Raw genomic sequence first — 55,137 nt, forward strand, 5'->3', positions numbered from 1 at the left:
CCCCCCGAACAAAAACCCACAAAAACAAAAAACGATCCCCCCACCAACCCCCAACAACCCCCACCACCCCAACCCCACCAAAAAAAAAAACACCCACCCACCCACCCCCACCACCACCCCCCCTACCGCCTTGGGGGGCGGCCGCGGTCTAACGGGCCACTCACCGGGGTACGCCCTTAAGGGTATCCGCGGGTGGGGCGCGGGTGGTTTGCCCGCCCCACCACCGAAAGGGGTGAACCGTCGTAACTTTCCCGCTCCGACAGCGTTCTGTCGCGCTATGGGAGCGATCGATCACACAGGGTCAGGCTACGGCCAGCTCCTCGCGGGCTGCGCGGCGCACCGCCGCGAGTGCCGGATCGAGCGCGGGAACGGCCGCCAGGAGCTGCTTGGTGTACGGGTCCCGGGGGGCTCCGTACACCTGGTCCACCTCGCCCTCCTCGACGATCCGGCCGCGTCGCATGACGGCGACCCGGTCGCTGACCTGCCGTACGACGGCGAGGTCGTGCGCGATGAAGACCAGGGCCAGCCCCAGCTCCCGCTGCAGCTGCGCCAGCAGGGCGGTCACCTGGGCCTGGGTCGTCACATCGAGCGCGGACACGGCCTCGTCGCAGACGATCAGTTCCGGCTCGGCGGCCAGCGCCCGTGCGATCCCGACGCGCTGGCGCTGTCCGCCGCTGAACTCGTGCGGGTAGCGGTCGTACTGCTCGGGGTCGAGCCCGACCCGCTTCAGCAGATCCCGTACCCGCGCCCGGATCACGACCTCGTCGCGCTCCCCGGACGCCCGCAGCGGGTCGGCGACCGATTCGCCGATCGAGCGGCGCGGGTTGAGGGAGGAGACGGGGTCCTGGAAGACCATCTGCACCCGGGCCCGGCGGGTGAGCCGCCCGGAGCTGGGCTCCAGCAGCCCGACGAGCATCCGCCCGAGGGTGGTCTTGCCGCTGCCGCTTTCGCCGACGATGCCGAGGGTCTCGCCGCGGCGGACGGTGAGGGAGACACCGTCGACGGCGGCGAGGGCGGACTTGCCCCGGCCGAACACCTGCCGGACGTCGACGGCTTCGACGAGCGGCTCACTCTCGACGAGTCCCTCATCGACGAATGCCGCGCCCGCTGCCGGCTTCTCGTCCGAGGCCGCCGGACGGGCCGAAATGCGCGGCACCGCCGCCAGCAGCGCCTGCGTGTACGGCTCGCGCGGCGCCATGAGCACCTCGCCCACCGGCCCCCGTTCCACCGCCCGCCCCGACTGCATCACCAGCACCTCGTCGACCGATTCCGCCGCCACGCCCACGTCATGCGTGACCAGCAGCAGTCCCATGCCCGTCTCGCGCCGCAGATTGTGCAGCAGGTCCAGGATCTGGGCCTGGACGGTGACGTCCAGGGCGGTCGTCGGCTCGTCGGCGATCAGCAGCTGGGGCTCGCAGGCCAGGGCCATCGCGATCAGTGCCCGCTGCCGCATCCCGCCGGAGAACTCGTGCGGCCTGGACCGGGAGCGCCGTACCGCGTCGGGAATCCCGACCCGGTCCAGCACCTCGACAGCCCGGGCCCGCGCCACCCGCCGGGAGGCACGGTTGTGGACCCGGTACACCTGGGCGATCTGGTCGCCCACCGCGTAGTACGGGTCCAGCGAGGAAAGCGGGTCCTGGAAGACCATCGCGGCCTTCGCGCCCCGCAGGGCGCGCAGTTCCGCGTCGTCCGCCGCGTTCACGTCCACCCCGGCGACCCGGATCGAGCCGCCGACCCTGGCTCCGGTCCCCCGGTGCAGTCCGAGCAGGGCGTACGCCGACGCGCTCTTGCCGGAGCCGGACTCACCGACGACACCGAGTGCGCCGCCGGCCTCCAGCGAGAACGAGAGCTTCTCCACCGCCCGTACGTCGCCGAACGAGATCGAGAGATCGCAGACTTCGACCAGGCTCATGCCAGCACCACCCGTCGGTCGGCCATCGCCTGCAGAATGTCCGCGACGGCATTGGCAAGGACGACGAAGAATCCGGTGACGAGCACCAGACCGACGACCACCGGAAGGTCCACGTGCTTCACGGCGTCGACCAGTTCGCGGCCGACCCCCGGAATCCCGAAGAGCGATTCGGTGAGTACGGCGCCGCCGAACATCGAGCCGATGTCCAGTGCGCCGAGCGCGATCACCGGCGCCAGCGCACCGCGCAGCGCGTGCCGCCCGACGAGCGCCCGTTCACTGACCCCGTACGCCCTGAAGGTGCGCACATGGTCCTCGGCCAGGGTCTCCAGCATCGAGGCCCGGGTCATCCGGGCGTACGGGGCAGCGGTCACCAGTGCCAGCGAGATCCAGGGCAGCAGCAGGTTCCACGCCCACTGCTCCGGGTTCTCGGTGAGGGGCACATAGTCCGGGAACGGCAGGATCTGGAGCGCCGTGACCAGGATGATGATCAGCAGCAGGCCGATGACGAAGACCGGTGTGGCCATGCCGGCCAGCGTGATCCCGGTGAGGATGCGCTCGGCCGGCCGGCCGCGCCGCCACACCGAGAGCAGTCCGGTGCCGACACCGAGCAGCATCCACAGCACGAAGGCGCCGACGGCGAGCGAGGCGGTGGCCGGGAGCTTGGCCAGGATCAGCTCGGTGACCTGCTGGTCGCTCTGGTACGAGAGCCCCAGGCAGGGGGCCTGGCAGTGCAGCACCCCGGTACCGGTCGAGTAGTCGCGGCCGACGAGGAGGCCCTGGAGGAAGTGCGCGTACTGCAGGTACAACGGGTCGCCCAGGTGCAGCTGTTCGCTGACCTGTGCCACCTGCGCGGGCGAGCAGCGCGGGCCGCAGGCGATCTGTGCGACGTTGCCGGGGGCGACGTAGAAGGCCGCGTAGACGACGATGCTGAGCGCGAGCAGCACCAGGAGCGCCCCGCCGAGGCGCCTGAGCAGGAACCACCTCATGCGTCGGCCTCCTTCTTCCGTCCGGTGCCGATCCGCAGCCGGGATTCGGCACGCGGGTCGAGTGCGGTGCGTACGCCCTCGCCGAGCACGGTCAGCGCGAGCACGGTGACGAAGAGCAGCAGGGCGGGAATCAGCAGATAGGTGGGCGCCGCCTGGTACCAGGTGTCGGCGTCGCTGAGCATCTGTCCCCAGGACGGTGTGGGCGGTTTGATGCCGACGCCGAGGAAGGACAGGGCCGCTTCGACGACGATGTCGGCCGGGAAGAGCAGCACGGCGTACGTGATGACGGGCGCGGCCAGTGCGGGCAGCAGTTCGCGCTTGGCGATCTGCCAGGAGCCCCAGCCGCTGAGCCGGGCGGCGGAGACATGGTCGAGCGATTTCAGCGCGAGCGTCTGGGCGCGCACGATCTTCGAGGTGCCGGACCAGCCGACCAGGCCGATGATCACGGCGATCAGGACCGGGCGCGGGAAGCCCGTGGGGACGATGGCGAGCGCGCCGAGCGCGATCACCATGACGGGCAGCGCGACCACGACGTCGGTGACCCGGCTGAGTGCCTGGTCGACGAAGCGGTTGCCGAGCCCTGCCGCGAGGCCGACGCCGACCCCGATGATCACCTGGAGCAGGGTGGCGGTCAGCGCGACGCCCAGCGAGACCCGTGCCCCGTAGACGACGCGTGCGAACAGGTCGCGTCCGGTGAGCGGTTCGACGCCGAGCCAGTGCTCGGCGCTGATCCCGCCGAAGGAGCCGAGCGGCACCCCGCCGGTGGCGGAGTCGACGAGATCCGGGTGGTACGTGGTGGGGTCCTGGCCCTCGATGCCCGCGAGCAGCGGTGCGGCGAGCGCGATCAGGACCAGCAGGGCGACGACCACGGCCGCCACGAGGGCCGCGCGCCGGGCGCGCAGCCGCCGCCAGAACGGATGGGCCCCGGAGGCGGGGGCCTTGACGACCCCCGCCTCCTCGGCCAGTAGAGCTTCGGCCATGGCTACTTGACCGCGACCTGCGAGATGTCGAGCACACCGGTCCAGTCGCTGATCACGACGTTCTTGATGGACTCGCCGTACAGGCGCTTGTAGACCGGGTGGAACAGCGGCACGGTCAGTGCCTGCTCACCGACCTTCTCGTCGAGCGCGCCCCAGCGCTTCGCGGCGGCGCTCAGGTCGGTCAGCTTGTTGATCTCGTCGATCTCCTTGTTGACTGCGGGGTCGTTCAGCTGGGCGGAGTTGAAGTTGTAGCCGGCCTTGACGATCTGGCGTCCGTCGAAGATCGGTGCGAAGAACGGGCCGCCGGACGGCCAGTCTGCGCCCCAGCCGCCGAGGAAGAAGCCGGGCTCGCTCTTCACGTTGTAGACCGTGTCGGAGTAGTCGTTGCTCTCCAGGCCCTGGAGCTTGACGGTGATGCCGGCCTTCTTCAGCGCCTCCTGGAGCGCGGTGGCGATCTCCGGGCTTGTGGCGAAGTCCTTCTCGTTGGAGTGCGTGAGGGTGACGGTCAGCCCCTTGGGGTAGCCGGCCTCCTTCAGCAGTTCCTTGGCTTTGGCCGCGTTGCCGGACTTCCCGGCCGGGAAGTGGTCGTACGGGGTGTAGCCGAACGACTTCTGGTCGGGGAGGAAGGTGGTGGCGGCCTCGGCGAGCGAGGAGCCGCCGGCCGCGTTGACCACGGAGGAGCGGTCGACGGCGTACGAGATCGCCTGGCGCACCTTCGGGTTGTCGAACGGCTTCACCTTCGGGTTGAAGGCGATGTAGTTGGTGTAGCCGAAGTGGCCGGTGCCGACGCGGGCGGCGAGCTTCTTGTCGCCGGTGACCTTGGCGAGCTCGGCCGGGCCCAGGTTGGTGTCGGTGGTGACGGCGGCCGCGTCGGCGCCCTGCGATGCGGAGAGGCGCTGGTTGATGACGGCGGAGTCGAGCCCGGAGCGCACGTCGATCCGGTCGGGGTAGGCCTTGCGCTCCTCGTCGGTCGCGGCCGACCAGTGCGGGTTGCGCTCCAGGATGAGGCGCTCGCCGTCACCCTCGTTCTTGACGACCTTGTACGGCCCCGAGGAGATCGGGTGCTCCTCGTACTTGGTGCCCTTGTCCTTGGCCTTCGGCACCGGGGTCGTCTGGGTCTGCGTGGCCAGGAAGGGGAATTCACCCTCCGGCTTGTTGAGGTGGAAGACGATCGTCTTCGCGTCGGGCGTCTCGATCGAGTCGAGGCCCTTCTTGTCCTTGTACGGGCCCTGGTAGTCGGCCCCGCCGATCAGCCAGTCGCGCAGGTAGGGTGCGCCGCCGGAGAGCTCGGCGGCGAAGGAGCGCTCGATGCCGTACTTGATGTCGGCACTCGTGATCGCGGTGCCGTCCTCGTACTTCAGGCCGTCCTTGAGGGTGTACGTCCACACGGTGGCGTTCTTGCTGGGCGTACCCAGGTCGGTCGCCAGGTCGGGGACGACCTTCGCGCCGGCCGCGCCGTCCTCCCGGTTGCGGGTGGTGAGCGTACGGAAGACGAGGGACGGGACGTTGCCGCCGCCGGAGGTGTAGAGCCGCGCGGGGTCGAAGTCCTCCTGCGGCTTGCTGTTGAGGACGGTGAGCGTGCCGCCCTTCTTGGGCGTGCCCGCTGCGCCGGAGTTGCCGTCGCTGTCCTTGCTGTCCTGGGGCCCGCAGGCCGCGGCACCCGCAGCCACGGCGAGTACTGCGGCGGCCGCTGCCACGCGGCGCGATATGACGGACGGTTGACGCATCGGAAGGTGACCTCTCGGAGTACTGCCTGAAGAAAAGGACGGAGGGAATTTCCGTGCAGGCAGCAACGAGAGCGAGTGCACACAACCGGTCGGTCGGTGGAAAAGATGACCGGAACACTGAAACTGTCGCGCCTGCGGACGGGGTACGACCGGGCGCGGCAGTCATGCATGGTCGTCCGGCCCTGTTCAGGGCTCGGACAGTGGGCCGACGCGCGCTCGGACAGGCGTCAGCAACAGTGGATGTCGGCGACGCTGTGCCCGGTCACGCCGATGAGCGCCAGCTCTATGGCGGCGCGTTCGGGGGTGACGGGGCTGCGTGACATGCCGAGAAATATGGATCACCGTCCAGGGGATGTCAACGCGGATTGAGACGGTGATCTCAGTATGCGGACGCCCTGAGGGTGTGGACGCCCGGTCCGGCAGCTGACGGCGGAGTCCGGCTCGATCGACGAGACGGCCCGGCATACCTCCCGGTCCGCCCCTTTTCGGTTCAACTGCTCGGATAGACCCAGGCGTTGGGCCGGCACTTGACCCCGTCGATGTCCAGGGACTTGGTCTGCTGCTGCATCACCGGAGCGAGGGCTCCCGGCGTGCGGCAACTCACATGGTTGTGACCCAGCCGGTGGCCGACCTCATGGTTGATCAGCATCTGGCGGTAGGCGAAGAGTCTGTCCGGGCCGAACGTCGACGACCCCTGCGCCCAGCGGTAGGCGTTGATCATCACGCGTTCGGTCGCCGCGGAGTCGCACGAGACGTTGTCCTCGGTCGTGTCCAGGCTCGACTTCCGGCACCATTCCCCGGTGGTCCCGGGACTGGCCAGGGTGATCACGAAATCGGGGTCGCCGGAGGAGATCCGCTCGAACGTCATGGCGCCGTCGTGCGCCCAGCTGCGGTCGTCGTTGAGCGTTTCCTGGACGGCCCGGGCAAAGAGCGAGGCGTCGAGGCCGAGGCCCTTCTCGACATCGATCCGGTAGCGGTACTTGTGGCCCCTGCCCGGAGCCTTCGCCGCTCCCGGGACCGCCTCGAACTTCCCGGAACCGTGGAGTTTCGGGGAGAGCGGATAGGCCTTGGCCATCTTCTCGGCGTACGAGAGGGGCTTGGCCTGCGCCACCTTCGGCGTCGGCCGGTCGTCCGAGCGGGAGGCGCCGTCGGTGCCGTCCCGGTCGACACCCGCGGGCTGCGCGGCGCTGGTCCGGCCGCCGTCGTGGGCGACCTGCCCGGCGACGACCACCGCGAGCACGGTGGTCACAGCGGCGGCCGCGATACCGGTGAAGGTGCGGCCCTTGGCACCCTTGCCGTCCTTGGCGGGCGTCGGGGCTTCGGCGTCGCCGCCCGGCAGCTGCTCGTCCCACTCGCCGACCGAGCTGTACGGATCGGCCGGCGGGGCCGGCGGGGCGGAGGGCCCACGGGGTGCGGGGAGTGCGGGCGGCGTGTCGAACGCCTCGACGAACTCGCGCCGCGGTCCCGGTACCAGCGGCCGGGTACCGACCTGCTGTTGGCGCTGGGACACTGCCTGCTGCGGCCCGGTCCCCCAGCCGCCGCCGGGTTCACGCTGTTCGGGGTGGCCGCCGCGGACGTGGCCGGTCTGCCGGAACGGGGTGTGCCCGTCCGCACCGGCCGGTGTGTCGGCCGACCTCCGGCGCCGCCCGTTGCCGGGCCCCGGGCGGTTGTTCTCGCGATCGCCGCCCACATTCGCGAGGGCGGCCTCGGTATCGGACCCCTTGGGTTTGGGGCCCTTTCGACTATGTCGTCCCACGCCCCGGATCAGCTCCCGCCGCGTTCGTCGAGCAGTTCCCGAAACGCCTGGGCGACCGCCTCCGGGTATTCCATCATCGCCACGTGCCCCGCGTGGGGCAGTGTCAGCAGCCGCGAATCGCGGAAGGCCGCGGACGCCCTGCGCGCCATCCGGTACGAGACCAGTTGGTCCCGTCCGCCGTACACGAGCTGGGTCGGTGCGAGCACCCGCTCGGCCTGGCGCCACAGTCCGTGCTGCCCGCCCAGCGTGTACGCATCGACGATGCCACGTGCCGAGCGCGCCATCGCGTCCCAGAAGTACGGCAGCTCCAGCCGACGCTCCATTTCGGCCACCGCTTCACGGAAGCCCGACTCGGAGACGCGCGCCGGATCGCCGTAACAGAGTGCCATGACGCCACGCGTGCGCTCTTCCGCGCTCCAGTCCCTGGTCATCCGGGCGAACAGCGTTGCGACGCCCGGAACGGCGAGCAGTCCGGTCGGTACGGCGGGCCACTGCACCCGGATCTCGGGAAGCGCGGGGGAGATGAGGGTGAGGGTGCGCACCAGGTCGGGGCGGACCGCGGCGACCCGGGTGGCCACGGCGCCGCCGAGTGAATTGCCGAACAGATGGACGGGCCCGCGCTCCTGCGCGTCGAGGAACCGGATCACGGCGCGGGCATGCCCGGTGACCGAGTAGTTGCCGTCGTCCGGCGGCGGCGAGTCGCCGAAACCGGGCAGGTCGACCGCCTCGCCGTCCACCAGATCCTGGAGCAGCGGCATCATCGCCGACCAGTTCTGCGAGGAGCCACCGAGCCCGTGCACATAAAGTGCGGGCGGCAGCCCGGTCCGCTCCGGCGGCCGGGATCGGACGGTCAGCGTCAGTCCGGGCAGTGCGACGGAGCGCAGCTCCTCGCCCTCCGCGACCCTGACGGTGCTCACCGTGGGGGCCACCGCGGTGGCGGCGCGGACTCCCGGCAGCTCGGTCGAAGACATGCGGCAATGTTACGAGACGATCACACCGCGGTTCATGTGTTCGCGGTCACACACCGCATAGCGGCTTGCAGGGGTAGCTCCTAGGCTCGAAGCAAGGAAGGGAGTCACCATGACGGTCGACCCCAGTGACCCGGAGACCTTCGAGGACATCCAGCCGGACGAACCGGACCAGGAGACGCCCCGGGCGGACGCCGCCGAGCAGCAGGCCGATCTCCAGCAGCGGCAGGACGAACCGCTCACGGACATCGACCGGGACAGTGCCAATGAGGCGGATGCGGCGGAACAGGCTCGTGTTGTCCCACAGGATGAAGACGATTACCGCTAGTACGCACCACTTTGCCCCATCAGCCGGCGAATCTGTGGCTACCGCAGCCGTCCGGTCCGTGAAATTCTGCGTCCGCGCCGCGCACACCCGGGTTACTCAAAAGTACGATGGCTGTACGGCGCAGCGTGTACGAAAAGGCTGTGTCCGATCACAAATTTGGGAGGCGGCGTGACAGCCATCGAGCAGACCGAGGCGGCGCGCCCGCGGGGCACTCGACTGCCCCGCCGCGCCCGACGCAACCAGCTGCTGGGCGCCGCGCAGGAAGTATTCGTGGCGCAGGGATACCACTCCGCCGCGATGGACGACATCGCTGAGCGGGCCGGGGTCAGCAAGCCGGTGCTCTATCAGCACTTCCCGGGCAAGCTGGAGCTCTATCTGGCCCTGCTCGACCAGCACTGCGAGTCGCTGCTCCAGGCGGTCCGTACGGCGCTGGCTTCGACGACCGACAACAAGCTGCGCGTCGCCGCGACGATGGACGCGTACTTCGCGTACGTCGAGGACGAGGGCGGCGCCTTCCGGCTGGTCTTCGAGTCGGACCTGACCAACGAGCCCGCGGTGCGCGAGCGCGTCGACCGGGTCTCGCTGCAGTGCGCGGAGGCCATCTCCGACGTCATCGCCGGTGACACGGGACTGTCCAAGGACGAGTCCATGCTGCTCGCGGTCGGCCTGGGCGGTGTCTCCCAGGTGGTCGCCCGTTACTGGCTCTCCAGCCAGTCCGCCATTCCGCGGGACACGGCGGTGCAGCTGCTCACTTCGCTGGCCTGGCGGGGCATCGCGGGCTTCCCGCTGCACGGCATCGATCAGCACTGACGGAAGCCGCCGGGTGCGGCCGGCGCCCGTGTTCGCTGCGGGCGTTGCCCACCGACCGCCGGCGGCTCCCCTCAGCGGGCTAATGTGTGCTGCGTACGGCGCGGTTCACCGCGCATGGACTGACCGTCGGAGGGACATAGCCGTGGAGGTCAAGATCGGGGTGCAGCACACGCCCCGGGAGATCGTTCTGGAGAGCGGGCTTTCCGCCGAAGAGGTCGAGAGCGCGGTCGCCGAGGCTCTCGCCGGTAAGGCGCAGCTGCTCAGCCTCACGGACGAGAAGGGCCGCAAGGTCCTGGTGCCGGCCGACCGGATCGCGTACGTGGAGATCGGCGAGCCCAGCACGCGCCGCGTGGGGTTCGGCGCACTGTAGGCAGCACGCTCGACGTAGTGACCGAGGCAGCGGCCCGGTGGGAATCCCCCGCCGGGCCGCTTTCCGTTCCGGCCCGTTTTTCGGTCCGCGTTTGCGTCCGTGTGTGCGTCGGCCGGGCGATTCCTGTGCGAACCCGGTCCGAGGAGGGTTGCGTTCCGCAACCCTCGGGTAGTACCGCTAACGACCGATTTACCCGCCCCGCAACCCGCGAGGTGATCATCTGTGATCTTGGAATTCCTCGGCTCCGTCGTGCTCGGACTCGCCCTCGCCTGGGTGGCGCTCCACTCGCTGCCGCACCGGCTCCCGTCCCGCCTTGCCGTCTTCTCCACCGGCGCTCTGGGAGCTCTGTTCGGCGCGTTCCTCATGCACTCGGTGCTGGGCCCGGACCACGTCGTGGCCACGCTGATCGGCGCGGTGCTGGTCGGGGCCGTGACGCTCTCGCTGCTGGTCCGCCCCCGCAGCCACCGTCTGAGCCGATCAGCGGCGGCCTGAAACCGCCCGGCACCCGTGGGAACGGACGCCGGACGGCCCCGGTGAACCGGTTACGCGGCCAGCCCGAGCGCGGCCATCCGCTTGGTGTGCGCCTCGGTGATCCGCGAGAACATCCGCCCGACCTCCGCCAGGTCGAACCCGTCCGCCACACCCCCGACGAGCATCGTCGACAGCGCGTCGCGGTCGGCCACCACCCGCTGGGCCTGCGAGAGCGCCTCGCCCATCAGCCGGCGCGCCCACAGCGCGAGCCGCCCGCCGACCCGCGGGTCGGCCTCGATCGCGGCACGCACCTTCTCGACGGCGAAGTTGCCGTGCCCCGTGTCGTCGAGCACGGCGAGGACGAGGGAGCGGGTGTCCGAGTCGAGCCGGGCGGCGACCTCGCGGTAGAAGTCACTGGCGATCGAATCGCCGACGTACGCCTTGACCAGGCCCTCCAGCCAGTCCGACGGCGCGGTCTGGCGGTGGAAGTCGTCGAGCGCCTTGGCGAACGGCTCCATCGCGCCCGTCGGCTCCACCTCGATCGCGGTCAGCCGGTCCGTCAGCCGCTCGAAGTGATGGAATTCGGCGGAGGCCATCTTTGCCAGCTCCGCCTTGTCGGCCAGCGTCGGCGCGAGTTTGGCGTCCTCGGCGAGCCGCTCGAAGGCCGCCAGCTCTCCGTACGCAAGTGCTCCCAGCAGGTCCACGACCGCTGCTCGGTACTGCGGCTCCACGGATGCGGTGGCCCAGTCCTGGGCGGCGATTCCGGTGCGCACGGGGGCTTCATTGGCGTTGTCAGGCGTCTCCATGAAGCGCAGAATAGCCCGCCCGACGGGGGACGGAAGGGCCTGGTCAGCCAGTGACATCACACCGTTCCGATGAATTCGCCCAACACACATGCGCGAATCCGGGGTACAGTGGTATTGCGTCTACTGAGTATTTTGGCAGTACCGGTGGCGCGAAATTGAATGAGGATGCCCGGTCGGTGGCCCGATCGGCTCCGACCCGACAGCCCTCCACGCGGGGCGTACGCCACGTACGACCGCAGATGAGGGGCCCCCTCAGCGGCACGAGCGCTCGAGCGACGGCAGTGGTCCCGCGCCACCCGGCCCATCCACGGCCGGATGACCAACCCCGGCACGGTACGACCCCCAGCGTTCGCCTCGGACCGCGTCTCACAGAAGAGGCAGCACCCTGACTACGTTCCGAGACCTCGGGATTCTTCCCGAGACGGCCGAGGCCCTTGAGGCCGTCGGCATTGTGTCCCCGTTCCCCATCCAGGAGATGACGCTCCCCGTCGCGCTCTCCGGCTCCGATGTCATCGGCCAGGCCAAGACCGGCACCGGCAAGACCCTCGGTTTCGGTCTGCCGCTGCTGGAGCGCGTCACCGTTCCCGCGGACGTCGAGGCGGGCCGGGCCGGGCCCGAGCAGCTGACCGAGGCGCCGCAGGCGCTGGTCGTCGTCCCCACCCGCGAGCTCTGCCAGCAGGTCACCAACGACCTGCTGACCGCCGGCAAGGTGCGTAACGTCCGCGTTCTCGCGATCTACGGCGGCCGTGCGTACGAACCGCAGGTCGAGGCCCTGAAGAAGGGCGTCGATGTGATCGTCGGCACCCCGGGCCGACTGCTCGACCTGGCCGGACAGCGCAAGCTCGACCTTTCGCACGTCCGCGCGCTCGTGCTCGACGAGGCCGACGAGATGCTCGACCTGGGCTTCCTGCCCGACGTCGAGAAGATCATCACCATGCTTCCGCCGAAGCGCCAGACGATGCTGTTCTCGGCGACCATGCCGGGCGCCGTCATCGGCCTCGCGCGGCGCTACATGTCGCAGCCGACGCACATCCGCGCCACCTCGCCCGACGATGAGGGCGCGACCGTCGCGAACACCTCGCAGCACGTCTTCCGGGCCCACTCGATGGACAAGCCCGAGATGGTCTCGCGCATCCTGCAGGCCAACGGCCGCGGACTCGCGATGATCTTCTGCCGTACGAAGCGGACGGCCGCCGACATCGCCGAGCAGCTGGAGAAGCGCGGTTTCGCGTCCGGCGCGGTCCACGGCGACCTCGGCCAGGGCGCCCGTGAGCAGGCGCTGCGCGCGTTCCGCAACGGCAAGGTGGACGTGCTCGTCTGTACCGATGTCGCGGCCCGCGGTATCGATGTCGAAGGCGTCACGCACGTCATCAACTACCAGTCGCCGGAGGACGAGAAGACGTACCTCCACCGCATCGGCCGGACCGGCCGTGCCGGTGCCAAGGGCATCGCGGTCACGCTGGTCGACTGGGACGACATCCCGCGCTGGCAGCTGATCAACAAGGCGCTGGACCTGAAGTTCCCCGACCCGGTCGAGACGTACTCCACGTCGCCGCACCTCTTCGAGGAGCTCGACATCCCGGCCGGCACCAAGGGTGTGCTGCCGCGCACCGAGCGGACCCGTGCGGGTCTGCGGGCCGAGGAGATCGAGGACCTCGGCGAGACGGGCGGCCGCGGCCGCAAGTCCTCCGCCGCGTCTTCGGCGCCCGCCGTCCGTGAGGAGCGTGCGCCGCGTACGCCGCGTCAGCGTCGTCGTACGCGGGGCGGCTCCACGGTCGAGGAGACCGCCACCACCGCCGCCACGGTGCCGGCCCCGTCCACCGAGGTGGCCGAGGCCCCGGCGGAGCCGCGTACGCCGCGCCGCCGTCGCCGTACCCGCGTCGGTGCCCCCGACGTCGCAGCCGAGGCCGCTGTGAGCACGGTGGAGGCTCCGGCCGCCGCCGTCGCCGTCGCGACGAAGACCGAGGTCGAGGCCGAGTCCGCGACCGAGGCCAAGCCGCGCCGCCGCCGCACCCGGGCCGTCGTGAAGCCGGCCGCGGACGAGGTCGACTTCCAGATCGCGCCCATCGCCGAGCCGGTGCCCGAGGCGAAGACGGTGACCAAGCCGCGTCGCCGTGCCCGCGTCATCAAGCCGGCCGAGGACGAGGTCGACTTCCAGATCGCGCCGATCTCCGAGCCCAGCCCGGAGACCAAGCCGCGTCGCCGCACCCGTGCGGCCGCCAAGCCGAAGACGGAGGCTGTGGCCCAGGCCCCGGTCGCCGAGGGCGAGGGCGAGGCGAAGCCGCGTCGCCGGCGGGCGCCGCGGGCGGCTGCCGCCAAGGCCGAGGGCTGAGCGCGCAGCGCTGGTTGACCCGGGGCTCTGCCCCGGACCCCGCTCCTCAATCGCCGGAGGAGCTCGAATGTGCCGGACCGGCCTGATTGGCCGGAGGGCTTGATTCAGCCGGACGGGCTTGAGGACAACCTCAAGCCCGTCCGGCGTTCCACGGCATAACCTCGTCCCATGAGTCGGCCGCCCACCTTCACCCCGCCCCCCTGCGCCCACGCCCGCCAGCTCCGTACCGCGCGCGGGGACTTCGCCGTGCTGGACGCCTCGCCGCCCACCGCGTCGCGCGGCACCGCCCTCCTGCTGCCCGGTTACACAGGCAGTAAAGAGGACTTCATCGCACTCCTCGAACCGCTCTCCACCGCCGGGTACCGGACCGTCGCCGTGGACGGTCGCGGGCAGTACGAAACCGAGGGGACGGACCGTCAGGAGACGTACGCACAGGGAGAGTTGGCTCATGATGTGCTCGCACAGGCGGCTGCGCTCCGCGCCGGCGGCGAGGACACCGTCCATCTCCTCGGACACTCGCTCGGCGGGCAGATCGCCCGCGCGGCCGTGCTGCTGGACGCCTCGCCGTTCCGTTCGCTGACCCTCATGTCGTCCGGACCCGCCCAGGTCACCGAGGCCCAGCAGCTCAAGGTGAAGATGCTCAGCGACGCGCTCGCGACGCTGAGCATGGCCGAGGTGTGGGAGGCGATGCGCGTCCTCGACCCGCCCGAGGACGCGGCGACGGACGGCGAAGCGCTGCGCGGGCGCTGGCTGCGCCACCAGCCCGCCCAGCTGATCGCCACCGGCCGTCAGCTGGCGACCGAGCCGGACCGGGTGGCCGAACTCACCGCCGTACAGCTGCCCCTCCATGTGCTCTCCGGCGAGCGCGACGACACCTGGCCGGTGCCGCTGCTCGACGAAATGGCCCAGCGGCTGGGCGCGCGCCGCACCCGGATCGCGGGCGCCGAGCACTCCCCCAACACGGACCGCCCGGAGCAGACGGCGGCCGCGCTCGTCGCCTTCTGGGACAGTCTGTAGGCCGACGGCCGTCGGAACGTCAGTACTGCGCCTGCAGGTGCTGCCAGAAGCCGTCACGCAGCGCCCGCCGCAGATGCGCGTGGCCGCGCAGCGAGTGCTGCAGCAGTCGTTCGGCCTCGACCAGCAGGTCCTGGTCCACGGAGCCCGGCAGGTACGGGTGTCCGGGGAGCAGATCGGCGAGGGACTCGCGGCCCCGGGCGGCCAGCCAGGCCGCGGCGATCTGCGCGCCGACGAAGCGGACGTCCTCGCGCGAGGGCGCGGGGGTGTCGTCCTCGTAGGTGGTGACGGGGCGTCTGGTGACGTACGGGCGGCAGAAGTCCAGGTCGAAGGTGCGCTGGCTGTCGACCTCCCAGAGCAGCGGTTCGGCCTGGTTGCGCCCCTCTCCCGCCTCGATGCCCCACAGATGCACCCGGGCCCCGTACCCCTGCGCCGCCTCGACCGCGGACACCAGGTCCTCGTCGCCGCCGACCAGCGCCGCGTCGCTGATGGCGCGGTGCCGGGCGAGCGATTCGAGGTCGGTGCGGATGAGTGAGTCGACGCCCTTCTGCTGGTTGTTGGCGTTGAGGTTGCCGAGCCTGACCTTGACGTCGGGGAGTTCGGCGATGGACTGCTGCTCGACGGTGTGGATGCGTCGCCTGGCTCCGTCGTACCAGTACACGCGCAGCAGTCTGCTGTCCGCGAAGATCGTGCGGGCCTTGTCGATGAAGGCCTCGATGATCCCTTCCGCGTCGAGGTCGAAGGAGCGGCGGTCCTCGGTGCCGGTGACGAGCAGTCCGGCCGCGGCGTACACATAGCCCGCGTCCACGAAGATCGCGTGGGTCGAGGGGGTCTTCGACACCTCGGCGAGCACACGCTGGAGCAGCTCGTTGGTGCGGTCCAGGCGCTCGCGGATATCTGCCTCGTTCATTCGGGCCTCGTCGTGGACCTCGTCGCCGGATCCTGCTCGGTGACCTGCTGATACTTAGACATCCAAAAAATTTCCTTAGCGTAGGGAATGTTTGCAGGAGGCAAGTCGTTGTACCCCTCGTGGAGCGCAAGACATCGGTGTCGAGCGCTCTCATCCTTGCGGACGGGTCGCCCGTCCTCCCAGTAGTTCTCCAGCAGGAGGATCAGACGAAGGGAAGCCTTATGCGCTTCGAGATCATGCGACTCGACGATGTCGACGGTACCGCCGTGGACAGCACCGTCGTGGACGCCGCCTCCGTCAACCGGATCGTGCAGCAGGCCGCAGCCATAGGCCAGCGCATCTATATCCGCCCGGCCGAAAGCTCGGCTTCGTAACGCATAACGACGTTCAAAGACGAAGCGCCCCCGCACGGAAGGTCCGTACGGGGGCGCTGTGGTGTCGCGAGCACCGTCAGGAGTCGAGCGCCGTCAGGAGTTCTGGATGACCTGGGTGACCCCGTTGATGATCTGCTGTACGGCGATGGCGGAGAGCATCATTCCGGCAAGCCTGGTCACCAGCACGACGCCGCCGTCCTTGATGACCCGGATGATCAGCAGCGAGTAGCGCATGGTCAGCCAGAGCACGATGTGCATGGCGATGATCGCCGACCAGACCGATATCTGGCTTCCCACACTGTCGGCGTGCTGCACCGCAAGGATCACCGACACGATCGCACCGGGTCCGGCGAGCAGTGGCATGCCCAGCGGTACGAGCGCCACATTGACATCCTTGGTCTGCGTCGGCTCGTCGGTCTTGCCGGTCAGCAGATCGAGCGCGATCAGCAGCAGGAGCAGTCCGCCCGCGATCATCAGGGCAGGTACGGAGACATGCAGATAGTCGAGGATCTGCTGGCCGAGGACACCGAAGACGGCGATCACACCGAAGGCGACGGCCACCGCCTGGAGCGCCATCCTGCGCTGCATCCTGGCGGGGCGGCCCGCGGTGAGGGCGAGAAAGATCGGGGTGATCCCCGGGGGATCCATAATCACAAAAAGCGTGAGAAAAAGGGATCCGAAGACAGCGACGTCGAACACAGTGAGCCTTGCGAGAAGAGAGCGAAAAACGGCCTGAAGGAGCGCACCCCGAGGCCATGACGGTGGCCGGGTGCGCGGAAGTGGAACGTGGAGGTGGGGGCGAGCGACGGTACACGTCCGGCCGCAGGGCGGGGCGGCGCGGGGCTTCACGCCCCGGCGATGACGCGTGCGTCGTTACGCGGGGCGGGGTCCACCGGCGCCCGGCACCGGGAAGGCTCCCGTGGCGCGCCGGGTGATCTCGCCGTAGATCTCGGGGTCGGTTGTGTACTCGCCGAGTCCGACGGTCTTGCGGCTGCCGTGGTAGTCGCTGGACCCGGTCGCCAGCAGCCCGAGCTCCCGGGCGAGCCCGCGCAGCCTGGCCCTGGTCGGCTCGTCGTGGTCCATGTGGTCGACCTCGATGCCGTCGAGGCCTGCGGCGGCGAGCTGTGCGATCGACGACTCGGGCACCACCTCGCCGCGCTTGACGGCGAGCGGGTGGGCGAAGACGGTGACGCCACCGGCGGCCTTGACCAGCCGGATCGCGTCGAAGGGGTCGAGTTCGTGCTTCTCTGCGTACGCGCGTCCGCCGTTCGCGAGCCATTCGGGCGTGAAGGCGTCGGAGACGGTCTCGACCACACCGAGCTCGACGAGCGCGGTGGCGATGTGCGGCCTGCCGACCGATCCGTCCCCGGCGATCCTCGCGACCTGCTCCCACTCGATCGGAACGCCGAGCGCCTGGAGCTTGCCCACCATGGTCCGGGCGCGCGGCACCCGGTCGTCCCGTACCAGCTCGCGTTCGCGGGCCAGCTCGGGCTCGTCGGGGTCGAAGAGGTACGCCAGCATGTGCAGGCCCACGCCGTCGATCCGGCAGGAGAGCTCGGCGCCGGTGACGAGGGTGAGACCCTCCGGAAGGGCGGCGATCGCCTCGGCGTGGCCGCGCACGGTGTCGTGGTCGGTGAGGGCGACGATGTCGAGGCCCGCGGCGGCGGCATTGCGCACCAGCCCGGCGGGGGTGTCCGTACCGTCCGACGCGGTGGAGTGGGTGTGCAGGTCGATGCGCACGACGCGTACTCCAGTGCTCAGGGCGGGACGAAGGGGACGTCCAAGGATAACCGGCATTCGAGGGGTGCCCGGCCGGGCGCCGAGGGTTCGGCAGGCCCTAGCTGAGCAGGCGCGGGGTGAGCGCCCCGCACGGCACGAGGTCCATCTCTCCCCCGGCCTCGCGCAGATCGGCGAGGACCAGCTCGTCGTACATCAGGAGCCCCGACTGCTCGGGCCAGACGATCGCCCAGAGCCAGAGCCCGCGTGCCTCGCCCGCGAAGACCGCCCGGTCCTCGGGGGCCCCCTTGACGTTCCAGAGCGGGGTGGGGCGGCCGGCGGCGAGCATCTTGACATCCGGCGGACCGTCGACGTTCAGATACGGGCCGGGGTCGAGGCCGTCGATCCCGGCGTAGCGCGCTCCGAGTCCGACACCGAGCTCCTCGGTGACGAGCAGCAGCTCGCCGATACCGCCGATGGGACCGGGGCCGGAGCAGGCGACGACGGTGGCGCGGCCGCCACTGCGGTCGTCACCCGCGCTCGCCACACCGGTGAACAGCCAGCCCACCGGCAGCGGCCAGGGCATCCACACCGGGACCTGAGCGCGCTGCACCACCACACCCAGCGCTTCGACGCTGGGCGGGATGACCGGCTGCAGCGGCTGCACGCTGCCGTGCACTGCGCACTGCCAGGTGTCGGCGAAGAGACCGGGCGCCCTGACCCGGCCTCCGCACTTCGGGCAACTGGGTTCGCCCCTCATAGCGACCAACGGTCCTCCAGGACCGTCGCTGCGTCAAGGATGATCACCCGTCCGCAGCGTGGCTCCCATCAGCGGAATTAGATGTAACTTGCATTCATTAGTTCCTCTAACTTATTCTGTGCATAACGCAACGGTCTAGTGGAGAGCGAGAAGTCCCATGCAAGGAGAGGATCCGTTCGATCAGGGAGCGGGCAGCATCCTGCGCCAGCCGAAGGCCGTCTGGGCCACGGCGGGCGCCTCTGTTGTCGCGTTCATGGGAATCGGCCTGGTGGACCCGATTCTCCCGTCCATCGCCAAGGGCCTGGAGGCGACGCCGAGCCAGGTGTCGCTGCTCTTCACCTCGTACTTCCTGATCACCGCCGTGGCCATGCTCGTCACCGGCTTCGTCTCCAGCCGGATCGGTGGCCGCAAGACGCTGCTGACCGGCCTCGCGCTCGTCGTCGTCTTCGCCGCGCTCTCCGGCACCTCGTCGTCCGTCGCCGAACTCGTCGGCTTCCGGGCCGGCTGGGGTCTTGGCAACGCGCTCTTCGTATCGACCGCACTCGCCGTGATCGTCGGTGCGGCGGCCGGCGGCAGCTCGGCGGCGATCCTGCTCTACGAGTCGGCGCTCGGCCTCGGCATGGCCTGCGGACCGCTGGTCGGCGCCCTGCTCGGCGACGCCAGCTGGCGCTACCCGTTCTTCGGCACGGCCGCACTGATGGCGATCGGCTTCATCTGCATCACGGCGTTCCTGAAGGAACAGCCCAAGCCGGCCAAGAAGACCTCGCTGCTCGACCCGATCAAGGCGCTCGGCCACGGCGGCCTGGCCTCCGTCGCCACCTCGGCGTTCTTCTACAACTACGCGTTCTTCACGATCCTGGCGTTCACACCGTTCGTGCTGAACATGACGCCGTACAAGTCGGGCGCGGTCTTCTTCGCCTGGGGCCTGCTGCTCGCGGTCTTCTCGGTGCTCGTCGCCCCGCGGCTGCAGAAGCGCTTCGGCTCGCTGAAGGTGCTCGGCGCCTCGCTGGTGCTGCTCGCCGTCGACCTCGTGATCCTGGGATACGGCAACCACACCGCCGCCATCGTCTGCACGATCGTCTCCGGCGCCTTCATCGGCATGAACAACACCGTCTACACGGAGCTGGCGCTCGGTGTGTCGAACGCGCCTCGCCCGGTGGCGAGCGCGGGTTACAACTTCGTCCGCTGGTTCGCCGCGGCCGCCGCCCCGTACCTCGCCCCGAAGATCGAGGAGTGGAGCAACATCCACATCCCGTTCGTGGTCGCCGCGATCGCGGCTGTCGTCGGTGCGGTCGTCGTCTGGATCCGGCGTACGGCACTGACCCACGAGGCGGAGGAACTGGAGCCGAAGCACGCCACCGAGGACGGCGTCACGGTCTTCGCCAACTGACCACGACGCAAACCCGGTTCTGCCCCGCCCGCGGCTCCCCCTCCTGGCTGCGCGGCGGGGCTTCCCGTATGCCCGGCATGATGTGCGTCTCAGTCCAGCGTCACGGAACCACGCAGCGGATCACGCAGATCCGTTCCGTGCGAGAGCCACCGCTCCTGGAGCTCCTGCGCGCCCCTGACCCGCTTCCACGCGGCCTCGTTGTGCGTCATCGGCAGCAGCGGCAGGAACCGCACCGGCTCCATCGGCTCGTCCAGCTCCAGATCCTCCACAAGCCCGCCCGACTCGGCGACCAGTACGGAGCTGAACGGCGCCCCGGGCCACAGCGGTTCACCGACGTCCAGCGAGGCCCCGGGCGCCACGATCAGCCCCTCGACCTGCGGGGTGGCGGCCAGCACGGCCAGCAGGCGCAGCACCTTGTCGGTGTCGGCCAGTCCGGCGCGCACGGAGAGGACCAGCTCGGCGCGCGGGCCCTTCACCGGGTCCGCGAGAGCGGCGGTCGGGTCGGCCATCGGCTGTGCGGACATGCCGAGCGTGGCGTAGCGCACCACGTCGCCGTCGACGAAGCGGAGCACCTCGATGCGGTCCGTCCCGAGAAACGTCACTGCGGCGCGCGCGTCCGGTTCACCGAGGGCCGTCAGCAGCCGGGCCTCGACCAGAGCAAGAATTTCTCCCATCCCGCGAGCATAGGACGCGTATGGAACGGGCAAAGTAAAGGATTGGCCCTCAGTCGGCTGATAGTCTTGGCCGCTGGTCGGGACAGCACGCAGAAGCGTCGCTCTCAGTTCCGACGACACGTCATCCCCCACGGGGGACCGGCTGGAGGAGGTGGGGCTGCAATGGATCGAAGTCGATCGTGCAGTACCGATCGCTCTTCCGCCCGACACCTTTCTTCGGTGATCTGAAGCCTTCTCGCTCAAGGCCCGGGGCATTGCGCACGACGGAAGAGCACTCCTTTTTGCCTGTCTGTAGCGAACGCCGTCATCGTGCCGCCGCGGTGCCGCCCGCTTTGCGGACGTGAGCACACGTCCCCATTCCGGGCTGTTCCACGCGCCCGACGACGGCCCTCCGTGAAGGAGCCAGCCATGTCGATGATTCGTGACCTGCGCGCCGCCGTGCGCCCGTCCCTGCGCAAGACCAACGTCCTGCACAGCAATTACGACACCACCCGTGACCCGTCCGCCTCCAGCGCGGTCGTCGACTGCGCGGTCTACCGCGACGGACGGCGCGTGGAGAGCGGCACCTGCCGCACGCCGCACGAGGCGATGCTCCAGGTGCGCGAGGAGGGCGGCTTCGCCTGGATCGGCCTGCACGAGCCGACCGAGGAGGAATTCGCCGGTATCGCCCGGGAGTTCGGCCTCCACCCGCTCGCCGTCGAGGACGCCGTCCACGCCCACCAGCGGCCGAAGCTGGAGCGGTACGACGACACGCTGTTCACCGTCTTCAAGACCATCCACTACGTCGAGCACGCCGAGCTCACCGCGACCAGCGAGGTCGTCGAGACCGGCGAGGTGATGTGCTTCACCGGCCGGGACTTCGTCATCACCGTCCGGCACGGCGGCCACGGCTCGCTGCGCGCGCTGCGTCACCGGTTGCAGGACGACCCCGAGCTGCTCGCCAAAGGGCCCTCCGCGGTTCTGCACTCCATCGCCGACCATGTCGTCGACGGCTACATCGCGGTGGCGGGCGCCGTCCAGGACGACATCGACGAGGTGGAGATCGAGGTCTTCTCCACCCCCGCGAAGGGCAGCCCGCGCGGCTCGGACGCGGGCCGGATCTACCAGCTCAAGCGTGAGGTCCTGGAGTTCAAACGGGCCGTGTCGCCGCTGCTGCGGCCGATGCAGCTGCTGAGCGAGCGGCCGATGCGGCTGATCGACCCCGACATCCAGAAGTACTTCCGGGACGTCGCCGACCACCTGGCGCGAGTGCACGAAGAGGTCATCGGCTTCGACGAACTGCTGAACTCGATCCTCCAGGCCAACCTGGCGCAGGCGACCGTCGCGCAGAACGAGGACATGCGCAAGATCACGTCCTGGGCGGCCATCATCGCCGTACCGACGATGATCTGCGGCGTCTACGGGATGAACTTCAAGCACATGCCGGAGCTGGGCTGGAGGTACGGCTACCCGATGGTGCTGGGCGTCATCGGGGTGGTCTGCTTCTCCATCCACCGCACACTCAAGCGCAACGGCTGGCTCTAATAGAGTTCAGGCATGACTGCTGCTGCCGCTGACGTGCCGCTGGGCCGGGCTCTCGTCGAGGAGGCCACCAAGAAGTCCGGCCTCATCTGGGTGCGGGGCACCGGGCCCGCGCGGGCGCTGTGGCACGTATGGCACGAGGGTGCGGTGCATCTGGTCGGCGACGGCCCCGGCGAGCAGCCGTTCCCGGCCGGTCTCACCGACGGGTCCGCCGCCGAGGTGACCGTGCGCAGCAAGGACAAGGGCGGCCGGCTGGTTACCTGGACGGCCGCCGTGACGGAGCTCGCGCCGCACTCCGAGGAGTGGGAGGCCGCGGTCGCCGAGCTCAAGGGCAAGCGGCTGAACGCACCGGACGCCGAACAGATGACCGAGCGGTGGGCGCGCGAGTGCCGGGTACTGCGGCTGACACCCGGCGAATTCCGTACGGAGCTGCCGGACGGCTCGCTGGCCGCGGCGCCCCTGCCGACGCCCGCGACCACACGGCAGCCGGTGCCGGCCGGGCTGCCGAGGCTGCTGAAGCGGGGACGCAAGGGCTGAGCGGGGCAGGGCCTGTCCGCCCTTGACCCGCCGGGCCGGGCCTCCCTCCTGGGCCGCGGGACGCGTACCGCGCGGCCCGCTCTCTCAGGAGGACGTCTTGGGCAGCTGCCGCCCGTAGTCGACCGTGTCGCCCTTCGCCGGGGCCTCCAGCGTGAAGTCCTTGCCCCAGTCCGACAGCGTCACGATCCCGCCGCCGCCGCCGCGCGCGAAACGCAGCGGATACGGCGTGCCCTCCAGTGAGACATCGAGCATGCCGCCCTCGCCCTTGCCGCCCATGATCTGAACGGTCCGGTTCGCTCCGACCTTGTCCCGGTCGCCCTTGTTGAGGGTGCCGTGCAGGGTGAGCAACCCGTCGAGCAGGACCTTCTTGTCCGTGAAGCCGCGCAGCTGCTTGTACGTGGGGTCGCCCTCGGGCACCTTCACATACTTGTCCTGGAGCTTGTCCGCGGCCGCCCCGCCCGCGTCACTGTCGGCGCCGGACTTCTCGTCGTGACTCCAGAACCCGGAGTCCGCCTTCAGATAGAGCTCGTCACCGATCCGCAGCAGCTCGAAGGTGCTGTTCTTCGAGACGACGGAGCCGGTGCCGCCCTTCTCCCTGAGCTGCATATTGAGCTTGTACGTGCCACCCTTGCTGACCAGCGTCCCGGCGAGGCGCACCGCGTCGGCGGAGTCCGCGGCGGTCTGCGCCTTCTTCTCGATCTCCGTGGCGGCGAGCTTGCCGACGCCGTTGGTCCCCTTGTCCGGATCCTCGCCCCCACACGCCGTGAGGGCGGCGGTCAGCCCCGCGCAGAGCACAACGGCGAGGACGGTCCGACGGCGTCGGGCCCGGACGGGCGGAACGGAAGAGGTCACGGGCGCACTGCCTCTCATCTGCGGGGCGGGGGGTGGCAGACGGCAGCGTACCTGTGCCGTTCACCCCTTCCGGCAGAGAGCCGTACGGACGGATCCACCGGGGCAGCCCGGAGCGGTACGGGCTAGCCTGATTCCGTCATAACGGTTAATTAGCTGTCAAACGGACCGGACAGAGAAGTCGTACACGGAAGAAGGAGGCGCACCATGGCGGCAGGCGCCCCCCGGGTCTTCGTCTCGCACCTCGCCGGCGTCCCGGTCTTCGACCCCAACGGCGATCAGGTGGGCCGCGTCCGCGACCTGGTCGCGATGCTGCGGGTCGGCGGCCGGCCGCCCCGGCTGCTCGGCCTGGTCGTCGAGGTGCTCAGCCGCCGCCGGATCTTCCTCCCGATGACCCGGGTGACGGGGATCGAGTCCGGTCAGGTCATCACCACCGGTGTGCTCAACATGCGGCGCTTCGAGCAGCGGCCCACCGAACGCCTGGTGCTCGGCGAGTTCCTCGACCGCCGCGTCCGTCTCGTGGAGACGGGCGAGGACGTCACGATCCTCGATGTCGCCATTCAGCAGCTCCCGGCCCGCCGCGACTGGGAGATCGTCAAGTACTTCGTACGCAAGGGCAAGGGCGGGGCGCTGCGGCGCAAGGGCGAGACCCTGACGGTCGAATGGTCGGCGGTCAGCGGATTCTCGCTGGAGGAGGACGGGCAGGGCACCGAGTCCCTGGTCGCCACGTTCGAGCAGCTGCGCCCGACCGATGTGGCCAACGTGCTGCATCATCTGTCGCCGAAGCGACGGGCCGAGGTCGCCGCCGCGCTGGACGACGACCGGCTCGCCGACGTCCTGGAGGAGCTGCCCGAGGACGACCAGGTGGAGATCATCGGCAAGCTCCAGGAGGAGCGCGCCGCCGATGTCCTGGAGGCCATGGACCCGGACGACGCGGCCGACCTGCTGTCCGAACTCCCCGAGGAGGAGAAGGAGCGGCTGCTGACTCTGATGCGTCCGGACGACGCGGCGGATGTGCGGCGCCTCATGTCGTACGAGGAACGGACCGCGGGCGGTCTGATGACCACCGAGCCGATCATTCTGCGGCCGGACGCGACGGTCGCCGACGCGCTCGCGCGGGTCCGGCAGGCGGACCTGTCCCCGGCGCTCGCCGCCCAGGTGTACGTGTGCCGCTCGCCGGACGAGACGCCGACCGGCAAGTACCTGGGCACCGTGCACTTCCAGCGGCTGCTGCGGGATCCGCCGTACGCCCTGGTCAGCTCGATCGTCGACAGCGATCTCGTCCCCCTCACGCCGGACACTCCGCTGTCGACCGTGACGAGTTATCTGGCCGCGTACAACCTGGTCTCGGTGCCGGTCGTGGACGAGAGCGGATCGCTGCTCGGTGCGGTGACCGTCGACGACGTGCTCGACCACCTGCTGCCCGAGGACTGGCGGGAGACCGACTTCCACGGTGAGGAGGAGGCCACCCGTGGCCGGTGAGGACCGCGCGAAGGGGGCGCCCGCGGGTGCCTCGGGCATCGCGCGCCCGCCCCGTTCCCGGCTGGACCAGCCGAAGGACCCGCGACGGCGGCTGCTGCCCGATTACGACCCCGAGGCGTTCGGCCGGTTCTCCGAGCGGATCGCCCGCTTCCTGGGCACCGGACGCTTCATCGTCTGGATGACGCTGGTCATCATCGTCTGGGTGCTGTGGAACATCTTCGCGCCCCCGATGTGGCGGTTCGACGAGTACCCGTTCATCTTCCTGACGCTGATGCTGTCGCTCCAGGCCTCGTACGCGGCCCCGCTGATCCTGCTCGCGCAGAACCGGCAGGACGACCGCGACCGGGTCACCCACGAGCAGGACCGCAAGCAGGGCGAGCGCTCCATCGCGGACACCGAGTACCTCACCCGGGAGATCGCGGCACTTCGGATGGGGCTAGGCGAGGTCGCCACCCGCGACTGGATCCGCTCCGAACTGGAAGACCTCGTGAGGGACCTGGACGACCGGCGTGCCCTGTTCCCGGCCGAGAGTGACGAAGACCGCTGACTGGGCTACTCGCGCGTAGCAGCAGGCGCCGTAACATCGTCGGTATGGCTACGGAAGACACGGTGCTTGAGGCACTGGCGACAGTGAACGACCCGGAGATCCACCGCCCGATCACCGAACTCGGCATGGTGAAGTCGGTCGAGATCGATGCTGACGGTGTGGTCGCTGTCACGGTCTATCTCACGGTCTCAGGCTGCCCGATGCGCGAGACGATCACCAAGAACGTGACGGACGCGGTCGCCCGCGTCGAGGGCGTCTCGCGGGTCGACGTCACGCTCGACGTGATGAGCGACGAACAGCGCAAGGAACTCGCGACCTCGCTGCGCGGCGGCACGGCGGAGCGCGAGGTGCCGTTCGCCAAGCCCGGCTCGCTGACCCGGGTCTACGCGGTCGCGTCCGGCAAGGGCGGCGTCGGCAAGTCGTCGGTCACGGTGAACCTGGCGGCCGCGATGGCGGCCGACGGCCTCAAGGTCGGCGTCGTGGACGCGGACATCTACGGGCACAGCGTGCCGCGGATGCTCGGCGCGGACGGCAAGCCGACCCAGGTCGAGAACATGATCATGCCGCCGTCGGCGCACGGCGTGAAGGTCATCTCCATCGGCATGTTCACCCCGGGCAACGCCCCGGTGGTGTGGCGCGGACCGATGCTGCACCGGGCACTCCAGCAGTTCCTCGCCGATGTGTACTGGGGCGACCTGGACGTCCTGCTGCTCGACTTGCCGCCGGGCACCGGTGACATCGCGATCTCGGTGGCGCAGCTGGTGCCGAACGCGGAGATCCTGGTCGTCACGACCCCGCAGCAGGCGGCGGCCGAGGTGGCCGAGCGGGCCGGTTCGATCGCCGTGCAGACCCACCAGAAGATCGTCGGTGTCGTCGAGAACATGTCGGGCCTGCCGTGCCCGCACTGCGACGAGATGGTCGATGTGTTCGGTACCGGCGGTGGCCAGAAGGTCGCCGAGGGCCTGACGAAGACGGTCGGCGCGGAGGTGCCGGTGCTCGGCTCCATCCCGATCGACGTACGGCTGCGCGAGGGCGGCGACGAGGGCAAGCCGGTCGTCCTGTCCGACCCCGACTCCCCGGCCGGCAAGGCGCTCCGCACCATCGCGGACAAGCTGGGGGGCCGTCAGCGTGGCCTGTCGGGCATGTCCCTGGGAATCACCCCGCGCAACAAGTTCTGAGGCGGGCCGGATTGTCCTCAATCGCCGGACGGGCTCGAAAATCGAGCCCGTCCGGCAAGACCGAGCCCGGCCGGCGATTGAGGACATCTTTGAGCCCGGCCGGCGATTGAGGCCAAAGCAGCAATCGGTCCGAACCCCCCACAGCCCCGGCCTACGCGTACGTCGCGATGTCTCCGACCACCGAGAACCCCAGCCCGTACGCGCTCATCCCCCGCCCGTACGCCCCGATGTGCACCCCGCCGTGCGCCGACCCCGCCAGCACCCAGCCGAACTCGGACTCGCGGTAGTGGAACGGCACCGGGACACCATCGACCGGCAGTGAAAGCGCCGACCACGCGGGACCGTCCAGATCGTCGGCGAGTTCGAACGCCGTCTCCGTCTGCTGGTCCAGCCAGTCGTCACGCAGTGTGTGATCCATCTGCGGGGGCCACGTACAGGCGAGCAGACCGGACCCGGCGAGCCAGGCCGCGGAGGACACCGTGGTCGCGTCCAGAACCCCCGTACCGTCACCGCTGCGCCGCACCGGGCTGCTGGCCACCGTCACGACAACGGCGAATCGTTGCTTCTCGACACCCGCGTCGGCCCGTACCGACGGCTCGTCACCGTGCCCGATGGAACCGTGCTGCACCGTGCCGTCCGCCGCGGTGCCCACCTGCATCAGCCAACGCGGCCCGGTGAAGGCCTCGTCCAGTGCGTACCAGGGAAACGGAGCTGCCAGAAATCCGTCGACAATACGCCGGGCCGCCGGCACTCCCTCTGCGGTGGCTGTGCTCGGCGCATCTTCCCCGCCCACCCGACTGGTCGTCTCCATCTGCCCGGCCGCCTCCTCGATCCGTTGAGTCCGGAGCGGCCCGCCCCCCACGGGCGTCCTCACAACCGGACAGATGGAGAATAGCCATACGGTCCGGACGAGTCGGGATTGACCGGCGTCAGGTGGCGTCTGCGTCGAACGGCGGGCGGTCGTCCTTCGCAGGCTGTTCACGCTTCTTGAGCAGGTCCGGAGTACCGGCGGAGCCATTGGCCGCGGTGATCGCCGAGCCACTCGACACGCCGCTCCGGGAGTCCGCGGACTCCACGGCCGCGCTCTCCCGGCCGTTCACCGCGTCGGTGACCTCGGCCAGGTCCTTGCGCAGGTCGAAGCTCTCGCGGATCTCCTTCAGCCCCAGATCGTCATTGCCGTCCATGAGCTGCTTGCGGACGAACGTCTTGGGGTTGAGGTCCTCGAACTCGAAGTCCTTGAACTCCGGGCCGAGCTCCGTGCGGATGTCCTCCTTGGCACTCTCCGAGAACTCACGGATCTTACGGATGAAGCGCGAGGCGTCCTGGATGACCTTGGGCAGCTTGTCCGGGCCGAAGATCATCACGCCCAGGATCGCGAGCGTCACCAGCTCCAGTGGGCCTATGTCATTGAACACCCTGTTGCTCCTCGTGTTCTCCGAGACCAGGTCGGTTGTGGTCCGGACCCGGCCCACGGTACCGGTCGAAACTGTCCGCGCGGTAGCGTCCCGCGGCTGTCACGTGCCGGTTGCCGAACCGAGAGTCAAAGAGATGGACAGGTCTTTACCACCACGGGTCAGGCCGAGGTCCAGACGGTCGCCGGGCCGGTGCGCGCGGATCTTCACGATCAGCTCCTCGCCGCTGTGCACCCGCTGGCCGTCCACCTCGGTGATGATGTCGCCCGGCTTGATGCCCGCCTTCGCCCCGGGACCGCCCGGCGTCACCGCGGGCTTGCCCTCGGCGCCCTTCGCGCCGACCTTGGCGCCGTCCCCGGTGTACTTCATGTCCAATGTGACGCCGATCACCGGGTGGGTGGCCTTTCCGGTGTTGATCAGCTCTTCGGCCACCCGCTTGCCCTGGTTGATCGGGATGGCGAAGCCGAGGCCGATGGAGCCCGCCTGGCCGCCCTCGGTCGTCGAACCGCTGTCGGCGGCACGGATGGCGCTGTTGATGCCTATGACGTGGGCGTCGGTGTCGACCAGCGGGCCGCCGGAGTTGCCCGGGTTGATCGGGGCGTCGGTCTGCAGCGCGTCCACGTAGCTGATGTCGCTGCCGTCGCCCTTCTCGCCGCCCGCGGTGATCGGCCGGTCCTTGGCGCTGATGATGCCGGAGGTGACGGTGTTGGACAGGTCGAAGGGGGCGCCGATGGCCACGACCGGGTCGCCGACCTGCACATTGTCGGAGTTGCCCAGGGGCAGCGGCTTGAGCCCGGAGACGCCCTTGACCTTGACCACCGCGAGGTCGTAGCCGCTGTCCTTGCCGACGATCTCGGCGCTTGCGGTCTCGCCGCCGCTGAACGTCACCGTGATGTCGCCGGAGGAGCCGGCCGGGGCGACGACATGGTTGTTGGTGAGGATGTGGCCGGAGTCGTCGAGAACGAAGCCGGTGCCCGTGCCGGATTCGGTGGTGCCGCTGACATGGAGGGTGACCACGCTGGGCAGGGCGCTGGCGGCGATGCCCGCGACGCTGTCGGGAGCGCGGCCGCCGCTGCTGCGGCCGGTCTGCGGAAGCTCCACCTGGGTCAGGCCGCCGTTGCGCTCGATATAGGCGCCTATGCCCCCGCCGATGCCGCCCGCCACCAGGGCGAGCAGCACCGCACCGACGAGGAGGGAGCCGCGGCGGTTCTTCTTGCGGCCGCCGTCGGCCCCGAGCGGCGGGCCCGGGTTGGTCAGCGGCTGCCGGGGCGCACCCCAGGGGTCGTACTGGAGCCACTGCGTCGACTGGGGTTGCGGCTGCTGAGGTGCGTGAGGCGGGGGCGTGAAGCCGGGGGCGGGCAGGCCGGGGGCGGGTGAGGTCGGTGCGGGCGAGGTGGGAATACCGACGCCGTTCGTCCCCGCGTACTGCGGGGGCACGGGGGTGCCGTGTGCCGGGGTCGGGACCGGTCGCTGTACGGGTGGTGCGGGCGCCCAAGGGCCGGGTCCGCCGTACGGCGGGGTGCTGTACTGATCGGGCTCGTGCAGTGGCGTCACGGGCTGCGTGGCCGGTACGGACGCCACGGGCTGCGTAGCCGGTACGGACGCCACGGGCTCGGGTGCGGGCAGGGATGACACCGGCTCGGGTGCCGGTGGCTGGGGCGGCGCATCGGCTGCGTGTGCTTCCGTCACGCCCGCCACGCCGGTCACATCGGCCGTGGGCACCGCGTCCTCGACGGGGGACGGCTCGTCCGGCGCTGTGCGGGTGGTGCCTCCCGGCGTGGGCCGGCTCCACCACTTCGCCTTCGGCCCGGTGGACTTCCCGTCTTCCATGCTCTCCCCGCAACTGCCACAACTGGCCTCTGCACGCCCCGACAGGGGCGTCCCTCCCGGAATTCCTCCCGGAATTCAACCAGGTTTGCGAATGTCTGCGCAGACCCCGGTCAGCGCCGGGAGGAAAGCGGCAGACCGCGATCGGCGGGGGTGGGGAGGGCCGAGGCCGACGGGGGCGTCCAGGACGGCGGTGTGGAGGGCTCCGGGGGCTGTGAGGCCAGTCGTCCGAGCGCCTGGGCGAAGAGCGGGGTGGTGCCGGTCGGGCGTATCAGCGGTGGCGCGGACACATTGGTCAGAACCTGAACGGCGAAGGTGTTTCCCGCGAGACTTCCGGTGGGAAGCAGCGCGGGAGTGGCGGAAGGCACCGCCGGTGTGGCATCCGGTACGGGGGGTGGTGGCGGGGCAGCGGCGGCGGTCGAGCGGTCGCCCGCCTCCGTCGCGGCAAGGGTGCCCTGGCTGCCGCCACCGCGGCGGCTCGCCGAGCTGCCGCTCTCGCTGCGGGATGCGGTGTCGAGCGGGTTCACCGCGTTTCCGGCGCCTGCGGCCCGGGCCGGGGAGCTGGGGCCCGCGCCCGTCGGCAGGGCACCGCCCAGGGCGATGGCCGCCAGCGATACGGCGCTGGCCGCTGCGAAGGCGAACCTCCGGCCGCGCCACGGCGACCGGTCTCCCTCACGGCCCACCTCATGGATCCGGAAGCCGGACCGGGTGGAGCCACCCGGCAGTACGGCGGTCGAGCCGTGCGGGGCCGGGAGGAAGCCGAAACTCCCCAGTGGCGAATTCCCCGGCGAATCCGTGCGGCTGCCGGGCGACTGGATCATGGGGTAGAGCCCGTCGGTGAAGCGCCCGGAGCCGCCGAATGGTTTCCCCCGGTTGTCGTCGTCACCACCCGGTCCCCCGGGAAGGCCCTGCAGCCGGGCGAGGAACCCCTCGGACGGCGAAGGCGGGGCCGACTGTGCGAAGACACTCTTCAGGCGCCGCTGGGCGGCAGCCTCGGCCTTGCACTTGGCGCAGGTCGCGAGGTGGGCGAGCACCCGCTCGCGGGCGTCGTGTTTCAGCTCACCGTCGACAAGCGCGGCGAGCCGGTCCCCCAGGTGTTGTTCCGCAGGGGTCGGGACTGTGCCACTCACGCCGATCCGCCCTCCCCTGCCAGAATCGCGCCCGCCAGCGAGCGCTGCTCGGCACGGGCCTCGGGCGAACGGTGCTGCAGCGCCTTGCGCAGATGCGAGCGACCGCGGTGGATACGGCTGCGCACGGTGCCGAGCTTCACGCCCAGCGTCGCGGCGATCTCCTCGTACGAGAGGCCCTCGATGTCACAGAGCACAACGGCGGCACGGAATTCGGGCGCAAGGGTGTCCAGCGCCTGCTGCACATCCGCGTCGAAGTGGGTGTCGTTGAAGACCTGCTGCGGGGACGGCTCACGGCTCGGCAGCCGCTCGGCGGCGTCGTCGCCGAGGGAGTCGAAGCGGATCCGCTGCTTACGACGGACCATGTCCAGGAACAGGTTGGTCGTGATGCGGTGCAGCCAGCCCTCGAAGGTGCCCGGCGTATAGGTCGACAGCGACCGGAACACGCGCACGAAGACCTCTTGCGTGAGGTCCTCCGCATCGTGCTGGTTGCCCGTCAGCCGGTAGGCAAGGCGATAGACACGGCCGCTGTGCGTGCTGACGATCTCTTCCCATGAGGGCGGCGTCCACGCCTGGGAGTCCGCATCTGAGGCGAAGGTCGCGGTCGGTGCGGAGTCGTTGGAAGAACGGTCAGCGATGTTGGTCACGGATTTCGGCTCACCCGCCGACCTGAGAAAGCGCCGCAGCACTCCTCCCCGATCCACAGGCGCAGCCGCACCTCCCCTATCGGCTCTGGTGGTGTCCAGTGGAGCCCCTACCATAGCCACCTCGCCCGTTAGCTCCGGATAAGCCTTTTTCCTGCTGGGGCCGGGGATCACCCCGGGAATCGCCGGCCCCTGGCTCCCGGACCCGATCTGCGGGCCGATTCCACGGGCTTTCCCCTGCCCCTGCATAACGCCCGGTCCCATCTGCGGGTTCCCGGGTGCAGCGGATACAGTCACCGTTGCGCCAACTACGGGGACAGGAGAGGGTCATTACCGCCAACCGGCAGACGAGCTGGGCGTTCGCCGACGCCTTTGTCGCCGAGGACGAAGCATTGCGCTGGGCCCGGGACCGGGCTCGGGAGGCAGGACTTCGCTCGGTGTCGCCAGGTACCGGCGCCGCGCTGCGCTTGCTCGCTGCCACGACGGACGCCAAAGCGGTGGCCGAGATCGGCACCGGGACCGGCGTGTCCGGACTCTATCTGCTGCACGGAATGCGGCCCGACGGCGTGCTGACCACGGTCGACCCGGAGCCCGAGCGCCAGCAGTTCGCCCGTGAGGCGTTCCGGGCCGCGGGGTTCGCCGCCAATCGCGCCCGCTTCATTCCCGGCCGCGCCCTTGACGTACTGCCGCGGCTCGCGGACGGCGGATACGACCTCGTGTTCTGCGACGGCGACCGGCTGGAGAGCCTGGACTGTCTCGCTGAATCGTTGCGCCTGCTGCGACCTGGTGGCCTGGTCTGCTTCGAGGGCGTCTTCGCGGACGGCCGTACGGTCGACTCGGCGGCGCAGCCCGCGGAGGTGCTGCGGCTGCGGGAGCTGCTGCGTGCGGTGCGGGAGAGCCAGGAGCTGATGGCGACGTTGCTGCCGGTGGGCGACGGGTTGCTGTGCGCGGTGCGAAGGGGCTGACCGGGGTCGGGGCCCCTGCCCCGCGCCCGGGGCAGTCAGGGGTGCCCTCAATCGCCGGACGGGCTTGATTTTGCCGCCGCGGTGTCGTCGAGCGCCGGACGGGCCGGGTTTCGCGCCGTGGTGTCGCCGAGCGCCCGACGGGCCGGGATTGCCACCGCGGTGTGTGAAGCACCGGACAGGCTGATCTTGCCGCCGCGGTGCCAGAAGCACCGGACAGGCTCGTTTTGCCGTCCGGGTTGGTTATGAACGCATCACTGCCCCGGCACGGATACCGTGCCGGGGCAGTGATGAAGTGTGGGCGCCTCTGCTCAGCCGACGACCTTCTTGAGGGCATCGCCGAGTGCATCGGCCTCGTCCGGAGTCAGCTCCACGACAAGCCGACCGCCGCCTTCGAGCGGAACGCGCATGACGATGCCCCGCCCCTCCTTTGTCACCTCGAGCGGGCCGTCGCCCGTCCGCGGCTTCATGGCCGCCATGCTCGTTCCCCTTCCTGAAACCAGCTCATCGCAACCGGCGGCCCCATGACAGGCGCTGTGTCACCGGCATCGAACACATTGCTTCCAGGCCATTATCCCGCATCACAGACCCCAATGACCAACATCGGTCGGCATCGCTTGCGCAACGCGCTCTCTCAAAACCACCCAATTCGGCGATCCAGCTGCGATACTCCGCCCCCTTCACCCCTCCATCGGAGCGCAATTGTTAGACGCAGGTCACATGTTCGCTCCCGCCCGAGTCGGCCATGCTTGCCTGGACAGGCATTGCCCAAGGTGCAGAGGGGACAGCGAAATGGCCGACCAGATGGCGGACAGCGTGCTCTACGACGTGAGCGACGGACTCGCGACGATCACGATCAACCGTCCCGGCGCGATGAACGCCATGAACACCGCGGCCAAGGTGGCGCTCCGTGACGCGCTGAAGTCCGCGGCGGCCGACACCGCCGTACGGGCCGTTCTGCTCACCGCGACCGGGCGCGCCTTCTGCGTCGGCCAGGATCTGAAGGAGCACGTCGGCAAGCTCGACGAGGCCCGTGAGTCCGGCGGCGGCAATGCGCTGAGCACCGTGCAGGAGCACTACAACCCGATCGTTCGGGCCATCACCGAGATGCCCAAGCCCGTCGTCGCCGGGGTGAACGGTGTCGCCGCCGGTGCCGGTTTCGGGTTCGCGCTCGCCTGCGACTACCGGGTGGTCGCCGACACCGCCTCGTTCAACACCTCCTTCGCCGGGGTCGCCCTCACCGCCGACTCGGGCGTCTCCTGGACGCTGCCCCGCCTGATCGGGCAGAGCCGCGCCGCCGACCTGCTGCTCTTCCCGCGCTCGATCTCCGCGCAGGACGCCCATGAGCTGGGCATCGTGAACAAGCTGGTGCCTGCCGCCGACCTGGCCGCAGAGGCCGCCGCCGTGGCCCGCACCCTGGCGTCCGGTCCCACGGTGGCGTACGCCGCGCTCAAGGAGTCCCTGGCCTACGGCGCCGCTCACACGCTGAGCGAGGCGCTGGAGAAGGAGGACGAGCTCCAGACGAAGGCGGGTGCGTCCGAGGACCACACGATCGCGGTGCAGGCGTTCCTGAACAAGGAGAAGCCGAAGTACCTCGGCCGGTAGCCACCGGCCCGGTCTACGCCCCGGTGCCGCGTGCCACGCAGTCGGCCAGGTGGTCGTCGACCAGGCCGCAAGCCTGCATCAGGGCGTAGGCAGTCGTGGGTCCGACGAAACGCACACCGCGCTTCTTGAGATCCTTGGCCAGCGCCGTGGACTCCGGTGTGACCGCCGGGACGTCGCCGAGGGTGCGCGGGGCGGGGCGGGTGGCCGGGTCGGGGGCGTAGGACCAGATCAGTTCGTCCAGCTCGCCGGCGCTCCAGCCGGCCAGCACCTTGGCGTTGGCGAGGGTCGCGTCGATCTTCGCCCGGTTGCGGATGATGCCGGCGTCGGCGAGGAGGCGCTCCTTGTCGGCGTCGGTGAACTCCGCCACCGCGGGGATCTTGAACCCGGCGAAAGCGGAGCGGAATCCCTCCCGGCGGCGCAGGATCGTCAGCCAGGAAAGGCCCGACTGGAACGCCTCCAGGCAGAGCCGTTCGAACAGGGCGTCGTCGCCGTGGACGGGGCGGCCCCATTCGGTGTCGTGGTACGTGAGGTAGTCCTCCGTGGAGAGCCCCCACGGGCAGCGCAGGCCGCCGTCCGGGGCCGCTTCTGCGCCGCCGCTCATCGCTGGGGCTCCTCTCCGGGGTGCTGGGTCTGCTGCGGGTCCTGTCCGGGGTTCTGCCAGGGTTCTGGTCGGGGGTCCTGTCCGGACGCCTCCCACGGCGCCCTCGGACGGTCCTCGGGCCGCTTGAGGAGCCCTGGGCCGCCGACCGCGGTCGCCTGCGCACCGGCCAGCGCCGACTCCAGTTCCGCGATCCGCGCGTCCCGCTCGGCGAGCTCGGCGCCGAGCCGGCCGAGCGCCTCGTCGACATCCGTCATGCGGTAGCCGCGTGCGGCCACCGGCAGCCGCAGCGCCTCGACATCCGCGCGGCCGACCGGGCGCGTCGCGGGCAGCGGGTCGGTCAGCTGCTCGGGCGCCACGTCCTGCAGGACGGCGCTCTTCCCCCCGCCGACCACCGCGAGGGTGACCGCGGCCACGACCACCACCATCGCCAGCAGCAAGAACCAGAACACGCGCATCTCCCCGGGAGCGGAAACCTGTCCGGGTCCGATCGTGCCATGCGGCACCGACAGTTAGGGTCGCAGGCGACCCCAGGGGCGATCTACCAGAGGAGAAACACGGGATGCGAAGCGGTGCGCTCAGGCTGGGGCGGCGTGAATTCGGTGCGCACGAGCCGGTGATCATGGCGATCGTGAACCGTACCCCGGACTCCTTCTACGACCAGGGCGCGACGTTCCAGGACGAGCCCGCGCTGGCCCGGGTCGAGCAGGCGATCGCGGACGGCGCGGCGATCGTCGACATCGGTGGTGTGAAGGCGGGCCCCGGTGAAGAGGTGACCGCCGAGGAGGAGGCCCGTCGCACGGTGGGGTTCGTCGCGGAGGTGCGGCGCCGCCACCCGGACGTGGTGATCAGCGTCGACACCTGGCGCCACGACGTCGGCGAGGCGGTCTGCGAGGCCGGTGCGGATGTGCTGAACGACGCGTGGGGCGGCGTCGACCCGAAGCTCGCGGAGGTCGCCGCGCGGTACGGCGCCGGTCTGGTGTGTACGCACGCGGGCGGCGCCGAGCCGCGGACCCGGCCGCACCGGATCGCGTACGACGACGTGATGGCGGACATCCTGCGGGTGACGGTGGGGCTGGCCGAGCGGGCGGTCGGACTCGGGGTGCGGCCGGACGGGATCATGATCGACCCCGGTCATGACTTCGGGAAGAACACCCGGCACTCCCTGGAGGCGACGCGTCGGCTCGGCGAGATGGCGGAGACCGGCTGGCCGGTCCTCGTATCGCTGTCCAACAAGGACTTCGTCGGTGAGACGCTCGACCGGCCCGTGAAGGAACGGGTGATCGGGACGCTGGCGACGACGGCCGTCTCCGCGTGGCTGGGGGCACAGGTGTACCGGGTGCACGAGGTGGCGGAGACGCGGCAGGTGCTGGACATGGTGGCGTCGATTGCCGGGCATCGGGCGCCGGCGGTGGCGCGGCGGGGGCTGGCGTGAACGAATCGGGGCTCCGCCCCGGGCCCCGCGCCTCGAACGCCGGCGAGGCTGGGGTTCCCGGAGGGGCTTGAGCCACCGAAGGGGCTTTGGCTACCGGCCGACCTCCTTCGTCACGAGGTTGACCGCCTCGTGCACGTCGTCCGTGACGTGGAACAGCAGCAGGTCGTGCTCGGACGCCTTGCCCTGGGCCACCACCGTGTCCCGCAGCCAGTCCACGAGACCGCCCCAGTACGCGGTGCCGAACAGCACGATCGGGAAGCGGGTGACCTTGCCCGTCTGAACGAGGGTGAGGGCCTCGAAGAGTTCGTCCAGGGTGCCGAGGCCGCCGGGCAGGACGACGAAGCCCTGTGCGTACTTCACGAACATCGTCTTGCGGACGAAGAAGTAGCGGAAGTTCACGCCGATGTCGACGTGCGGGTTGAGGCCGGATTCGAAGGGCAGCTCGATGCCGAGGCCGACCGAGACGCCCTTCGCCTCCCGCGCCCCCTTGTTCGCCGCCTCCATGGCTCCGGGGCCGCCTCCGGTGATCACCGCGAAGCCGGCCTCGACCAGGGCCTTGCCGATCTGTACGCCCGCCTCGTAGTCCGGCCCGCCGGCCGGGGTGCGGGCCGAGCCGAAGACGCTGATGGCGCTCGGCAGCTCGGCGAGGGCGCCGAAGCCCTCGACGAACTCCGACTGGATGCGCATCACCCGCCATGGGTCGGTGTGCACCCACTCGGAGTCACCCTCGGTGTCCAGCAGCCGCTGATCGGTGGTGCCGGGCTGTACCTGGTCCCTGCGGCGCAGTACCGGGCCCTGCCGCTGCTCCTCGGGGATGTGCGCTCCCTCGGGGTTGCCCATGACCTGCTCCCTCCGACGACGATCGATGACCATCTGATCGGTGACCATCTATGTCAGGTCAGGGTAGATCGACGGAGGTTACGGGGAGGGGAATGCCGTGGGTCAGCTGGTGAGCCAGGAGCGGAGCCGCTCCTCGCAGTGGGTGATCCGGTCGACCGCCACGTGCTCGTTGCGCTTGTGCGCGAGGAGCGCGTCGCCGGGTCCGTAGTTCACCGCGGGGACGCCGAGGGAGCCGAAGCGTGAGACGTCGGTCCAGCCGAACTTGGGCTGGGCGGTGCCGCCGACCGCCGCCATGAACGCCTTGGCCGCCGGGTGGGCGAGGCCGGGCATGGCCGCGCCCGAGTGGTCGTCGACGGTGAATTCGACGACGCCGCAGTCCGCGAAGACCTCGTGTACGTGGGCCAGGGCCTCCTCGGGGCCGCGGTCGGGGGCGTACCGGTAGTTGACGACGACGGTGCAGGCGTCGGGGATGACGTTGTTGGCGACGCCGCCCTCGATCCGTACCGCGTTCAGGCCCTCGCGGTACTCGAGGCCGTCGATGACCGGCCGGCGCGGTTCGTACGCGGCGAGGCGGGCGAGGACCGGGGCGGCGGCGTGGATGGCGTTGGACCCCATCCAGCTGCGTGCGGAGTGGGCCCGCTCCCCTTCCGTACGGAGGAAGACCCGCAGGGTGCCCTGGCAGCCGCCCTCGACCTGGGCGTCGGAGGGCTCCAGGAGGACGGCAAAGTCGCCGGCCAGCCATTCGGGGTGGGCGTCGGCGATGTGTCCGAGGCCGTTGAGGTGCGCGGCGACCTCTTCGTTGTCGTAGAAGACGAAGGTGAGGTCGCGGTTGGGCTCGGGCACGGTCGCGGCGATCCTCAGCTGGACGGCGACGCCCGACTTCATGTCGGAGGTGCCGCAGCCCCACAGCACGCCGTCGTCGTCGAGCCGGGACGGCACGTTGTCGGCGATCGGCACGGTGTCGATGTGTCCGGCGAGCACGACCCGCTCGGCACGGCCCAGGTTCGTCCGGGCCACGACGTTGTTGCCGTGCCGGTCGACGGTCAGATGCGGGAGGGTGCGCAGCGCCGACTCGATCGCATCGGCGAGCTCCTTCTCCTGACCGCTGACCGACGGGAAGTCGACGAGCCGGGCGGTGAGCGCCGGGCCGTCCAGGGTGAGGTCAAGGGTGCTTTCGGACATGGAAGCGACCTTAGGGCCTCGCCGGGAGCAGCCCCAAAGGAACGGGCCCTCGGCCCCGCCGGGGCACTCCAGTACGGTGGCTCCGTGCCCCGGACCGTCTCCCCCGCCCGCCGACACACCGGCCGCAGCCGCCTCTTCCGTGTCGCGGCCGCCTTCGTCGTGCTCGCCGCCCTGGGCGGCTATCTGGTCGTGCAGTACATATCCGGCAGCAAGGTCACCGAAGGGTGCACCGTGGAGTCCGCCGATGGTTCGGCCGGCAAGGGCCGTACGTACCGGATGAGCCCGGAGCAGGCTTCGAACGCCGCGACGATCTCCGCGGTCGGCACCTCGCGCGGGATGCCGGAGCGGGCGGTGACGATCGCCCTGGCGACCGCGTTGCAGGAGTCCGGGCTGCGCAATATCGAGCACGGGGACCGGGACTCGCTGGGGCTGTTCCAGCAGCGTCCTTCGCAGGGCTGGGGCACCGAGAAGCAGATCCTGGACCCGGTCTACTCCGCAGGGGAGTTCTACCGGCATCTGGCCGAGGTCCCCGGCTATTCGCGGCTGCCGCTGACGGTCGCCGCACAGCGGGTCCAGCGCAGTGGTTTCCCGCAGGCGTACGCGAAGCACGAGCCGGATGCGGCGCTGCTGGCGGCCGCGCTGACCGGCCGTACACCCGCCGCGCTGGACTGCACGCCGCCGCGGACGACGGCCGCGAAGGCCGATGCGGCGAAGGTGCGGGCGGAGCTGGTGCGCGCCTTCGGCAAGGACGTGCTGCCCGCGAAGAGCCCGGCGGCCGAGGACGGGAAGGGCGAGGACGGGAAGGACGGGGACGGGAAGGCCGCGGACCGTGCGTCGGCGACGAGCACGGTCTCGGTGCCGGTGCGGGCGGCCCGCGCCTCCAGGGACGACGACCCGGCGCGGCGCGGCTGGGAGCTCGCGCACTGGGCGGTCGCGCAGTCCGAGGCGCTCCGCCTGGACGAGGTCGCATACGCGGGCCGGGTGTGGAAGGCCGGGTCGGGCTGGCGGACGGAGCGTAAGGAATCGGGCACCACCGAGGTCCGCATGCGTCTCGCGCACTAGTACGGACGGTCACCCGAAGGCGTTATCCGGCCGTTCCGGAACGGCCCTTGGCGCGGCATCTCCCGCCGCCTCCCCTCTATCCCTCAATTCCCTTGCGCGCAAAGGGAAGTGACGGTTCATCGGGCCATCCAGGAATGCGGCGTCTGCCCGGGTTCCTCCGTTGTGGATTATGTGACGCATTACCGACTCTTTACCTCGGACCACCGCAACCTCCCCCGCCCTTAAGACGGTTGTCATTGCGTCCGGTCAACGGACAGACAGATTCCTCACCCCGTCGAAGGAGCATCATGTCCCTCCCCCTGACCCGCCGGATCGCCCGCGCCGCGCTGCTGATCGCCGCGGGTGCAGCCCCCGTGGTCGGTGCGGCCGGTGCCGCAGGTGCCGCGGAGCCGCAGGCCCCGGAGCTCGGCGGTCTGACCACCGTCGACGGCGCCGGCCTCGACAAGACGGTCGACGGCGCGTCCCAGCAGGGCACCAAGGCCGCGGGCGAGACCGGCGGCAAGATCGTCGGGACGACCCTCCCGGCCGCGGGCAAGACCGTCGGCAAGGCCGACGCCCAGGCCGCCCCCGCCGTGCAGAACGCCGCCGGTGGTGCCGCGGGCAGCGCGGGCGAGGTCCTCGGCAGCACCGCCGGTGCCGCGACCCAGGGCGGCCTGCCCACCCAGGGCCTGCCCACCCAGGGGCTGCCGATCGGCTGACCCGGTCCGCTGAACCGACTCATCACACGCGAGGGGCCTCGGGAGTGCGCACTCCCGAGGCCCCTCGCGTGTACTCCCGGCTATCAGGCCAGCCGCTTGACCGCGGCGGCCACCCGCTCGTCCGTCGCCGTGAACGCCACACGTACGAAGCGGTCACCGGCCGGCCCGTAGAAGTCGCCCGGCGCCACCAGAATGCCGAGTTCCGCCAGGTACGCCACGGTCTCCCAGCACGGCTCGTCGCGCGTCGCCCACAGGTAGAGGCTCGCCTCGCTGTGCTCGATCCGGAAGCCGTGGGCCTCCAGCGCCGTGCGCAGGGCCGCGCGCCGGTCCGCGTACCGGGTCCGCTGCTCGGCGACGTGCTCGTCGTCGCCGAGTGCCGCGATGGTCGCCGCCTGGACGGGGGCGGGCGTCATCATTCCGCCGTGCTTGCGGATCAGCAGCAGCTCGCCAAGCACGGCCGCGTCGCCCGCGATGAAGGCCGCGCGGTATCCGGCCAGGTTGGAGCGCTTGGAGAGCGAGTGGACGGCGACGATGCCCTCGTACGTACCACCGCAGACATCCGGGTGCAGTACGGAGACGGGCTCGGCCTCCCAGCCCAGCTCCAGGTAGCACTCGTCGCTGAAGACCAGCACGTCGTGCTCGCGCGCCCAGGCGACGATCCGGATCAGCTCGTCCTTGGACAGGACGCGGCCGGTCGGGTTGGACGGCGAGTTGAGCCAGAGCAGCTTCAGGCCGGCCGGGTCCAGCTCGGTGGGGTCGTCGTAGACGACGGGCTCGGCGCCGCAGAGCCGGGCGCCCACCTCGTACGTCGGGTAGGCGAGGCGCGGGTACGCCACCTTGTCGCCCGCGCCGAGACCGAGCTGGGTGGGCAGCCAGGCCACCAGCTCCTTGGAGCCGACGACCGGCAGGACGTTCTCGTGTGCCACCCCGACCGCGCCGAGCCGCCGCTCCACCCAGCCGGTGATCGCGTCACGCAGCTCGGCGGTCCCCCACACCGTCGGATAGCCGGGGCTGTCCGCGGCGGCGACGAGCGCCCGCTGGATCAGCTCGGGCACCGGGTCGACGGGCGTGCCGACGGACAGGTCCACGATGCCGTCCGGATGGGCGGCGGCCGTCGACTTGTAGGGCGCGAGCTTGTCCCAGGGGAAGACCGGGAGACGGGAGGAGACTGCGGACACGGATCTCTGCTTTCTCGTACGGGGATTACGAGGGTCACTCGGGGCGCTCGGGCGTGGAAACGCCTCGGTCCCGCACGGTGACGAGCCGTACGGGACCGGGGCGACGCACGTGCCGGCCGCTGACTACTGGTTCTGCGGCGGCAGCGCGGCGATGAACGCGTGGTCGCGTTCGATCAGGCCCAGCTTGGAGGCACCACCGGGCGACCCGAGGTCGTCGAAGAACTCGACGTTCGCCTTGTAGTAGTCCTTCCACTCCTCCGGGGTGTCGTCCTCGTAGAAGATTGCCTCGACCGGGCATACCGGCTCACAGGCTCCACAGTCGACGCATTCGTCCGGGTGGATGTACAAGGACCGCTGGCCCTCGTAGATGCAGTCGACGGGGCACTCTTCGATGCAGGCCTTGTCCTTTACGTCGACACAAGGCTGCGCGATGACGTAGGTCACGCTGTCGTTCCTCCTCGGTAGGGCGTTGGCTCTCGCGCGGGAGCGCGGCGTCGTCGATGCCCACACCTAGTATCTCCGTTCCCGGGCGCGAACCGAACAGGAGGGGCGGACAGAGCTATGGAATTCACCATCGGCGGACAACTCGAAGTCCGAATTACACCGGCTGACATGGGCAAACGGGTATCAGTCCGGCGCACGGTCGAGCGCGGCTCTCAGGGACCGAAGTTCACCGACACGGTCGGTGTTCTCACATCGTGGGACAGCGGTGTGCTGTCGATCACAACGAAAAGCGGCGACTCCATCCGTATCGCGGAATCGACGCTGGTGGCGGGCAAGGTCGTGCCCGACGCCCCGGCCCGGCGGCGCGGCCCCGCGGCCTCCTTCGACGAGCTCGCGCCGGTCTGTGCCCGCGCCTGGCAGCCGGTGGAGTGCGAGCCGCTGGGCGACTGGCAGCTGCGCGCCGCGCAGGGGTTCACCCGGCGCGCCAACTCCGTACTGCCGCTCGGCGATCCGGGCATGCCGCTCGACGAGGCGCTCGGGCGCGCACGGCAGTGGTACGGGGAGCGGGACCTGCCCGCGTACATCCAGACCGCGACCGGCGCCGAGGGCACCCAGGAGCAGCTCTGCGCGGCGCTGGAGCAGCGCGGATGGCGATGCGAGGTGACGGCGGAGGTGCGCATCGCCGCGCTGCCGCCGATCGGTGATCTGGACGCGGATGTGTCGGCGGTGCGGCTGAGCCGGGACCTGGACGAGACGTGGCTCTCCCGCTATCAGCGCTTCGACACACCGGGGCCGCACGTCCTGCAGGTGCTGCGCAGCGGCCCCTCGGTGTGGTTCGCCTCCGTGCCCGGTGACACCGAGGGCGCGGCGCCCGCAGCGATCGGGCGGTGCGTGGTGGACGGTCGGTGGGCCGGCTTCATGGCCGTCGAGGTCGGTCCCGGACACCGGCGCCGGGGGCTCGCCACCGCCGTGATGACCGCGCTCGCCCGCAAGGCCCTGGACGAGGGCGCGTCGGCGGCGTGGCTGCAGGTGGAGGCGGACAACGAGGGGGCGCGGGCGCTGTACGAGCGCATGGGGTTCGCGGTCCATCACCTGTATCACCACTTCCGGTCGGCGTGACGGAGACGGGCATCCCATGAACCCCGAAAGGGAAGATCCGCGAAGCCGGTTCGCCGAGGAGGCGCGCGCCGAGCGGCCGGACCTCGCGCTGCTCTGCCTGCTGCTGGCCGCGGTGGCCGACCCGGCGCTGGACGTGAACGGGATCGACGCGGCGCAGATCGAACTGGACGAGTTGGCGGGCCGGCTTCCGTACGGGGTACGGGGCGGCCGGGCCTGGGCCTCGGCCCTGGCCGAACTTCTCGGCGAACGGTGCGGCTTCGCGGGTTCGTCGGCGGACTACCAGCGGCTGGAGTCGTCGCTGCTGCACGAGGTGCTGCGGCGGCGTCGCGGGCTGCCGATCCTGCTGTCCGTGGTGTGGATCGAGGTCGCACGGCGGGCGGGCGCTCCGGTGTACGGGGTGGCGCTGCCCGGTCATTTCGTCGTCGGGTTCGGCGATCCTTCGGAGCGGGTGCTGGCCGACCCGTTCGACGGTGGCCGGCCGATGACCGGGCAGGACGCGGAGCTGCTGGTGGCGGGGGCGACCGGGGAGCCCCTGGAGGAGTCCATGCTGGTGCCCGCGCGGCCGCTGGAGATCCTGCTGCGGATCCTGAACAACATCAGGGCGTGGGCGGCGGTCCGTCCGGAGCGGACGGATGTGGCGCTGTGGGCGGTGGACCTGTCGCTGCTGCTGCCCTCGCATCCGGCCAGGCTGCGCTACGAGCGGGCGCAGCTGCTCGTACAGAGCGGGCAGTTTCTGCGTGGGGCGGCGGAGATGGAGGAGTACGCGGATGTGGTCGACGGGGTCGAACCCGAGGCGGCGGAGGCGATCCGGCGGAGGGCGCGGGCGGCGCGGGCGTTGCTGAACTAGGAGGTCTTCCGGGTTTCCCGCTGTCCGTCCGCAGGGCGGGCGTCGCGGTGTCCGGTGCGTGCGATCGCGAGGCGGAGGGGCGTCCTCGTACCGGACGTACTCGGACGGGCCCGATGATGCGGCGAGCGCGTGTGCCAGGCGTCGCGACGCAATCAGGAAACCCGGAACAGGCCCTCGCAGGGTCGGCGGCGCGGGCGCCGGCCCGACGCGGCGGCAGAACAGGGGGTCCGGACGCCGCCACGGCCGGGGCACGGGCGCCCGCCCGACGCCGCTCCCCGCTCCCCCTCTCAGCCCCGTTCCGGCACCGCCGCCGCCAGTACCTCGGGCACCGGGCCCTCGTGCACGATGCCCAGCCGTTGCGTCGCCCGCGTCAGTGCCACGTACAGGTCGTTCAGGCCACGCGCCGAACGGCCGAGGACGGCCGCGGGGTCGGCCAGCAGCACCGCGTCGAATTCCAGCCCCTTGGCCTGCCGCACGCCGAGGACGACGACCCGGTTCTCCAGGTCGGGCTCGTCCCCGTACACCGCCTCCGGCACCGCCCGGGCCACCGCGGCCCCCAGTTCGTCGCGCCGCGCGTCGGGGACGATCACGGCGAGCCTGCCCTCGTCCAGCGCCGCCGCCTCCTTCGCAGCCAGGTCGGCGAGAGTGCGGGCGGTGTCGTGAGTACGCAGCCGCCAGGGGGCGACGCCCGTCTCCCGTACCGAGCGCGGCGGTTCGAGCCCGGGGCCGAGCGCGGCGAGAACGTCCGTGGTGGACGCCATGATCTCGGCGGGGGTGCGGTAGTTGACGGTGAGCGACGCCTGCCGCCACCGGTCGCCGACATGCGGGGCGAGCGCGGACGCCCATGAGGAGGCCCCGGCGGCGTCGCCGGTCTGGGCGACATCGCCGACCAGGGTCATGGAACGGGTCGGGCAGCGCCGCATCAGCAGCCGCCAGGCCATCCGGGAGAGTTCCTGCGCCTCGTCGACGATGATGTGCCCGAACACCCAGCCCCGGTCGGCGAAGGCCCGTTCGGCGACGGTACGGGTGGTGCGCTCCTCGTGACGGTCGGCGAGGGTCTGCGCGTCGACCAGTCCGGCGAGGCTGCCCTCCTCCTCGTCCTCCCCGTCGCCCGCCGCGAGGTCGAGGACACCCTGCGCGTACGCGACGCCCTCGGCCCGCTCGTGCGCGGCGGCCGCTTCGGCCACCCGGTTGTCCTGGCCGAGCAGGTCGGCCGCCTCGTCGAGCAGCGGTACATCGGCAGCCGACCAGCCGTCGCCGTCCGGCGCACGGAACAGCAACTCCCTTTCCCCGTCGGTGAGTCCGGGCGCCGCGGAAGCCAGGCGCTCGCGCTGTCCGTACAGGTCGGCGAGGAGCCGCTGCGGGGTGAGGGGCGGCCACAGAGCATCGAGCGCGGCCCGTACGTCGGCGTCGGCGGCGAGCAGGCGACGGATGTCGGCGATGTCCTGCGCCTCGGTGCGTTCCTGCGCGGCCGCCGAGTCGTCGTCGCCGAGCAGCCCCGGCAGGGCGTCCAGGTCGGCGTGTACGGCACGGTCGAGACCGGCCTCGGCGAGCACCTCGGCGACGTCCGCCTCCAGCCGGTCGGCGAGAGCGCGGGTGGCTTCCACGGACCGCCGGGCGAGCGCGTCCACGATCTCGCGCCGGAACGCGGGCGCGGCCAGGTTGTGCGGCAGCCGGGTCGCGCGGGCGGTGTCGGCGGCGCGTACGCACTCCTCGTGGTCGAGGCGGACGATGTCCCCGTCGAACTCGACCTCAAGCCCCGCACCCTCCGGCACCTGCCGGTCCCGTACCGCCGCCGCGATCACGGCCGCCATCTCCGCACGCCCCTTGAGCTCGGCGGCCTCCGGCTCCTCGGCGCGGTCCGCGCGGATCCCCGGGTACAGCTCTTCGACGGTCGACAGCAGCACGCTGTTCTCGCCGAGGCCGGGCAGCACCTGGCCGATGTACCCGATGAAGGTCGGATTGGGTCCGACGACCAGCACACCGCGGGAGGCCAGCTGCTGGTGGGTGTAGAGCAGATACGCGGCCCGGTGCAGGGCGACCGCGGTCTTGCCGGTGCCGGGCCCGCCCTGGACCACGAGGACGCCGCGGTGGTCGGAGCGGATGATCGCGTCCTGCTCGGCCTGGAGGGTGGCGACGATGTCGTGCATACGGCCGGTGCGCCCGGCGTCGAGGGAGGCAAGCAGGGCGGCCTCGCCGGTCAGTTCGCTGTCCGGTACGCCGTCCCGGTCGAGCACCTCGTCGTCGAGCCGGACGACCTGCCGGCCCCGGGTGGTGAGGTGGCGGCGTCTGCGCACCCCGTGCGGGGCCGCGGGCGTGGCGACGTAGAAGGCGCGGGCCGCCGGGGCACGCCAGTCGAGCAGCAGCGGGTCGTCGTCGGCGGACTCGGCGGGCAGCCCGATCCGGCCGATGTAGTGCCGTTCCCCGTCGCGCCGGTCGAGCCGTCCGAAGCAGAGCCCGTTCTCGGCGGCGTCGTACCGGGCGACCTGCCCGGCGTAACGGGCGGCGGCGGACTCCCGCTCCAGCCGCCCCTGCCGGGTGCCACCGGTCTCCCGCAGCACGCCGGTCAGCTGATGCCCGGCGTGCTCGCGGAGGGCCTCGACGCGGGCGTGGAGGATGTCGAGATGGTTCTGTTCGTGGGCGATCTCAACTCTGGACAACGGTGCACTGGCTCCCTGCGGGCGGTGGTGGGGGCAGCCAAGGGTGCCCTACAACGGGGCGGAACGGGAGCCGTGCAGGTCCGGGTACGTATGTGTGAGCCCGGTCAGCGCGCATCCTCTCGTCCAGCGATCCGGCGCACCGTGTGCAGCAGGTACTCCTTGCGGTTGAGCGGATTGCGGTCGGTGCGCGGCCGGTCCGGGGGCGTGCCGACGACCGCCCGGTAGCAGTCGAAGTCGGACTCCAGGACCCCCTCGCCGCGCGACAGGGCCGGGAGCTGCTGCTGCAGTTCATGGACCCGCGCCGCCGGAATCTCTCCCTCCAGCGCGCATGCCGCACCGTGCACGGCCGGTGTCCCGGGGACGGCGCGCAGATGTGCGAGTACGGGCAGGAGCGGGCCGAGCAGGTCCGCGGGGAGTTCCAGGCGGAAGCGGTGCATCGGCTCGTACACCGTGGTGCCGGCCTCCCTCAGCGCGTCCATCAGGACCAGAGGGGTCAGATTGCGGAAGTCCCCTGCGGTGCTCGACATGCTCTTGTCGAAAACGGCATGGGAATGGCTCTGCCGGGGCCAGTAGCCGGAGTGCGTCATCGTGACGACGCAATCGGTGACCTGCCACCCGTGAATTCCCTGCCGCAGAGTCTCCCCCACGGTTTCCTCCACCGCCCTCATCAGGGAGAACGGCATCGATCCGAGCTCCACCTCCAGCCGGTACTCGACACCGCTGCCGATCGGTGCGGGATCGATTCGAAGACCGATGGTCGCCAGAAAGGGATTGGGATCCTGGTCGCCGACCTCGTACGCCGCACCGCTGCAGTTCGGCCGTTCCAGGCAAATGGTCGTGGTCTTGCGGAAGGTGACGTCGATTCCGAATTCATCGGCGAGCGTCGCCTGGATGACTTCTTTCTGCACCTCGCCGTAGAGCGAGACGGACACTTCTTTGCGGATGTCGTCCTGCCGCAGATTGATCAATGGGTCCTGCTCGGCGAGTTGTGCGAGCGCGAAATGCAGCTCACCCCTGCTCGCCGGAGCGCAGGGGACCACGACCGATTCCAGCGTCGGCGGGGCGAACCAATGACCCGGTGCGGTCGTGTCCGGCACGCCGACCGTATCGCCGACCCGAATGTCGCCGAGGCCCCGGAGCTTCGCGATCCGGCCTGCGCCGACCGCTGCCTCGCGCACGTCCGAGCCGTGGTCGAAGACACTGATCGCGGTCACTTTCCCCTCGGCGCGTCCGTCGCCCCGGCCGAACGGCAGCCGGTCTCGGGTCCGTACCGTGCCCGAGAACATCCGGACGTACGCGATCTTCTCGCCGCCCGGACCCCGCTCCACCTTGAAGACGGTGCCAGAGACCGGCCCGTCGGCATCGCCCTCGCTCGCGGGCAGCAGCTCCCTGATCCCACCGATCAGGGCGTCCACGCCCGCCCCGGTGATCGCCGAGCCGAAGAACACCGGATGCACCAGCGCCTGTCCGGTCTGCGCCGACAGTCCTTCACGCAGTCGGCTGTACGGGAGCGCCGCCGCGTTCTCGACGTACGTGGCCAGCAGCGCGTCGTCGTGGTCGGCGAGGAGTTCGGCCAGCCGGTCCGTGAAGTCCGGGTCGGCACCGGTGTACGGCGCGCAGCGGGCGTCCCGGCCGCCCGGGCCGTCGACCGATCCCATGGCGAGCACGGCCGGCGTCAGTTTCTCGGAAATACTCCGCAGAACGGACTCGTCCTGCGCACCGCCGCGATCGACCTTGTTCACGAAAATGAGCGTCGGAATGCGCAGGCGTTGCAGCGTCCGCATCAGAACACGGGTCTGCGCCTGTACGCCCTCCACGGCGGAGATGACCAGTACGGCGCCGTCGAGCACATTCAGCACCCGTTCCACCTCGGCAATGAAATCGGGGTGACCGGGTGTGTCGATCAGATTGACCGTGATGTCATCGATGGCGAACGAGACGACTGCGGATTTGATCGTGATGCCGCGTTGCCGTTCCAGCGCCAGGGAATCGGTCTGGGTGTTCCCGTCGTCGACGCTGCCGATCTCGTCGATGACACCAGCGGTGTGGAGCAGCCGCTCGGTCAGGCTTGTCTTACCGGCGTCGACATGCGCCAGAATTCCCAGATTCAGCGTGTGCACGAAACTCCATGTCTTCAAGATCGGTGGCAATTTCCGTCTGAATGAACATGAGAGTTCCGCGCATGATCTTCTCCTCGGTCGGTCGACTGCTGCGGGGAGTACACCAGGGTGCCGCCCCGCACGACAACCGAATTACCGGCACGGCTCGGCTCAGTCTGCCGGAACCTGGGTGCCCGCCTCCTCCGCTTTCACATCCGGCGGTCGAAAATGAGCAGCTCAGCGTCGCCGGGATCGCGTACGCCGTTACGTGAATTCGAGGGCGGCTCCGGGCGGCAGTCCACCGGGCACGGCGCGCACACCTCTCGCCGAATCCACCGGAAAACTCGCCTCAACTCGCATTCTGCAGCATGGTGTTGACGTTCACCGAGGGATCACCCCGGGCCGGTGCGGCGGTCACGCCACCGTGCGGAAAAGCCAGCAAACGGGTGGACCCTCGCCGCCCAAACCTCACGCGGCGCCGTATGCAGTCCAACGGGTGATTATCGGCAATTCGCCACCCGAAGGGCCCACGGCGTAGCTCCAATGCGGCATTCCCCGATGGCGCGGACTCGCATTTTGACTGACGGTGGATCACGTCGCCACTGCGCCACAATGAGTCGACGTCCCGTCGCTCTTCGCAGTCGCGTCGAAAGGAATGTGTTCAGATGCGCTCTGCCCGCACACTGTTCGCTTCGGCCGCTGTCACAGCGGTCCTCGCTATCACCGGTCCCTCCGCCTACGCCATGGCCACGGCCGCGGACACGGGACACAACAACGGATCCTCGTCCTCGCGTGGCGACGACAACGGAAGGTCCGACTCCGACTCCGACTACGGCGACCGCGGTGGGGACCGCGGTGGCGACGACGGCGGCGACCGCGGCGACGACGGCGGCCGCGGCGACGACGAAGGCGGCCGTGGTGGCCGCGGTGGCGACGAAGGCGGCCGTGGCGGCGAAGGCGGCCGCGGCGGCGGCCGTGACGGGGGCAGGCCCCATGGCGGCGTGCACGCCGGCGGCGGCTTCATGGCCGGCATCATCGCCAGCGACGAGAACAGCAGTCGCGACAACGGCGGCCGCGGCGGCGACGAAGGTGGCCGCGGTGGCGACGAAGGTGGCCGCGGTGGCGACGAAGGTGGCCGCGGTGGCGACGAAGGTGGCCGCGGTGGCGACGAAGGTGGCCGCGGTGGCGACGATGGCGGCCGTGGCGACGACGACGGCGGTCGCGGTGGCGACGACGGCGGCCGTGGTGGCCGTGGTGGCGACGAAGGCGGCCGCGGTGGCCGTGGCGGCGACGAAGGCGGCCGTGGTGGCCGTGGCGGCGACGAGGGCAGGCCCCGCGGTGGCGTCCACGCCGGTGGTGGCTTCATGGCCACGACCCTCACCAGCGACAGCGACGACGGCGGCCGTGGCGACGACGACGGCGGCCGCGGTGGCGACGACGGCGGCCGCGGTGGCGACGACGGCGGCCGCGGTGGCGACGACGGCGGCCGCGGTGGCGACGACGGCGGCCGTGGCGGCGACGACGGCGGCCGTGGCGGCGACGACGGCGGCCGCGGTGGCCGCGGTGGCGACGAGGGCGGGCGCGGCGGCGACCGTGGCGGCAAGCCCCACGGTGGCGTCCACGCCGGTGGCGGCGGGATGGCGATGACGGGCAGCGGCCTGGCCGCCGGCTCGGTGCTGCTGCTCGGTGGCATCGGCGTCGGTGCGTACAAGCTGCGCCGCCGTCAGTCGTCGGGTGGCGCGCTCGCCTGACCGGGCCCAACGGCTGACCGGTCGTTTCGTTTGTCGCGGCCGTCGTCCCTCGGGGCGGCGGCCGCGACAGCTTCGTTTGCACACCCCGCACACCCCGCGCACCCCTCCCCCTCCCTCTACCCCTCCTCCAACAACACCGCACAATCGAAAGGCACGTTCCCATGGCCGCCCCGCAGTCGCCCGGCTCCACCCCATCCCGGACTGCCCCCGGAACCACACTAGGCCGCGCCTTGATGTGGCCCGCCGTGACAGCCGGGGTCGGCATGCTCCTCATCTACAACTCCTTCAGCACCTCGGTGGACGACAAGCCGCCGGCCCCGTCCGCCGCCGTCGCGCCCGCCGTACCCGAGGTCCTCGGCTCCCATGCCGCGCCCCGTCCCGTGACCCCGTCGGCACAGCCCGTCGGCCCGGCGATGACGCGTTCCGTCCCGACGCGGCTGCAGATTCCGTCCCTCGCCATCAACGCACCGTTCACCAACCTGTCCATCGGCGCCGACGGCCGGCTGAGCCCGCCGCCCCCGAACGACAGCAACCTGGTGGGCTGGTTCAAGGGCGGTGTCACCCCCGGCGAGCGCGGTGCCGCGATCGTGGCGGGCCATGTCGACACGACGACCGGTCCGGCCGTGTTCCTTCAGCTCCAGTTCCTGAAGCCGGGTTCCACGGTCGACATCACCCGCGCGGACGGCTCGGTCGCCACGTTCAAGGTCGACTCCGTCGAGACGTTCAGCAAGGCGAAGTTCCCGGACAAGCGCGTCTACTCGGACACCCCGTCCGCGCAGCTCCGCCTGATCACCTGCGGAGGCCCGTACAACAAGACCGCCAAGGACTACGAGGACAACGTGGTGGCCTTCGCCCACTTCGAATCGTCCAAGAATGGCTGACGGCCGGCCGGCGGCCGACGCCGCGATACAACCATCCGCCGGGCCGGGAGGTCGTACGAGGCGGCACGGAACCTGAGTCCGTGCCGCCCCGACTGACCTCCTGAGCAACGGAGTTGAGCAACATGCCCGTTCTCGCCCACCGACGCCGCCTGGCGATCGCAACCGGCATCGCCCTGGTCGCCGGAGCCGTCGCGGCTCCCGCCGGTCACGCCACGCCGAAGTCGCCCGCCCCCGCGGCGAGCGCGCCGAGCGCCAAGCGTCTGCACGACGACTTCAACGGGGACGGCTATCCGGACGTCGCCGTGGGCGCCCCCATGGCCACCGTCGGCACGGCGGAGGGCGCGGGCGCGGTGAGCGTTCTCTTCGGCGGCCCCGGCGGTCTGTCCTCCGCCCGCAAGCAGGTGCTGACCTGGCCGGACCGCTCCGGTATCAACAGCCCGGCGGACGCGCGGTACGGCACGAACCTTCGCAGCGCCGACCTGAACGGTGACGGTTACGCGGATCTGGTCGGCCGCCTCTGGGCGACCACACCCGACGGCGACAAGGGCACGGTCCTTGCCGTCAACTGGGGTGGCGCATCGGGCCTTTCGACGAACGCCACGGTGCTCCGGCCCGTTCCGGGCGACCAGGGCGACGCCACCGGCGATCTGGCCGTGGGCGATGTCGACGGCGACGGCGTTGCGGACATCGCCGTGGGCGACGTGCGGCGCGGCGGCCATGTGCTGCACGGCCCGGTCAGCCGCACCGGCCGGTGGAGCCGGGTCAGCTCGTTCACGGTCGACGGCACGGACGTACTCGACACCTCGGACATCGCCATCGGTGACGTCACCGGCGACGGCGTGGGCGATCTGGCGATCCTCGGCTTCGGCCCGTCCGACCCGTGGCAGCAGCACACGTATCTGCTGAAGGGCAGCCGCAGCGGGTTCTCCGCCCCGGTGGAGATCAAGGACGCGGACGGGGCGGGCGTCGGCGGCACCTCCATGGGCATCGCCGACCTCGACAAGGACGGCCATGGGGACATCGTCATCGGGCGCGGCGACGAATGGTCCCAGGCGGACACCCCGGTGAAGAAGGGCGGTGCGCTCTTCGTCTCGTACGGCGGCCCCAAGGGCCGGAGCACCGGCCGCAACCCGGTCTGGATCAACCAGGACACCGAGGGTGTGTCGGGCACGGCCGAGTTCCACGACCGGATGGGCTACAGCATCGCCCTCGGCGATACGAACGGCGACGGCTACCCCGACATCGCCACGGGGCTGCCGGGCGAGAACATCAACGGCATCGCGGACGCCGGCCGGATCCTGGTCCTCAAGGGCGGCCCGAACGGTGTGAGCGGCGTGGGTTCCAAGGAGTTCGGCCAGTACACGGCCGGGGTCACGGGTGTCGCCGAGGCGGGCGACCAGTTCGGCGAGGCCACCGCACTGGGCGACCACGACGCCAACGGCCGCGCGGAGCTGGTGGTCGGCGACCCCACGGAGAACAACAGCAGGGGCGCCCTGTGGATCTTCCGCGCGGACGCCACGGGGATCGTCGCCAAGGGTGCCGTCTCATTCGGCGCGGCCACCCTCGGCGCCCCGACCGGCCCGTCCCGCTTCAGCGAGACGCTGACGGACTGACCGTGCGGGGGTGCGCGCCCCCGCACGTACGCCGTCACACCAGGCTGTCGCCCTTGGCCGCCGTGACGAACGGGGTCCGGGCCGTGGCCGCGAAGACGACGGCCGGGCCGTGCGGGTTCTTGCTCTCACGGACGGGGACGCAGGCGGTGCAGGTGTCCTTCACCTCAAGGCAGTCGCCGCTGTCGCCGCCGCGCCGGCCGGCGCGGGCCCCGGCGACCGGGGCCCAACCGCCCCTGCTGCCACAATCGCCACATGGCTGAACACGACACGGATCACGGCTACCTGCTGGACAACCAGCAATCGGAGGCAGGGGTCCGCTTCGGCGCCCTCAGCGAGTTGTTCGATCCGGTGACGTTCCGGCATGTCGACCAGCTCGGGATCACTGCCGGCATGCGGTGCTGGGAGGTCGGTGCCGGCGCTCCGTCCGTACCCCTCGGGCTGGCCGAGCGAGTCGGCCCGGCGGGAGCGGTGATCGCCACCGACATCGACGTGTCCTGGACCCGACACATTGCCGGGGGCGTGATCGAGGTGCTGCGCCACGACGTGGCGGCCGACCCGCCGCCGCCCGGCGGCTTCGACCTCGTCCACGCCCGACTGGTCCTGGTACACGTCACCGACCGCGCCGAGGCGCTGCGCCGGATGGTCCAGGCGCTGCGGCCCGGCGGCCGGCTGCTCCTGGAGGATGCCGACCCGGGGTTGCAGCCGCTGTTGTGTCCGGACGAGTCCGGTCCCGAACAGCGGCTCGCCAACCGGCTGCGATCCGGCTTCCGCGCCTTGATGGCGGCACGCGGCGCGGACCTCGCGTACGGGCGAACCCTGCCCAGGCTGCTGCGTGAGGCCGGTCTGGCGGACGTTCGGGCCGACGCGTACTTTCCGATCACCTCGCCGGCATGTGCCGTTCTTGAGGCCGCGACCGTGCGGCAGATCCGCCGCCGTCTGGTAGCGGAAGGGCTCACCACCGACGAGGAGATCGACCGCCACCTGGCGAACGTCGCCACCGGACGCCTCGACCTTGCCACCGCCCCCATGATCTCCGCATGGGGACGCCGCCCGTAACCCTCCCCGATTGCCTCGTCGTCACCAGCACGGCTTCAAGCCCCCGCAGGCGGGCAGGTGCGCCGGCAGTCGAAGAACAAGTTCAGCAAGCTCGGCGCATGCTGACGGTGACGGAGACCGATCTCGAACTGAGCGACGGTCGCACACTGCATGTCTACGACGCCCACGCCGAGGGGGCCGGCGCCGGCCTCGCGGTCGTCCGGCACCACGGCACACCGAACGTCGGCGCACCGCCCGAGCCCCTGTTCCCGGCCGCCGCCGAGAACGGGGTGCGCTGGGTGTCCTACGACCGGCCCGGCTACGGCGGCTCGACGCCTCACCCGGGCCGGGACATCGCATCGGCCGCAGGGGACGTGGCGGCGATCGCCGACGCCCTGGGCATCGACCGGTTCGCGGTCATGGGCCACTCCGGCGGCGGTCCGCACGCGCTGGCCTGTGTCCGCCCCTGGGGATTCGACCCGGGGCAGGTGGTCGCGCCCGCACTCCTCCTGCACGGTGGCCTCGACCGGGTCGTGCCCGGTTCGCACGGCGAGTGGCTTGCACGGCACTGCCGCACGGCCGGACCGTGGCGGCGCCCGACGACGGACACATCTCGGCACTCAACTCCGGCGCGCATGCGCTGGACTGGCTGGCTGGCTGGCTGGCTGGCTAACTGCTGGAACATCAGCTTCTGAAGTCATGAGTTCGGTGAACTGAGTGCAGAACGGGTCAATTGCCGTTCACCTGGCGTTAATTGTTGCGCTCAAGCAGATCCGTTGAGCCCCCTGATGCACACCTCTTGACGTGTCCTGCACAACGGCGGAACCATCAACAACCGTCGGAGAGCGCTCTCAGAGCGCTCTCCCGGCAACCCGTCGTGCACCCGTACCACGACTCAGGAGAAGTGTTCTCATGCATGCTCCCCCCACAACGCCCCCACGCCGCCGGGCCAGAGCCCTCGGGTTCGCCGCGCTCGCCATCGCGCTCCTCATGTCCGTGCCCACCGCGCGGACCGCATTCGGTCAGGACGTGGCGCCGATCGCGGGTGGTGGCGATCTCGGACCCAATGTCATGGTCTTCGATCCCTCCACACCCGACATCCAGGCCAAGGTCGACGACGTATTCAAGAGGCAGGAGTCGGCGCAGTTCGGTGACGGCCGCTATGCGTTGCTGTTCAAGCCGGGCACGTACAACAACATCAATGCGCAGATCGGCTTCTACACCTCGATCGCCGGTCTCGGGCTGAACCCGGACGACACCACGTTCAACGGCGATGTCACGGTCGACGCCGGGTGGTTCAACGGGAACGCCACGCAGAACTTCTGGCGTTCGGCGGAGAACCTGGCACTCAACCCGGTGAACGGCACCGACCGTTGGGCCGTTTCGCAGGCCGCCCCGTTCCGGCGGATGCATGTCAGGGGCGGGCTGAATCTGGCACCCGACGGGTACGGCTGGGCCAGCGGCGGCTATATCGCCGACAGCAAGATCGACGGGCAGGTCGGGCCGTACTCGCAACAGCAGTGGTACACCCGCGACAGCTCGGTCGGCGGCTGGGGCAACGGCGTCTGGAACATGACGTTCTCCGGTGTCGAGGGCGCGCCCGCGCAGAGCTTCCCGGAGCCTCCGTACACCACGCTCGACACGACCCCCGTCTCGCGCGAGAAGCCGTTCCTGTATCTCGACGGGGACGCGTACAAGGTGTTCGTACCCGCCAAGCGCA

General features: G+C 70.5%; 55 protein-coding genes (1 of these 55 only partly in view). 25 read left to right on the forward strand and 30 right to left on the reverse strand.

Annotation, left to right across the window (positions count from 1 at the left end; translation table 11 throughout):
• Positions 1–301 precede the first annotated feature (301 nt).
• The 7 genes from ACGFU7_RS18530 to ACGFU7_RS18560 all read right to left on the reverse strand — a co-directional run bounded on the left by ACGFU7_RS18530 (position 302) and on the right by ACGFU7_RS18560 (position 8,332).
• The gene (locus ACGFU7_RS18530; protein ID WP_393697069.1) at positions 302–1,912 is read right to left on the reverse strand and encodes a dipeptide ABC transporter ATP-binding protein; all 1,611 of its coding nucleotides are present in this window, start codon (positions 1,910–1,912) and stop codon (positions 302–304) included.
• The gene (locus tag ACGFU7_RS18535) at positions 1,909–2,898 is read right to left on the reverse strand and encodes an ABC transporter permease (protein ID WP_393697071.1); all 990 of its coding nucleotides are present in this window, start codon (positions 2,896–2,898) and stop codon (positions 1,909–1,911) included. Before ACGFU7_RS18535 ends, ACGFU7_RS18530 begins: the two co-directional genes overlap by 4 nt.
• On the reverse strand, positions 2,895–3,878 hold the full coding sequence (locus ACGFU7_RS18540; RefSeq protein WP_393697073.1) for an ABC transporter permease: 984 nt from the start codon (positions 3,876–3,878) through the stop codon (positions 2,895–2,897). The genes ACGFU7_RS18535 and ACGFU7_RS18540 overlap by 4 nt, the downstream gene beginning before the upstream one ends.
• 2 nt (positions 3,879–3,880) lie before the next feature.
• Positions 3,881–5,605 carry an ABC transporter substrate-binding protein gene (locus ACGFU7_RS18545; RefSeq protein WP_393697075.1) on the reverse strand — a complete coding sequence of 575 codons (1,725 nt, stop codon included), beginning with the start codon at positions 5,603–5,605 and terminating at the stop codon, positions 3,881–3,883.
• 227 nt (positions 5,606–5,832) lie between these two features.
• The gene (locus ACGFU7_RS18550) at positions 5,833–5,928 is read right to left on the reverse strand and encodes an Ms4533A family Cys-rich leader peptide (protein ID WP_322110005.1); all 96 of its coding nucleotides are present in this window, start codon (positions 5,926–5,928) and stop codon (positions 5,833–5,835) included.
• 167 nt (positions 5,929–6,095) lie between these two features.
• On the reverse strand, positions 6,096–7,361 hold the full coding sequence (locus tag ACGFU7_RS18555) for a DUF3152 domain-containing protein (protein ID WP_393697077.1): 1,266 nt from the start codon (positions 7,359–7,361) through the stop codon (positions 6,096–6,098).
• 8 nt (positions 7,362–7,369) lie between these two features.
• Positions 7,370–8,332, reverse strand: a complete 963-nt coding sequence (locus tag ACGFU7_RS18560; protein ID WP_393697079.1) for an alpha/beta fold hydrolase — start codon at positions 8,330–8,332, stop codon at positions 7,370–7,372.
• Between the two features lie 109 nt (positions 8,333–8,441).
• Between ACGFU7_RS18560 and ACGFU7_RS18565 the strand changes: the two genes are divergently transcribed.
• The 4 genes from ACGFU7_RS18565 to ACGFU7_RS18580 all read left to right on the forward strand — a co-directional run bounded on the left by ACGFU7_RS18565 (position 8,442) and on the right by ACGFU7_RS18580 (position 10,329).
• On the forward strand, positions 8,442–8,657 hold the full coding sequence (locus ACGFU7_RS18565) for a hypothetical protein (protein ID WP_393697081.1): 216 nt from the start codon (positions 8,442–8,444) through the stop codon (positions 8,655–8,657).
• Positions 8,658–8,825: 168 nt separating this feature from the next.
• Complete coding sequence (locus ACGFU7_RS18570; protein ID WP_030915445.1) at positions 8,826–9,467, forward strand: TetR/AcrR family transcriptional regulator; 642 nt, start codon at positions 8,826–8,828, stop codon at positions 9,465–9,467.
• A gap of 142 nt (positions 9,468–9,609) precedes the next feature.
• A complete protein-coding gene (locus ACGFU7_RS18575) occupies positions 9,610–9,837 on the forward strand; it encodes a DUF3107 domain-containing protein (RefSeq protein WP_392734944.1) in 228 nt (75 codons plus the stop codon).
• Positions 9,838–10,059: 222 nt separating this feature from the next.
• The gene (locus tag ACGFU7_RS18580; protein ID WP_393697083.1) at positions 10,060–10,329 is read left to right on the forward strand and encodes a hypothetical protein; all 270 of its coding nucleotides are present in this window, start codon (positions 10,060–10,062) and stop codon (positions 10,327–10,329) included.
• A 50-nt stretch (positions 10,330–10,379) separates the two neighbouring features.
• Here the strand turns inward: ACGFU7_RS18580 and ACGFU7_RS18585 are convergent, their stop codons facing one another.
• A complete protein-coding gene (locus ACGFU7_RS18585) occupies positions 10,380–11,114 on the reverse strand; it encodes a ferritin-like fold-containing protein (RefSeq protein ID WP_393697085.1) in 735 nt (244 codons plus the stop codon).
• A gap of 475 nt (positions 11,115–11,589) precedes the next feature.
• On the opposite strand from ACGFU7_RS18585, the gene ACGFU7_RS18590 reads away from it, so the two are divergent.
• Both ACGFU7_RS18590 and ACGFU7_RS18595 read left to right on the forward strand, forming a co-directional pair.
• On the forward strand, positions 11,590–13,446 hold the full coding sequence (locus tag ACGFU7_RS18590) for a DEAD/DEAH box helicase (RefSeq protein ID WP_393697087.1): 1,857 nt from the start codon (positions 11,590–11,592) through the stop codon (positions 13,444–13,446).
• Positions 13,447–13,614: 168 nt separating this feature from the next.
• On the forward strand, positions 13,615–14,463 hold the full coding sequence (locus tag ACGFU7_RS18595) for an alpha/beta fold hydrolase (protein WP_393697089.1): 849 nt from the start codon (positions 13,615–13,617) through the stop codon (positions 14,461–14,463).
• Positions 14,464–14,482: 19 nt separating this feature from the next.
• Here the strand turns inward: ACGFU7_RS18595 and ACGFU7_RS18600 are convergent, their stop codons facing one another.
• Complete coding sequence (locus ACGFU7_RS18600) at positions 14,483–15,370, reverse strand: NYN domain-containing protein (protein WP_393697091.1); 888 nt, start codon at positions 15,368–15,370, stop codon at positions 14,483–14,485.
• Positions 15,371–15,591: 221 nt separating this feature from the next.
• Between ACGFU7_RS18600 and ACGFU7_RS18605 the strand changes: the two genes are divergently transcribed.
• Positions 15,592–15,744: a hypothetical protein gene (locus tag ACGFU7_RS18605; protein ID WP_198676864.1), complete on the forward strand. Its 153-nt coding sequence runs from the start codon at positions 15,592–15,594 to the stop codon at positions 15,742–15,744.
• 93 nt (positions 15,745–15,837) lie between these two features.
• On the opposite strand, the gene ACGFU7_RS18610 is transcribed toward ACGFU7_RS18605, so the two are convergent.
• From ACGFU7_RS18610 to ACGFU7_RS18620, 3 genes are all read right to left on the reverse strand, one after another.
• A complete protein-coding gene (locus ACGFU7_RS18610; RefSeq protein WP_393697093.1) occupies positions 15,838–16,443 on the reverse strand; it encodes a MarC family protein in 606 nt (201 codons plus the stop codon).
• Between the two features lie 174 nt (positions 16,444–16,617).
• Complete coding sequence (locus tag ACGFU7_RS18615) at positions 16,618–17,484, reverse strand: PHP domain-containing protein (protein WP_393697095.1); 867 nt, start codon at positions 17,482–17,484, stop codon at positions 16,618–16,620.
• 97 nt (positions 17,485–17,581) lie between these two features.
• Positions 17,582–18,220 carry a DUF6758 family protein gene (locus ACGFU7_RS18620; protein WP_393697097.1) on the reverse strand — a complete coding sequence of 213 codons (639 nt, stop codon included), beginning with the start codon at positions 18,218–18,220 and terminating at the stop codon, positions 17,582–17,584.
• A gap of 157 nt (positions 18,221–18,377) precedes the next feature.
• On the opposite strand from ACGFU7_RS18620, the gene ACGFU7_RS18625 reads away from it, so the two are divergent.
• Positions 18,378–19,610 carry an MFS transporter gene (locus ACGFU7_RS18625; protein ID WP_393697099.1) on the forward strand — a complete coding sequence of 411 codons (1,233 nt, stop codon included), beginning with the start codon at positions 18,378–18,380 and terminating at the stop codon, positions 19,608–19,610.
• An 89-nt stretch (positions 19,611–19,699) separates the two neighbouring features.
• Here ACGFU7_RS18625 and ACGFU7_RS18630 read toward each other — a convergent pair whose 3' ends face one another.
• Positions 19,700–20,284, reverse strand: coding sequence for a suppressor of fused domain protein (locus ACGFU7_RS18630; RefSeq protein WP_393697101.1), 585 nt, complete (start codon positions 20,282–20,284; stop codon positions 19,700–19,702).
• Between the two features lie 408 nt (positions 20,285–20,692).
• Between ACGFU7_RS18630 and ACGFU7_RS18635 the strand changes: the two genes are divergently transcribed.
• Together ACGFU7_RS18635 and ACGFU7_RS18640 are read left to right on the forward strand one after the other, a co-directional pair.
• Positions 20,693–21,808 (forward strand): magnesium and cobalt transport protein CorA, encoded by a 1,116-nt coding sequence (locus tag ACGFU7_RS18635; protein ID WP_393697103.1) that lies wholly within the window; start codon positions 20,693–20,695, stop codon positions 21,806–21,808.
• Between the two features lie 12 nt (positions 21,809–21,820).
• Positions 21,821–22,342, forward strand: coding sequence for a hypothetical protein (locus ACGFU7_RS18640; protein WP_393697104.1), 522 nt, complete (start codon positions 21,821–21,823; stop codon positions 22,340–22,342).
• Between the two features lie 84 nt (positions 22,343–22,426).
• Here ACGFU7_RS18640 and ACGFU7_RS18645 read toward each other — a convergent pair whose 3' ends face one another.
• On the reverse strand, positions 22,427–23,194 hold the full coding sequence (locus ACGFU7_RS18645) for a hypothetical protein (RefSeq protein ID WP_393697106.1): 768 nt from the start codon (positions 23,192–23,194) through the stop codon (positions 22,427–22,429).
• A 204-nt stretch (positions 23,195–23,398) separates the two neighbouring features.
• On the opposite strand from ACGFU7_RS18645, the gene ACGFU7_RS18650 reads away from it, so the two are divergent.
• Genes ACGFU7_RS18650 through ACGFU7_RS18660 form a run of 3 tightly spaced genes read left to right on the forward strand, consistent with a single transcriptional unit; the run spans position 23,399 to position 26,398 of the window.
• On the forward strand, positions 23,399–24,673 hold the full coding sequence (locus ACGFU7_RS18650) for a magnesium transporter MgtE N-terminal domain-containing protein (RefSeq protein ID WP_393697108.1): 1,275 nt from the start codon (positions 23,399–23,401) through the stop codon (positions 24,671–24,673).
• On the forward strand, positions 24,663–25,220 hold the full coding sequence (locus ACGFU7_RS18655) for a DUF1003 domain-containing protein (RefSeq protein ID WP_393697110.1): 558 nt from the start codon (positions 24,663–24,665) through the stop codon (positions 25,218–25,220). The genes ACGFU7_RS18650 and ACGFU7_RS18655 overlap by 11 nt, the downstream gene beginning before the upstream one ends.
• A 44-nt stretch (positions 25,221–25,264) precedes the next feature.
• On the forward strand, positions 25,265–26,398 hold the full coding sequence (locus tag ACGFU7_RS18660; RefSeq protein ID WP_393697112.1) for an Mrp/NBP35 family ATP-binding protein: 1,134 nt from the start codon (positions 25,265–25,267) through the stop codon (positions 26,396–26,398).
• Between the two features lie 151 nt (positions 26,399–26,549).
• On the opposite strand, the gene ACGFU7_RS18665 is transcribed toward ACGFU7_RS18660, so the two are convergent.
• From ACGFU7_RS18665 to sigE, 5 genes are all read right to left on the reverse strand, one after another.
• The gene (locus ACGFU7_RS18665) at positions 26,550–27,209 is read right to left on the reverse strand and encodes a hypothetical protein (protein ID WP_393697113.1); all 660 of its coding nucleotides are present in this window, start codon (positions 27,207–27,209) and stop codon (positions 26,550–26,552) included.
• Positions 27,210–27,327: 118 nt separating this feature from the next.
• Entirely contained in the window at positions 27,328–27,813 is a 486-nt protein-coding gene (locus tag ACGFU7_RS18670; protein WP_393697115.1) for a sec-independent translocase, read from the reverse strand.
• 99 nt (positions 27,814–27,912) lie between these two features.
• Complete coding sequence (locus tag ACGFU7_RS18675; protein ID WP_393697116.1) at positions 27,913–29,640, reverse strand: trypsin-like peptidase domain-containing protein; 1,728 nt, start codon at positions 29,638–29,640, stop codon at positions 27,913–27,915.
• Between the two features lie 110 nt (positions 29,641–29,750).
• Positions 29,751–30,767 carry a zf-HC2 domain-containing protein gene (locus ACGFU7_RS18680; RefSeq protein WP_393697117.1) on the reverse strand — a complete coding sequence of 339 codons (1,017 nt, stop codon included), beginning with the start codon at positions 30,765–30,767 and terminating at the stop codon, positions 29,751–29,753.
• Positions 30,764–31,525, reverse strand: a complete 762-nt coding sequence (gene sigE, locus ACGFU7_RS18685) for an RNA polymerase sigma factor SigE (RefSeq protein ID WP_393697280.1) — start codon at positions 31,523–31,525, stop codon at positions 30,764–30,766. Before sigE ends, ACGFU7_RS18680 begins: the two co-directional genes overlap by 4 nt.
• 182 nt (positions 31,526–31,707) lie before the next feature.
• Here sigE and ACGFU7_RS18690 point away from each other — a divergent pair, with 182 nt between their 5' ends.
• Entirely contained in the window at positions 31,708–32,373 is a 666-nt protein-coding gene (locus tag ACGFU7_RS18690) for an O-methyltransferase (protein ID WP_266358193.1), read from the forward strand.
• 308 nt (positions 32,374–32,681) lie between these two features.
• Here the strand turns inward: ACGFU7_RS18690 and ACGFU7_RS18695 are convergent, their stop codons facing one another.
• The gene (locus ACGFU7_RS18695) at positions 32,682–32,849 is read right to left on the reverse strand and encodes a DUF3117 domain-containing protein (protein ID WP_003966491.1); all 168 of its coding nucleotides are present in this window, start codon (positions 32,847–32,849) and stop codon (positions 32,682–32,684) included.
• Positions 32,850–33,162: 313 nt separating this feature from the next.
• Between ACGFU7_RS18695 and ACGFU7_RS18700 the strand changes: the two genes are divergently transcribed.
• Entirely contained in the window at positions 33,163–33,975 is an 813-nt protein-coding gene (locus tag ACGFU7_RS18700; protein WP_393697118.1) for an enoyl-CoA hydratase/isomerase family protein, read from the forward strand.
• 13 nt (positions 33,976–33,988) lie between these two features.
• On the opposite strand, the gene ACGFU7_RS18705 is transcribed toward ACGFU7_RS18700, so the two are convergent.
• Complete coding sequence (locus tag ACGFU7_RS18705) at positions 33,989–34,576, reverse strand: DNA-3-methyladenine glycosylase I (RefSeq protein ID WP_393697119.1); 588 nt, start codon at positions 34,574–34,576, stop codon at positions 33,989–33,991.
• Positions 34,573–35,025, reverse strand: coding sequence for a hypothetical protein (locus tag ACGFU7_RS18710; protein ID WP_393697120.1), 453 nt, complete (start codon positions 35,023–35,025; stop codon positions 34,573–34,575). The genes ACGFU7_RS18705 and ACGFU7_RS18710 overlap by 4 nt, the downstream gene beginning before the upstream one ends.
• A gap of 110 nt (positions 35,026–35,135) precedes the next feature.
• On the opposite strand from ACGFU7_RS18710, the gene folP reads away from it, so the two are divergent.
• Entirely contained in the window at positions 35,136–36,008 is an 873-nt protein-coding gene (gene folP / locus ACGFU7_RS18715) for a dihydropteroate synthase (protein WP_393697121.1), read from the forward strand.
• A 90-nt stretch (positions 36,009–36,098) separates the two neighbouring features.
• Here folP and ACGFU7_RS18720 read toward each other — a convergent pair whose 3' ends face one another.
• Positions 36,099–36,848 carry a TIGR00730 family Rossman fold protein gene (locus ACGFU7_RS18720; RefSeq protein ID WP_393697122.1) on the reverse strand — a complete coding sequence of 250 codons (750 nt, stop codon included), beginning with the start codon at positions 36,846–36,848 and terminating at the stop codon, positions 36,099–36,101.
• Positions 36,849–36,950: 102 nt separating this feature from the next.
• A complete protein-coding gene (gene dapE / locus ACGFU7_RS18725) occupies positions 36,951–38,030 on the reverse strand; it encodes a succinyl-diaminopimelate desuccinylase (protein WP_393697123.1) in 1,080 nt (359 codons plus the stop codon).
• A gap of 84 nt (positions 38,031–38,114) precedes the next feature.
• Here dapE and ACGFU7_RS18730 point away from each other — a divergent pair, with 84 nt between their 5' ends.
• Together ACGFU7_RS18730 and ACGFU7_RS18735 are read left to right on the forward strand one after the other, a co-directional pair.
• Entirely contained in the window at positions 38,115–39,092 is a 978-nt protein-coding gene (locus ACGFU7_RS18730; RefSeq protein ID WP_393697124.1) for a hypothetical protein, read from the forward strand.
• A 287-nt stretch (positions 39,093–39,379) separates the two neighbouring features.
• A complete protein-coding gene (locus tag ACGFU7_RS18735; RefSeq protein ID WP_393697125.1) occupies positions 39,380–39,790 on the forward strand; it encodes an ATP-binding protein in 411 nt (136 codons plus the stop codon).
• An 83-nt stretch (positions 39,791–39,873) separates the two neighbouring features.
• Here the strand turns inward: ACGFU7_RS18735 and ACGFU7_RS18740 are convergent, their stop codons facing one another.
• Entirely contained in the window at positions 39,874–40,968 is a 1,095-nt protein-coding gene (locus tag ACGFU7_RS18740; RefSeq protein WP_393697126.1) for a bifunctional succinyldiaminopimelate transaminase/glutamate-prephenate aminotransferase, read from the reverse strand.
• Between the two features lie 123 nt (positions 40,969–41,091).
• The gene (gene fdxA, locus ACGFU7_RS18745) at positions 41,092–41,412 is read right to left on the reverse strand and encodes a ferredoxin (RefSeq protein ID WP_018956287.1); all 321 of its coding nucleotides are present in this window, start codon (positions 41,410–41,412) and stop codon (positions 41,092–41,094) included.
• A 117-nt stretch (positions 41,413–41,529) separates the two neighbouring features.
• Between fdxA and ACGFU7_RS18750 the strand changes: the two genes are divergently transcribed.
• On the forward strand, positions 41,530–42,531 hold the full coding sequence (locus ACGFU7_RS18750; protein ID WP_393697127.1) for a GNAT family N-acetyltransferase: 1,002 nt from the start codon (positions 41,530–41,532) through the stop codon (positions 42,529–42,531).
• Positions 42,532–42,547: 16 nt separating this feature from the next.
• Entirely contained in the window at positions 42,548–43,378 is an 831-nt protein-coding gene (locus ACGFU7_RS18755) for a transglutaminase-like domain-containing protein (RefSeq protein WP_393697128.1), read from the forward strand.
• Positions 43,379–43,665: 287 nt separating this feature from the next.
• On the opposite strand, the gene ACGFU7_RS18760 is transcribed toward ACGFU7_RS18755, so the two are convergent.
• From ACGFU7_RS18760 to ACGFU7_RS18770, 3 genes are all read right to left on the reverse strand, one after another.
• A complete protein-coding gene (locus ACGFU7_RS18760) occupies positions 43,666–46,038 on the reverse strand; it encodes a HelD family protein (RefSeq protein WP_393697129.1) in 2,373 nt (790 codons plus the stop codon).
• A gap of 104 nt (positions 46,039–46,142) precedes the next feature.
• Entirely contained in the window at positions 46,143–48,158 is a 2,016-nt protein-coding gene (locus ACGFU7_RS18765; RefSeq protein WP_393697130.1) for a GTP-binding protein, read from the reverse strand.
• A 479-nt stretch (positions 48,159–48,637) separates the two neighbouring features.
• Complete coding sequence (locus ACGFU7_RS18770) at positions 48,638–49,759, reverse strand: hypothetical protein (RefSeq protein ID WP_393697131.1); 1,122 nt, start codon at positions 49,757–49,759, stop codon at positions 48,638–48,640.
• 290 nt (positions 49,760–50,049) lie between these two features.
• Between ACGFU7_RS18770 and ACGFU7_RS18775 the strand changes: the two genes are divergently transcribed.
• Together ACGFU7_RS18775 and ACGFU7_RS18780 are read left to right on the forward strand one after the other, a co-directional pair.
• Positions 50,050–50,769 (forward strand): class F sortase, encoded by a 720-nt coding sequence (locus tag ACGFU7_RS18775; protein ID WP_393697132.1) that lies wholly within the window; start codon positions 50,050–50,052, stop codon positions 50,767–50,769.
• Positions 50,770–50,891: 122 nt separating this feature from the next.
• Positions 50,892–52,382, forward strand: coding sequence for an FG-GAP-like repeat-containing protein (locus ACGFU7_RS18780; RefSeq protein ID WP_393697133.1), 1,491 nt, complete (start codon positions 50,892–50,894; stop codon positions 52,380–52,382).
• A 34-nt stretch (positions 52,383–52,416) separates the two neighbouring features.
• Here the strand turns inward: ACGFU7_RS18780 and ACGFU7_RS18785 are convergent, their stop codons facing one another.
• Positions 52,417–52,692 (reverse strand): DUF397 domain-containing protein, encoded by a 276-nt coding sequence (locus tag ACGFU7_RS18785; RefSeq protein ID WP_393697281.1) that lies wholly within the window; start codon positions 52,690–52,692, stop codon positions 52,417–52,419.
• Here ACGFU7_RS18785 and ACGFU7_RS18790 point away from each other — a divergent pair.
• The 3 genes from ACGFU7_RS18790 to ACGFU7_RS18800 all read left to right on the forward strand — a co-directional run.
• Entirely contained in the window at positions 52,635–53,438 is an 804-nt protein-coding gene (locus ACGFU7_RS18790) for a methyltransferase domain-containing protein (protein WP_393697134.1), read from the forward strand. The genes ACGFU7_RS18785 and ACGFU7_RS18790 overlap by 58 nt on opposite strands.
• Before the next feature lie 98 nt (positions 53,439–53,536).
• Positions 53,537–54,112: an alpha/beta fold hydrolase gene (locus ACGFU7_RS18795; protein WP_393697135.1), complete on the forward strand. Its 576-nt coding sequence runs from the start codon at positions 53,537–53,539 to the stop codon at positions 54,110–54,112.
• Positions 54,113–54,329: 217 nt separating this feature from the next.
• Positions 54,330–55,137, forward strand: partial view of a coagulation factor 5/8 type domain-containing protein gene (locus ACGFU7_RS18800; protein WP_393697136.1) — the start only. The gene runs 965 nt beyond the window's last position; the window shows 808 of its 1,773 coding nt (coding positions 1–808); its start codon is at positions 54,330–54,332; its stop codon lies beyond the right edge, outside the window.

Source organism: Streptomyces sp. NPDC048473, from assembly GCF_043200155.1.
Taxonomy (GTDB): domain Bacteria; phylum Actinomycetota; class Actinomycetes; order Streptomycetales; family Streptomycetaceae; genus Streptomyces.

What these genes read in the sequence shown, in the direction of transcription:
- ACGFU7_RS18640 (WP_393697104.1), top strand. Translation starts at nt 21,821, where the DNA reads ATGACTGCTGCTGCCGCTGACGTGCCGCTGGGCCGGGCTCTCGTCGAG.
- ACGFU7_RS18550 (WP_322110005.1), bottom strand. Translation starts at nt 5,928, where the DNA reads ATGTCACGCAGCCCCGTCACCCCCGAACGCGCCGCCATAGAGCTGGCG.
- ACGFU7_RS18585 (WP_393697085.1), bottom strand. Translation starts at nt 11,114, where the DNA reads ATGGAGACGCCTGACAACGCCAATGAAGCCCCCGTGCGCACCGGAATC.
- ACGFU7_RS18590 (WP_393697087.1), top strand. Translation starts at nt 11,590, where the DNA reads ATGACGCTCCCCGTCGCGCTCTCCGGCTCCGATGTCATCGGCCAGGCC.
- ACGFU7_RS18650 (WP_393697108.1), top strand. Translation starts at nt 23,399, where the DNA reads ATGGCGGCAGGCGCCCCCCGGGTCTTCGTCTCGCACCTCGCCGGCGTC.
- ACGFU7_RS18560 (WP_393697079.1), bottom strand. Translation starts at nt 8,332, where the DNA reads ATGTCTTCGACCGAGCTGCCGGGAGTCCGCGCCGCCACCGCGGTGGCC.
- ACGFU7_RS18530 (WP_393697069.1), bottom strand. Translation starts at nt 1,912, where the DNA reads ATGAGCCTGGTCGAAGTCTGCGATCTCTCGATCTCGTTCGGCGACGTA.
- ACGFU7_RS18735 (WP_393697125.1), top strand. Translation starts at nt 39,380, where the DNA reads ATGTCCCTCCCCCTGACCCGCCGGATCGCCCGCGCCGCGCTGCTGATC.
- ACGFU7_RS18625 (WP_393697099.1), top strand. Translation starts at nt 18,378, where the DNA reads ATGCAAGGAGAGGATCCGTTCGATCAGGGAGCGGGCAGCATCCTGCGC.
- ACGFU7_RS18630 (WP_393697101.1), bottom strand. Translation starts at nt 20,284, where the DNA reads ATGGGAGAAATTCTTGCTCTGGTCGAGGCCCGGCTGCTGACGGCCCTC.
- ACGFU7_RS18700 (WP_393697118.1), top strand. Translation starts at nt 33,163, where the DNA reads ATGGCCGACCAGATGGCGGACAGCGTGCTCTACGACGTGAGCGACGGA.
- ACGFU7_RS18780 (WP_393697133.1), top strand. Translation starts at nt 50,892, where the DNA reads ATGCCCGTTCTCGCCCACCGACGCCGCCTGGCGATCGCAACCGGCATC.
- ACGFU7_RS18660 (WP_393697112.1), top strand. Translation starts at nt 25,265, where the DNA reads ATGGCTACGGAAGACACGGTGCTTGAGGCACTGGCGACAGTGAACGAC.
- ACGFU7_RS18695 (WP_003966491.1), bottom strand. Translation starts at nt 32,849, where the DNA reads ATGGCGGCCATGAAGCCGCGGACGGGCGACGGCCCGCTCGAGGTGACA.
- ACGFU7_RS18705 (WP_393697119.1), bottom strand. Translation starts at nt 34,576, where the DNA reads ATGAGCGGCGGCGCAGAAGCGGCCCCGGACGGCGGCCTGCGCTGCCCG.
- ACGFU7_RS18755 (WP_393697128.1), top strand. Translation starts at nt 42,548, where the DNA reads ATGAACCCCGAAAGGGAAGATCCGCGAAGCCGGTTCGCCGAGGAGGCG.
- ACGFU7_RS18775 (WP_393697132.1), top strand. Translation starts at nt 50,050, where the DNA reads ATGGCCGCCCCGCAGTCGCCCGGCTCCACCCCATCCCGGACTGCCCCC.
- ACGFU7_RS18620 (WP_393697097.1), bottom strand. Translation starts at nt 18,220, where the DNA reads ATGAGGGGCGAACCCAGTTGCCCGAAGTGCGGAGGCCGGGTCAGGGCG.
- sigE (WP_393697280.1), bottom strand. Translation starts at nt 31,525, where the DNA reads ATGGTAGGGGCTCCACTGGACACCACCAGAGCCGATAGGGGAGGTGCG.
- ACGFU7_RS18545 (WP_393697075.1), bottom strand. Translation starts at nt 5,605, where the DNA reads ATGCGTCAACCGTCCGTCATATCGCGCCGCGTGGCAGCGGCCGCCGCA.
- folP (WP_393697121.1), top strand. Translation starts at nt 35,136, where the DNA reads ATGCGAAGCGGTGCGCTCAGGCTGGGGCGGCGTGAATTCGGTGCGCAC.
- ACGFU7_RS18790 (WP_393697134.1), top strand. Translation starts at nt 52,635, where the DNA reads ATGGCTGAACACGACACGGATCACGGCTACCTGCTGGACAACCAGCAA.
- ACGFU7_RS18675 (WP_393697116.1), bottom strand. Translation starts at nt 29,640, where the DNA reads ATGGAAGACGGGAAGTCCACCGGGCCGAAGGCGAAGTGGTGGAGCCGG.
- ACGFU7_RS18565 (WP_393697081.1), top strand. Translation starts at nt 8,442, where the DNA reads ATGACGGTCGACCCCAGTGACCCGGAGACCTTCGAGGACATCCAGCCG.
- ACGFU7_RS18720 (WP_393697122.1), bottom strand. Translation starts at nt 36,848, where the DNA reads ATGGGCAACCCCGAGGGAGCGCACATCCCCGAGGAGCAGCGGCAGGGC.
- ACGFU7_RS18795 (WP_393697135.1), top strand. Translation starts at nt 53,537, where the DNA reads ATGCTGACGGTGACGGAGACCGATCTCGAACTGAGCGACGGTCGCACA.
- ACGFU7_RS18535 (WP_393697071.1), bottom strand. Translation starts at nt 2,898, where the DNA reads ATGAGGTGGTTCCTGCTCAGGCGCCTCGGCGGGGCGCTCCTGGTGCTG.
- ACGFU7_RS18750 (WP_393697127.1), top strand. Translation starts at nt 41,530, where the DNA reads ATGGAATTCACCATCGGCGGACAACTCGAAGTCCGAATTACACCGGCT.
- ACGFU7_RS18605 (WP_198676864.1), top strand. Translation starts at nt 15,592, where the DNA reads ATGCGCTTCGAGATCATGCGACTCGACGATGTCGACGGTACCGCCGTG.
- ACGFU7_RS18595 (WP_393697089.1), top strand. Translation starts at nt 13,615, where the DNA reads ATGAGTCGGCCGCCCACCTTCACCCCGCCCCCCTGCGCCCACGCCCGC.
- ACGFU7_RS18635 (WP_393697103.1), top strand. Translation starts at nt 20,693, where the DNA reads ATGTCGATGATTCGTGACCTGCGCGCCGCCGTGCGCCCGTCCCTGCGC.
- ACGFU7_RS18665 (WP_393697113.1), bottom strand. Translation starts at nt 27,209, where the DNA reads ATGGAGACGACCAGTCGGGTGGGCGGGGAAGATGCGCCGAGCACAGCC.
- ACGFU7_RS18540 (WP_393697073.1), bottom strand. Translation starts at nt 3,878, where the DNA reads ATGGCCGAAGCTCTACTGGCCGAGGAGGCGGGGGTCGTCAAGGCCCCC.
- ACGFU7_RS18600 (WP_393697091.1), bottom strand. Translation starts at nt 15,370, where the DNA reads ATGAACGAGGCAGATATCCGCGAGCGCCTGGACCGCACCAACGAGCTG.
- dapE (WP_393697123.1), bottom strand. Translation starts at nt 38,030, where the DNA reads ATGTCCGAAAGCACCCTTGACCTCACCCTGGACGGCCCGGCGCTCACC.